The following is a 57,671-nucleotide window of genomic DNA, read 5'->3' on the forward strand; positions in this document are numbered from 1 at the left end:
ATATTTTTCAGAGATAAATAGACTCTCGGGGACTTTTATCATAATAAAAAAGCCTTCATCCCTCCTACAAGGGACAAAAGCTTCAAATTCTTCTGCGGTACCACTCAAATTGCCATATTACCGGCCTCTCAATTATGTACTATCATACATACCCTGTTGATAACGGATAGGGCTCCCGTCAGCATCTACTCCCGAATACGGTTTCAAACTGCTCTCACAAGTCCATTCAATAAAGACTCTTACTGCTGCCATCCCACCACCGGCAACTCTCTGGGAATAAATATCTTTATCTACTTCTCTTGTTCATCGATTTATCTCTTTACTACAGTGAAGTGTAGGTCTTTTTCTTATATTTGTCAAGAGATGACTTTTAAATTTCGCTTATTTCTTCTTTGAATCCTTCTCCTACTACTTCGTTTGACTCCATAATAATCGTAAAGGCCTGTGGGTCAATCTGTCGGACCATCTTTTTGATTGTATACATCTGTTTGTTATTGCATGCACACATTACAACATCTTTCTTTTTCTTCGAATAGCTTCCCATTCCCTGAAGAATGGTGGAGCCTCTGCCGGAATATTCGTCGATTTGTTCTGCGACTTCATCTCCATGTTCTGTCACGATCAACGTCATCTTTCCTTCATCGATACCGTACATGATTCTGTCCATCACAATTGCCATCAAATAGGTAACTATGATTCCATAAATCAGTCCGTCTACATCTTTAAAGACCAGAATCGTTCCCAGGAGAATCGTACAGATATCAAAACCGAATGTGATGACTCCAAGTGTCATATGCGGCTTTACTTTCTTGATTGCCATTGATATAAAGTCCTGGCCGCCGGTGGAAGAACCACGCATAAATATTGCAGCGTAGCCAATCCCACATAAAACCCCCATGCATAACGCAGCAAGCAGACGGCTTCCATTGTATACAGGGAACATTGGTGCTACATAATCCATTAAGATAGATGATATAATCATACTTTTCACGGATTTTAAGAAAAATGTTCTTCCTAAAAATTTATAACAGAAGATGGAAACCGGAATGTTCAGTAAGATTGTTCCGATACCTACCGGGATTCGGAATAAGTGATAGAGAATAATTGCGATTCCGGAAAATCCGGCCACCGGAAAATTCGCATTTAATGCGAAATTATAAACTCCAATTGCAATAACCATGCCAGCCACAACATCCACCAAAATATCCATCGCCATCTCTTTTACTTTTGTCTGATTCATGCGAAAACCTCCTTCTATTTCATAGCAAAATACCCATATTAACGCAAAAAAGAACAGCTACAAACTATAATAAATATAATTCGCATCTGCTCTTCTGATTATCAGTATATCTTTATCAAATTTTTTTGTCAACACCACCAGCAGAAGTTTGTCCTTTTTGTACAATCTCTTTTCCATATTTCTTGCGCACTTTATCTAAAGCGGCATCCAATCTGGCAATTTTTTTCTCTCGCCGGATCTCTTCTTCGGATTTGACGGGAATGTCAAAAATACTTAATTGCTGCGGCTCGCTCTCTTCGACAAGCTTCGAGCTTCGGATTCCCAATAATCTGATTGGTTCGCCATTCCACAACTCTCGGAACAATTGCATTGCCGCCATATATATGTCTTTCTTCTGATTGATAGCCTGTTCCACCTGCTTTTGATGAGATACGCTTGTAAATGTGTGATATTTGATCTCCACACTCAGCATTCCTGCCTTTTGTCCGGCATTCCGAAGTCTTCTGGAAACACTTTCCGCCAGTTCATTCAGAATCCTACCGGCTTCCTCTTCCGTCTCGACATCCTTTGGCAACGTCACGGAATTTCCGATTCCCTTGGCCTCTGCTTTCTCCTTCTCTACCCTGGACTCGTCCATCCCATTGGCAAATTCCCACAGTTTTCTCCCGTGGCTTTTCAAATGCAATTCTAATATGGCGGGATCTGTATTGGCAAGGTCTCCGATCGTATGGATTTCCAGTTTATTCAGTGTCTCCACACTGGAGCGGCCCGCCATGAATAATTCTCGTACCGGAAGCGGCCACATTTTCACCGGAATCTCTTCCGGGAACAACGTATGCACTTTATTCGGTTTTTCAAAATCAGATGCCATCTTCGCCAGCAGCTTATTACTGGATATTCCCACATTGACAGTAAAGCCAAATCTTCGGTACACTTCATTCTTGATCTCCATGGCTCCCTCTACCGGGGAACTGTAATTTCCGGCGATCTCTGTAAAGTCCATATAACACTCATCCACACTGACCTGTTCAATCTGATCCGTGTAACTTCTCAGAAAAACCATCAGCCGCTCACTATATTGATGATATAACTTATGATCTGGCGGCGCTGTCACAAGATTAGGACACTTGCGAAAGGCATTCGCAACAGGTTCTCCCGTACGAATGCCATACTTCTTCGCAGGAACAGACTTCGCCAGAACCACTCCGTGCCGGGACTTCTGATCTCCGCCGATAATGGACGGAATGGTCCGAAGATCTACTTCTGCGCCATTTTTCAATTGTTCTACCGCTGTCCAGCTAAGATAAGCGGAATTTACATCGATATGAAATATGATTGACACTTTCGACCTAACTCCTTGCCGTTAGTCTGCCATTTTCCACGTCTATCACAATCGTATCCTGTGCACCCACATCCCCTTGAAGCATTAATTTTGCAGCAAGAGTCTCCACATTCTTCTGCAGATAACGCTTCAGCGGACGTGCTCCGTAAGTTGGATCATAACCGGCATCCACGATATAACTCTTTGCCGCATCCGTAAGTGCAATCTGAATCTCTTTGTCATCCAGACGCTTGTTGACATCTGCTATTAATAAGTCAATAATGTCATAAATATTATCTTTCGTCAATGGTTTGAACATAATCGTCTCATCCAGACGATTCAGGAATTCCGGTCTGAAATGTGCCCGTAATTCTTCCATAACTGCCTGCTGGCTTGCTTCACTGATATTTCCCTGTTCATCAATACCGTCCAGCAGATAAGAAGAGCCGATATTAGAGGTCATGATCAGAATCGTATTCTTGAAGTCCACGGTACGTCCCTGTGAATCCGTAATCCGTCCGTCATCCAATACTTGAAGCAATACATTAAATACATCTGGATGCGCTTTCTCAATCTCATCAAAAAGCACTACAGAATATGGTTTTCTGCGAACTGCCTCTGTAAGCTGACCGCCTTCATCATATCCAACATATCCCGGAGGCGCTCCGATCAGTCGAGACACCGAGTACTTCTCCATATACTCACTCATATCGATTCGTACCATATTGTTCTCGTCATCAAAGAGGCTTTCTGCCAACGCCTTGGCAAGCTCTGTCTTACCTACACCGGTAGGACCAAGGAACAGAAAAGAACCAATCGGTTTTGTCGGATCCTTAATTCCGGCTTTTGAACGGATAATTGCTTCGGTTACCAGCTCCACACCTTCATCCTGTCCGATAACACGCTTATGCAGTTCATCTGCCAGATGTAAAGTCTTGCTTCTCTCACTTTCATTCAGCTTAGCCACAGGAATCCCAGTCCATCGAGATACAATTCGCCCAATCTCTTCATCGGTTACACTTTCGTGAACCAGAGACATATCTTCATCCTTTACCTTCTCTTCCTCCGCTTCTAACTGCTTCTGCAACTGAGGCAGCCTTCCATACTGAAGCTCAGCTGCCTTCTCCAGATCATAAGAATGCTGCGCTTTCTCAATCTCTTTATTGACCTGTTCTATCTCTTCACGAATCTTCTGAACTCGTTCGATTCCAACCTTCTCATTATCCCATTGCGCTTTCTTTCCTGCGAACTCTTCTCTAAGCTCTGCAAGCTCCTGCTGCAGGTGTTCCAGCCGTTCCTTACTGAGACGGTCATCTTCTTTCTTAAGTGCAGCCTCTTCAATCTCCATCTGCATGATCTTACGCCGCAGTTCATCCAGCTCTGTCGGCATAGAATCCAGTTCTGTCTTAATCAGGGCACATGCCTCATCCACCAGGTCAATCGCCTTATCTGGTAAGAAACGATCGGAAATATAGCGATCTGACAATGTTGCCGCTGCTACCAGAGCACCATCTGTAATCTTCACGCCATGGAATACTTCATACCGCTCTTTCAGTCCACGCAGAATAGAAATGGCATCTTCCACGGTAGGCTCATCTACGGTTACCGGCTGGAAACGACGTTCCAGTGCAGCATCTTTCTCAATGTACTGACGATATTCATCCAGGGTCGTAGCACCGATACAGTGCAGCTCTCCTCTTGCCAGCATTGGTTTTAACATGTTGCCGGCATCCATGGCACCGTCTGTCTTACCTGCACCTACAATCGTATGGAGCTCATCAATGAAAAGAATAATTCTGCCGTCGCTGTTCTTTACTTCCTCCAGCACTGCTTTCAGACGTTCCTCGAACTCTCCACGATATTTCGCACCTGCTACCAGCGCACCCATATCCAGTGAGAATATGGTCTTATCCTTCAAGCCTTCCGGTACATCTCCACGCACAATACGCTGAGCAAGGCCTTCAACTACTGCCGTCTTACCTACTCCCGGTTCTCCGATCAAAACCGGATTATTCTTCGTTTTACGGGACAGAATACGAATCACATTACGGATCTCGGAATCACGTCCAATGACTGGATCCATCTTCTGCTCTCTGGCACGTTCTACAAGGTCAGAACCATATTTATTCAGAGTGTCATACGTATCCTCTGGATTATCGCTGGTCACGCGCTGATTGCCTCTGACTGTAGATAATGCCTGCAGGAATCCTTCCCTGCTGATTCCCATCTCCCGGAAAATCGTCTTCATCTCTTTGCTTGCATACTTCATAATGGACAAAAACAGATGTTCAACAGAAACATATTCATCTCCCATCTGCTTTGCCTCATCTTCCGCATGAACCAGTGCATTGTTCAGATCCTGTCCTACATACTGCTGTCCGCCTTGAACCTTCGGGCGCTTCCTGAGTGCTTCTTCCACCCGGTTGATCATGCTGCTTTTATCGAGTCCCATCTTCTCAATCAGCTTGAGAATCAGACTGTCATCCTGCGTCAGCAATGTGTAGAGCAGATGTTCCTGTGCAATCTCCTGGTTGCCATAATCCAATGCCACACGTTCACAGCCTTGAACAGCCTGTAATGATTTTTGCGTAAATTTATTAATATTCATACTGACAACCTCCTATATAAAAAGCGTTATTGTTCTATTTACGATATAACAATAACGCTTTTTGTTAGCACTGTCAAGTGTTGAGTGCTAATATTTTCAGTTTTTTTGGAAATCATGTAAAGCTATTCCTTCAAAGAATAAATCCACATTGCTTTTATCTGGTCTGCAATCTCTGCATATACCCAAGTCTTATCACTGTTTTTCTGGCTAAACGGGTCATTGACCGTAACATTTCCACTTTCATACCCCGTTAACACGATGAAATGTCCAATTTTCGTAAAATCTCCTGGCCCTACACTGCAGATAATTGGATGTCCGGCTGTTAGTTCTGCGCTCACCTGTTCTTCCGAAAGCAACCCCTCGTAGCAGGACAGATTCCAGTTTGCTCCGGCCTCACTCATGAATTTCCAGTAAGTATCATTATTCTCATCTACATAAGAATTCTCCGTACCATATGCCGCCACTTTGGCAGGCGTAATCGACGGGTCTTCATTAAGTCCTGCCGCTACCATGGAAAGACAAGTAGGTCCACAGCCGCTGACGGCCACGATACTTGTTCCATAAGGTGCATATCCCCAACGTTCATCCCATTGGATCAGTTGTGGAATCTCTCCTGCTTCCAGATCATCCCCTATGGTATCAGCACTGGGGTCATCCTTTTTCTCGCCATAATCCTCTACAAAATCAATCGTTTCTTTATTCTTGCCCAGAAGATCGATGACACCTTCCGGATATCCATTTTCCTTGGCTTCCCTTTTTACACGCTCCAATCTCTGGGCTTCTGTTTCTACAGTCTCCTTCTCTTCTTTTTCTTGTTGTGTAATCTTCGTGGTTTCCTTTACTTCTGCTTCTTTTTTATGTCTTTGGATCTGGCAGCTTACCAGAGCCACGATAATCATTAACAAGACTCCCGCTATCACTAGCAATTGACGCCTTACTTGTTGCTTGCGTTTAGAATATTTCTTTCTTCTTTTTTGCTGGTACATCTAGTTATTCATCCTCTCGTTGATCTAAATCATTCAATGAATCTATATCATAACTATGTCCGATGACATAATCTCAGTTTGCAAAACTTCATGACAGTAATTATACTCCATCCGTGGTTATGTGACAACTTAAAGAATTCTTAATCCGTCCCAGAAAAAAATTTGAAAAATCTTTAACATTCTTTGATAATTTCCTCTTGCCTTTTTTCAAAAAAGATGGTATTATATAACTCGTTCACGAGAGTGATTTCAATTAACAATTTCATCGGGGTGTGGCTCAGCTTGGCTAGAGCGCCTGGTTTGGGACCAGGAGGTCGCAGGTTCGAATCCTGTCACCCCGATATTTATAACAACATGCGGGTGTAGTTCAATGGTAGAACACCAGCCTTCCAAGCTGGATACGTGGGTTCGATTCCCATCACCCGCTTTTTTCATGCTCATTTTTACAACGGGCTCAAATTATCAATAATATTAAAAGGAGGCACATGTATGAAGATTGTATTTCTAGACGCCAAAACAATCGGAGATGATATTGATCTGTCTGGCTACGACCAACTGGGAGAAGTTGTAAAGTACGCTTTTTCTACTTCTGATGAGGTACCTGCCAGAGTCACTGATGCTGATGTTCTTGTTGTCAATAAAGTTCAGATTAACGAAACTACGATTGGACAGGCAAAAAACCTGAAACTTGTCTGTGTAACTGCAACAGGAACTAACAACCTGGATAAAGATTATCTGGACAGTCGCGGCATTGCCTGGCGTAATGTAGCTGGATATTCCACAGAATCTGTTGCGCAGCATACTTTTGCCATGCTTTTCTACTTATTAGAGAAATTGCGCTATTATGATGACTATGTAAAAAAAGGACACTATGTAAATGATACGATTTTTACACATTTTGCCGAACATTTTTATGAATTAAAAGGAAAGACCTGGGGTATTATCGGACTGGGCAATATCGGCAGACGAGTTGCCTCCATTGCTGAAGCATTTGGTTGTCATATCATCTACGCATCTCCATCTGGAAGTGCTCCACAAGACGGTTATCATCAGGTAGACATGGACACCTTACTGATGACCTCTGATATCATCTCCGTCCATGCCCCATTGAATCAATATACAGAGAATCTGATGGACGGTGCAGCGTTCCACAAGATGAAATCAACCTGCATATTTTTGAATCTCGGTCGAGGACCTATCGTCGTCGAGCAAGCTCTGGCAGATGCACTGAACTGCAAAGAGATTGCTGCTGCAGGTCTGGATGTATTATGTGTAGAACCGATGAGTCCCGATAATCCGCTTCTTGCTATCAAGGACAGTAAAAAACTGTTTATCACTCCACATGTCGCATGGGCAAGCATTGAAGCAAGAACACGATTAATGGATATTATTCTGGAACAGATCAAAGAATATTTTGCATAACAAAACAGGCGCCACGATGCAATACCGATTGCATCATGCCGCCTGTGTTTTATTTTCTTATATTACCTATCGCAGTAAGGAATGCTCCAATTGCAAGATAGAAATCTCCAAGATTAGCCGTCAGCTTCGCCAAAAAAGAATTTTTTACACGAAAGCCTATATAATCAATGACTTTTCCTCTTACCAGTCGGTCAAATATATTACTTGCCGCACCTGCACTTGCAATAGCAAGGCCTAACTTTTCCAGATAATGGCCTCTTCTCAAGAAAGCAAAGATATCATATCCCCAAAGTGACAGCCCGGCAAAAGCAGAAGCTCCTTTTACGACCTTTGGATGATGGTCTAATGCATTCAACAGGAATCCTCTGTTATAGACCTTGCGGACAACTAGCTTTCCACCGCAAAATTCTTTCTGTTCGCCATGTTCCAGATTCTCTTCTACATACTGTTTGAACAGTTCATCCAATCCAAGCAAACCGGCAAACAGCCCTGTCATCCATGAAAGCATCTACATTCCCTCTTTGATTCTTACAATCTCTTCTTCCTGCTTTTCCATCTCCTCTTCGCGCTTTTCAATCTCTTCGCACAAAGTAATGTAATCAGTGTCTGCGACTTCACCTTTCTGGAATTTGTCATATACCATACGTCCAATGTCCATCAGATCTCTTTCATTCGCACGTTTTAACGAACGTACATTACTTTTAATCTTTTGGATTTCCAGAGTATCTTCTGTCTTTTTCCCAATCTCGCCTGCTACATCTGATATTTTCTTTCCTAAATCTTCAAAAAAATCTGCCATATTCATCGTCTCCTTCTTATCTTCTGAATCCTGCCATCATTTTAACCGTCTGAGCGTATCCAACGACTGGAATAGATTCATCGTTCCATATCCCCACTCTCGATTCGGATATTCTACCATCGCACGCTGATCTGTTCCAAGAAGAATAATATTCCTTATCTGACTGGAATTCACTCCCCGCGCTTCCGGCTGTTCTAAGATCCATTCCATCAAAAGTGCTGCTGCTCCCGCAGCAATTCCTGTCGCTACACTAGATCCTGTTCTGGTTACAAAGCTTCCATTCAACCCAGCTCCGGTTACCTCGACTCCAGGCACCGCATAATCTGGTTTTATTAATCCATCTCTAGTATAACCTCTTCCAGAATTAATATCAACTCCATTCTCCCTCCCATTATAGTATGCTACAGTCATAGCATTTCTGCTTGTTCCGGGTTCCGTCAGCGTCGTGTCTGGATTTGCTTCAAGAAAATACACCTCACCTGCCAGAAATTCCTCGACTGGAAGCCATATATGAAATTCTCCCTCCAACATCTGTACAGGTTCCACATTAATGGTCCAGATTCCGGCAGAAGGGTTCCTGAATCGAAGAAATATCAGCTGGGAATCATTATTTTCCAATAATAATCTGTACTCCACATTCACTTCTGTCTTATCAAATATAAAATTGACACTATAAGTATAGCCTTGCCTCAATGATATGTGCCCTGTGCGTTCTCCCGTCGGCGATGTGATAGAGATGGTCATTACATTGGGAAGTGTCGTCCAAAGCTCTGCTGCAAACGCTCCTACACCAGAACCTACACGTAATTCAACATCTGTCTGCTCATTCATACTCTGAAATTGATGATAATAATGATGCCTCTGTACTGCCTCATTTCCCGTTCCGATCACCACACTTCGGTTCAAAATAGAAGCATATATATCAATCATGGATGACAAAAGGGTCGTACCATTATGTCCGCCGAAATTCGTTCCCAAGGCCACACATATAACCAACGGCATATTTTTTTTATTTGCCAATTGATTTAAATATTTCATTCCCAACATAATATCATTTTCCTGAAAGCAAACTGCATCCTGACGTACCGCATAGAATTCTTTCAGATAATTCTTGGCTGGCTTTAATTTTACTACACCGATTGACGCCTCTGGCGCAGCGCCAAGAAAGCGATTAGGCACATCCGCACTACCAGCTGCAACACTTGCAAGAAAGGTTCCATGTCCATCTTCATCCATGCTGGGAACAACCTCTAGAGGATCTTCCGTACGAAGAGCTTCATTGATCATATCTTCTGTATATTCACTTCCATAGTCTAAGTTCTCCGGAAGATTTCCGGTCTGAATTGTCTGATCCCAAATTCCTGCAATCCTTGTAGAGCCATCAATATTCCGGAATACCAAATTACGATAATCAATTCCTGTATCCACAAATCCAATCATAATCTGACTTCCCATCAGCTGCAGGGTAGGATAATTTTGTACTGCACTGATTCCGGCAGCATTCAAAGCCTCCATATCAAGAAGAGAATAACAATTTGGTATCGAGTTATACCAGTAATTACTATAATTCAGCGGTTTCAGAAGCGTATGATCAGCATAGATTACACGATAACCAAAATCTGCATTCTGGACACATGCATCTTCTGTCTGTACATTCAGAGTCTCTTCCCCGCGATAGAACGGCACGAGAAAATCCCGATAATCTTGCGAGAGAATCCTCTCTCTACATTCTTCTCTGTTCATAAAAATACCCCATATACTTTTTATAAAATATATGAGGTATTCTCCTGATTATTCTATTCTTGCGACCTCCTGACCTCTTAGCATAATGATCGGTCCGCCGGTTCCTTCTATGTATTCCTTTGTAATAATGACCTGACCAATACTGTCATCCTTTGGAATCTCATACATAATATCCAGCATAAATTCTTCGATGATTGCCCGAAGTGCCCTGGCGCCAGTATCTTTCTCCATCGCTTTTTTGGCAATTGCCTGCAGAGCTCCGTCATCAAATTCAAGTTTCACTTCATCCAACGCCAGAAGTTTCTGGTATTGCTTCAAGATCGCATTCTTAGGTTCTTTTAAGATCTTGACCATCATCTCTTCATTTAACCCCTGAAGGGTGAAGACGATTGGAAGACGTCCCAGGAATTCTGGAATCATTCCGAAGTTTCGCAGATCCTCTGTCGTCACTTTACTCAGAATATTCTTATCGTTATTATATTTATCCTTCAGATCTGCACCGAATCCAATCGTCGCTTGCTTCGTCAGACGTTCTTTAATAATTCCTTCCAGATCCGGGAATGCTCCGCCACAGATGAAGAGGATATTCTTTGTATTTACCGTAGTCAATGGCACCATCGCATTTTTACTGTTTGCTCCCACCGGAACTTCAACATCACTTCCTTCCAGAAGTTTCAGCATTCCTTGCTGTACAGATTCACCACTGACATCTCTCTGACTGGTATTTTTCTTCTTCGCAATCTTATCAATCTCATCGATAAAGATAATTCCCTGCTCCGCCTTCTCCACATCATTATCAGCGGCCGCCAGAAGCTTGGATACCACGCTTTCAATATCATCTCCTATATACCCTGCTTCTGTCAGAGATGTAGCATCTGTAATCGCAAGCGGCACATCCAGTAATTTTGCCAGTGTCTTAACCAGATAAGTCTTACCAGAACCTGTAGGTCCGATCATCAACATATTGGACTTCTCAATCTCAATCTCATCCATCGTGTCCGTTGCCACACGCTTATAATGATTATAGACTGCTACAGACATCGCTTTTTTCGCGTATTCCTGACCAACCACATAATCATCTAATTTGGCTTTGATCTTATGAGGAGCAGGTATATTCTGAATGTCAATCAGAGGCTTTCTCTCCTCTCCCTCTTTTTTCTTCTTTATTTTTTGCTTTTTTGGAACGGCCTGTTCCAGATCTGCCATATTCAGGATCTGCACTCCCGGCATATTCATCAACTGGCTGAAATCAATCTGTCCACTCGTCATAGCGTCAAAACTCTTCTGCATACAATCATTACATACACAGATTCCATTCGGCAGGTCGATCATCTTGCCCGTAATACTCTCTGGGCGTCTGCAGACAAAGCAGATCTTCTCATATTCATCCTCATGGTCTTTGGTATTCTCTACATCTTCCACTGTAGCCTCTACCTTTTCAATATCATTCTTATTATCCTGTTCAGACATGTTATTTCCCTCTTTCTAGCCTTCCTGATCTTCCTGTATCATATTCAGGAACATCTCTTCCGATATGATTGGAATTCCAAGTTCATTGGCTTTCTTATTCTTGGATGATGTAGATGTCACATCATTATTAATCAAATAATTGGTCTTAGAAGTAACGGAACCTGTCACCTTGCCGCCAAGACTTTCTATCAATTCTTTTACTTCTCCACGATTTGCAAAATGTTCGACACTTCCAGTAATCACAAAATTCACTCCTGCGAATATCTGTTTCCCTGATTCTGCCCCTTCCTTCGGAATATCTAACTCCGACAACAGATCTCTCAATTGCTTTACATGACGTTCTGCGGAAAAATAATCTACGAATGCCCTTGCAATCACTTCTCCTACTCCTGATATTGCACTGAGATCTTCGGTCGTAGCCTGAAGCATCGCTTCTACATCATACTGAAATTCCTTACAGATCATCTTCGCATTCGCAAGACCGATATTGGCAATCCCAAGTGCATAGATGACTCTTGGCAGTGTTGTTGTTCTGGCCTTCTCTATACTTGCAATCAGATTCTGATATGATTTTTTGCCAAATCCATCCAACGTCTGTATCTCTTCCTGATAACGATCAAGATGAAATATATCTGCATATTCCTTGATATAACCTAATGCGATAAATTTCTCCAGTGTTGCTTCAGATAACCCCTCTATATTCAAAGCATCTCTACTGACAAACAAAGCAAATGATTTTACGTGTTTTGCCTGACATTCTGGATTCGTGCAATAGAGTGCTCTGGCATTACTGACCTGTCGAATCTCCGTTTTTCCCTGACAGACCGGGCACTGTGCAGGAATATCCTTCACCCCGCTGCGTGTCAGATTTCTTGCAATCTGTGGAATAATCATGTTCGCTTTATATACTTCTATGGTATCTCCAATTCCTAATTCCAGTTCTTCCATGATGCTGATATTATGGACACTTGCGCGACTTACCGTCGTTCCCTCTAATTCCACTGGTTCAAAGATAGCGACCGGATTAATCAGCCCCGTTCTGGAAGGACTCCACTCAATCTCGAGAAGCTTCGTCTCCCGAACTTCATCTGCCCACTTAAAGGCATATGAATCTCTTGGAAACTTGGAAGTTCGCCCCAGGGACTGACCGTACGCTATATCATCATATACTAACACAAGTCCATCGGATGGGAAATCATTCTCGGCAATTTTTTCTGAAAATTTAATAACTTCCTGCTCTACTGTGTCCGAAGTCACCTCATGGTATTCCACCACCTCGAATCCCTGTTCTTTCAGCCAATTCATCTGACAAGCTCTGGAATTATGAAAATCCACATTTTCTGCCTGCACAAGGGTAAATGCATAAAACTTAACGTTTCGCTTCGCTGTAATCTCGTTATTCAACTGACGAACAGAACCACTGCAAAGATTACGCGGATTTTTGTACCTTGCATCTACATCTTCAATTGCCTCGTTGATTCTCTCAAAATCCCGATATCCGATAATGGCTTCACCACGCAAAATTAATTCTCCCTGATATGCGATCTGAAGAGGAATATTTTTGAACACTTTGGCATTATTGGTAATGACTTCACCTACTTCACCATTTCCTCGGGTAACTGCTTTATACAATCTTCCCTCCCGATAAGTAAGGACAATCGTCAATCCATCCATCTTCCACGACATCAAAGCCTTCTGATTGCCCACAAATCTCTTCAGTTCTTCCACATCTTTCGTCTTATCTAAAGATAGCATCGGACTTTCATGCCGTTCTTTCGGCAACTCGCTTAACACTTCATATCCGACATTTACTGTAGGACTGTTAGATAACGTAATGCCTAATTCTTGCTCCAGTTCTTGCAGTTCATCATATAACTGGTCATACTCATAGTTACTCATGATTTCTTCTGCTTCCTGATAATATGCACGGCTCGCATTATTCAATAATTCTACCAGTTCCTGCATCCTGGCTTTCTTTGACTTGTTCATATAATTCTTTTAACTCCTGCTCTGTCAATTTTCTTACAGCACCTGTTTTCAGGCCGCCAAGTTTTACATTCATAATTCTTACTCTAACCAGTCTGGTCACCTTATATCCCAAAGCATCACACATTCTGCGGATCTGACGGTTCAATCCCTGGGTCAATATTATTGTAAATGTATATTTCCCTATCTTCTCCACTTTACATGGACGTGTGATAACATCCATTTTTTTCTCTCGGTCAATAATCCTCACACCCGATGCCATTTTATACACAAATTCATCCGTAATCGGTTGATTTACTGTAACTTTATACTCTTTTTCATGCCCGTATCTCGCCCGCATCATTCCATTGATCAAGTCTCCGTCATTGGTCATGATCAGAAGTCCCTCCGAGTCCTTATCCAGACGTCCGGCATAAGTCACTCGCACAGGGTAGTTCAGATAACGAATAATATTCTTTTTTTCTTTTTTATCTTCTGTACAAACAATCCCGGCAGGTTTGTTTACCGCCAGGACTATCTTTTCTGTATGATTTTTAATTACTTTCTTTCCAATCCGTACTTCCTGTCCCGGCTCTACTTTTGTTCCAGGACTTGCCATTTTCCCATCAACGGTCACTCGACCGCTCTCAATCAATCGGTCAGCCTCTCTTCTGGAACATACACCAGCATCACTTAGATATTTATTCAGTCTCACCATTTTGCAATACTCCACTGATACTATTATCTTCTACAAAGGTATTTCCATTATACAAAAAGAGTACACTAGTAATCTTATTTTCTTCCATAATTTCATGAATATCCCCATAATAATACCGTGGATCAATCACGATGATCTCGCGATAATATGGAGTCAGGAACGGGATCAGACAGTTCGCATAAGAATCCTTGAACAACAGCAAACGATCTGTGGTATCTGCAGTTGTCCGAATATCAACTGTCCCATAGTTACCTCCAAGGAACAATGCATATTTGTCCTTTTCCTCCAATTTAGATGCATCATACAAGGTTGCGGTCTTACGCTTCTCTTCTACATAGTTCACCACAATCTGCGGCCCTGCTCCTTCATCTTCTGATGTATAGATATAAATTGGCTCTTCATATCCCATCTCATACCCACTGGTAGAAGATAACGTCCCGTTAAATTCATTGGTTACTGCATATGCCTTTAATTCTGGTGCTTTGGATGAATCCAGTTTCATGGCATCTATCAGTGTCTGATAGGCATAATATGCTCCCAATGTCGTCCAGTGATGATCTGTATGATAATATATATTCTCTTTTTTGTGAGCTTTTAACACTTTACTTACATCCACCCAAGTCAGTTGATCTTCCAGTGACTTCTGTATTTCCAGAAAAATCTGATTCTGATCTTCTGTTACCGCGAATTGCGGAAGCTTATCTTCCAGAATATTTGCAGCATTTGGCACGAGCATCATATACATGGGAATATCATTATAAGTATTCTCGAACGCTTGGATTGCTTCGATATTCTGCTGCATCTGTTCTTCATCCGGCCTGGCAATATCCTCCAGAAGATAATGATCCTTCCCTTTGAATACACCATTTGACTCTCTTCTTCCGACAATCAGATCCACATGACTCTTGAGGGATACCCAAAAGTCTCTTCCCACAAACTGATCTGATTTGTATGATTCATACTGTTCCATGAATCTTCCGCTTTCAAGTCTACTTAATGTAAACTCTGGCTTCTGCTCCAGCATCCGATTCTCTTTCTCTGAGAATTCCTTATCTTGGGAAATCAGATTCATCAGACAGATCAATACCAGAATTCCCAGGAATGTCATGGCTGTCATTTTCTTCTTATGCAGTTTTTTCTTCTTACTGTCTTTCTGTTCCATAACTGCTCCTAAAATCTAAAATACAAGAATGGATTGTATGTCTCTGTCACCAGATATGCCACACACAACAAAAACAAAATTGCATACACCACACAATTTACAACAACACTCTTGCCACCCATTCTACGCAGGATCTGCTCATAGGTACGATGAACAACCGGAGTAGATCCCAGTATCAGTACAACCCACGATATGAGATTCGTTTTCAAAAGATACAGGCTCTCCTGATCCACTAGTCCATGGGCACCTGCTCCAAACATTACTTTTAGATAATCAGCCGCTCCTCCAAGACTTGGGCTAAAGAAGAATACCCATCCAATCATTACCAGCAGAATGCTATAGATACGTTTTACTATGTTGGGTAATTTTTCCAAAATCGCACCCAGAAAATATTTCTCTATAATCAAGATCACTCCATAATAGACTCCCCAGACAACAAAATTCCAGGCAGCACCATGCCAAAGTCCTGTAAGAAGCCAGACGATCAATAAATTGCGAATGTGTTTCGCGACGTTGACACGATTTCCTCCCAGAGGAATATAGAGATATTCCCGAAACCATGTTCCAAGAGAAATATGCCATCTGCGCCAGAATTCCGTAATACTTTTGGAAATATAAGGATAATTGAAGTTCTTCAGGAATTCAAATCCAAACATTTTCCCAAGACCAATAGCCATATCTGAATATCCGCTAAAATCAAAATATATCTGAAATGTATACGCCAGGCACCCAAGCCACGCCGTTAAAACGGAAACCTTTCCCTGCTGTAAAGTTAAGACTTCTGTGTGCACCATTCCTATCGTATTGGCAAGCAGCACCTTTTTTGAAAGGCCGCGAATAAAAAACATCGTTCCTTCCCCAAACTTTCCCCAGGATTCTTTTCTGACATGAAGCTGTCTCTCTATATCGGAATACTTTACGATTGGCCCGGCAATTAATTGTGGGAACATCGTAACATACAGTGCAAAATCCATAAGATTCTTCTGCACCTTTACATTACCTCGATAAACATCTATAATATAGGACAATATCTGAAATGTATAAAAAGAAATGCCGATCGGCAAAGCCAGTTCCTGATATGGTATCTGAACCGGGAGTACTGCATTCAGACTGTCTAACACAAATCCTTCGTATTTAAAGAATCCCAGAACGCATAGATTTACCACCAGATTAAACACCAGACTTTTCTTTGCCGCGCGTCGGTTCTGAAGGTTTCTCGCAATATCCAGCCCACTGACATAATTAAACAGAATGGAAAATATCATCAAAAATATATAGACCGGTTCTCCCCATGCATAAAATATCAGACTTGCGAAAAGCAAAACAGCGTTCTTAAGCTGTCTTGGTACCAGATAATATAAAATCAACACAATTGGTAAAAACGTAAATAAAAATACAATACTGCTAAATAACATTCTGTATGTTTCCTTCTCTATATGCTCTTTCTGAATGCTTCATATATCTGATCCGCATCCTTCGATATCGCTAATAATACATAATATCCTCTGCTGTCTGTCACCGCCGAATTAATCAGTTTTGTCTGCTCTGCTCCATATCCTTCAAAACTGTTCTTCTGCGTATGCAGGCGCTTCTGAATAGCTTTTTCAACATTCTCAGCCTGTGATTTATCCTTAAGCTTAATGACCAGAATCTCATTGACACTCATAACATCATTCGGGACATACAGCATTACTCCCTCATAATCATTAGCATTCAAGCCATAATACTTCTTCAAATCCTGCGTAGTTCCTTTGGTCATCCCTTTTGTTTCAGTAACCGCCAGAATATTCTCGCGTATCGTTTTTACCGAGACATCTTTGCCGCCTTCTTGTGACAGCAAGAATCCGATATAAACAAGAAGAACGATCACCATCGCATATTTCAATATATTCAGCAAATCTATCCTGTGCTTTTTCATTATAATTTTGCAACCTCCGCCATATGATCTACCCATTCCGTATAATAATCCGGTGCCATATGGATTCCATCTTCCGAATAATACTCTTCCTTTACCAGATCCGTATTATCAATAAATATCACATCTTCCTCTTCACACAGTTTTTCCAGTTCTTCGTTAAACTCCGTAATATTGCCATACCACTCATTATTGTCTATCACAAACTGTTGAACCGGAAGGATACTGTTTACATATATACGAGTATCCGGCAAAGCCTCTCTTAATCTATCCAACACACTCTTATATTTTTCTATAAAAAGATCTACATCCCCTCTGGATGCTTCAATATCATTCATCCCATACGCAAGAAACAATACCTGTGGTTGTAACTCAATTGCCTTCGTCAGATGCTCTTCTATCTTGTTGACTTCTGAATCACATACCCCGGCTCCTCTGTCTGCCTGAACATTTTCCTGATTCAATACACCATATTCATATAATCCCTGTGTCACTGAGTCACCGATTACAAAAGCATTGGCAAATTTCTCACTGGCCGGCCGGCTGGCCCACTCTTCATCTGCTTCCTGTTCTGCTTTTTCCAGCTCCTGAATCTGCCTGTCCACTTCACTTATATCCGTCTTCTCCATCTGATGAAGTCTCTGAATTCCAGCTTCTGTATCTGCCTTTGGATTCATAAGCCTTACCACAACAATAATCGCACCGACAATGAGCAGTGCAATCACGACAGTCACTGCAATGCTCAGAACATGGTCTTTTTCTTCAATTTTTACAGATTTTCTTTTGTTCTCTTTTTTCACGTTAACTGTGCTCTCCCTATAAAAACAGTTCAAAGATATTGTACTGTTTTTCCCTATAAAAGTCAAACATATGCTATACTATTAACCAAAGTCAAAAAGGAGTTTTTCATATGAATATATTCACATTATCAGCCAAATCCTGTATGTCTCATCTACTCTTAAAAGATACCTTCGACCGGTTCTCTTTTATCGAAAGCGAGATTACAACCTTTAATAAATTCACCATCGACGGATACCTTCACAAAGACTTCTATGATGAAGCCCCTGAACGGTCTTATGCTTATTGGAAGGATGTTCGCGAATATTGCTTCAGTATCATCCGCGGCAAACGTACCCCATTGAATTTTAAAATCGTTCTCTCCCTTGCCCAGGAAACCTTTGCTGCCTTTCTTGCGGATCATCAGCTTGACGGTTATCGCCCGGAAGAGATCCAGGGACTCTATCTGAACTTCCATTATGATGGTTCTACCCTGCAGTGCATTACCGGAATCTCCATGCATACCTTTACACTGGACAAGACACTGGAGCACGAATGGGATGAATATGCACAGACATTGCTGGCAGAGATGATTGAATAATGACAGCAAAAAATAGCCGTCCTGCTCTCGTCAAAGTCCAGTAACGGCTATTCTATAGCTTAATATTGAATTCTCTTACTTCGTCAGCATCATCATGATCTCATTACTTCTCTCTACAAATGCAGTCATTTCGTCTGGATTCAGTGGCTTGTGTGCCAGCATTGCAAGATCATACAACTGCTTGCAGATGATAGATACGTTTTCATTTTCTTTGTTATCTACCACGTATTTTACCAGTGGATGGTTTGCATTCAGTATCAGGGTCGTATCTCCGCCCATATCCATGCCGCTCATACCGTACATCTTCATCATTTCCTGCATACGGCGATTCTGCTCAGACAGGGTAATCATAGAAGCAACTTTATCATCTTTTAATTTCTCAATCTTGACATCCAACTTATCGTTTCCAAGTTCTTTGCGGAAGATTTCAATCAGGCTGTCAGAAATTGTCTTAAATGATTCCTTATCTTCTTCAGCCACTTCTTCCTTAATATGTTCTGTCACATCGGCGTCAATTCTCTGGAAGCGAATCTTTGGATTGCGCTGTTCTAACTGTGTAATAAATGGAGAGTCGATGTTATGTCCTAAGATAACTGCATCCTGGCCCTGCTTACGGAACATATTGATATACTGGCTCTGCTGAATCTCATCCGTTACATAGTAGATGGTAGTCTTAATCTCTTCTACGTTATTTTCATCTGTATTCTCTGCACTGTCAGCATCCTCTTTCTTGTCATTTGGTTCAACGACTTCTCCGCCATTTTCTTCAATGCAGTCTTTTAATGTCAGGTACTTTCCATCAATGTTCTTAAAGAGAACGGCATCCTTCATCTTGTCACAGAATTTTTCATCTTTTAAGCAACCAAACTTGATAAATGGACTGATGTCATCCCAGTATTTTTCATACTCATCTCTCTTGGTCTTGCACATGCCAGAAAGCTTATCTGCAACCTTTTTGGAAATGTAATCTGCAATCTTATTAACAAATCCATCGTTCTGTAATGCACTACGTGATACATTCAATGGCAGATCCGGGCAATCAATGACTCCCTTCAATACCATGAGGAATTCAGGGATAACTTCCTTAATATTATCTGCAATAAATACCTGATTGTTATATAACTTGATCGTTCCTTCGATAGAATCATACTCTGTGTTGATTCTTGGGAAGTACAGGATTCCCTTTAAGTTAAACGGATAATCCATATTCAAGTGAATCCAGAACAGAGGCTCTTTATAATCCATGAATACCTTACGGTAGAATTCCTGATACTCCTCATCAGTACATTCGTTTGGATGTTTTGTCCAAAGTGGATGAATATCATTCAAAGGAACCGGGCGTTTCTGAATCTTAACTTTCTCTTTTGCCGCTTCAACCTCTACCATTTCTTTTTCGCCATCTTCATTTTCCTTCTCTTCCATCTTGGCATCTTCATGGATGTGTTCAATGACAACATCGTCTTCTTTCAGATCTGCCTCATCGATGGTCTCATATTCCGGCTCAGCATTCTCTTTTGCCAGGAAGATCTCTACCGGCATGAAAGAACAGTATTTCTCAATGACTTCTCTCATACGATATTCATTCGCGAATTCCAGACTGTCTTCATTCAGATACAATGTCATCGTTGAACCTACAGTTTCTTTATTCCCGTCTTCCATCTCATACTCTGTACCGCCGTTGCTTACCCAGTGTACCGGAGCCGCACCTTCTTTATAAGAAAGAGTATCAATATGGACTTCATCTGCTACCATGAATGCGGAATAGAATCCAAGTCCGAAGTGACCGATCATATCATCTTCGGTTGTCTTGTCTTTGTATTTCTCCAGAAACTCTGTTGCTCCGGAAAATGCAATCTGCGTGATATATTCTTCCACTTCTTCTGCAGTCATACCAAGACCATTATCTGTGAATTTCAGGGTCTTTTCTTCCGGGTTTACTTCTACCTGAATGGATGGTTTATAATCATCCGGCAGTTGGTATTCACCCATCATATCTAATTTTTTCAGCTTAGTGATCGCATCACATCCATTAGATACCATCTCACGGACAAAAATGTCATGATCTGAATAAACCCATTTCTTGATAATTGGGAATATGTTCTCACTACTGATTGATAAACTTCCTTTTTTTGCTTCCATCTTCACCACTCCTGTTATTATTTTAGATTATTTTCTATATATTTTTGAAACAGGGAATACCCCGTTTGTTTTGCTCAAAAGATATGATAATACCGATAAATTTAAATGTCAATAGAAAATTAGCACTCTTTCAAAAAGAGTGCTAACAATTCTGTTAAAATTATAAACTTTTTATAAACATTCCTGTCGAAGTCCAATGCATTAGTTGTTCCATCTTTATGCGGACTTCCGCACAGTACTAATACTTTCATTGATATTCCTCTAGAAAAATGATTTCTACCACTCGATTGTTTCTACCGATACCGGATGTTCATTTATCACCACATCGGATACTTTTCCATTCTTAATCTTAATGACCCGGTCTGCCATCGGTGCGATTGCCTGATTATGCGTAATCAGAATAACCGTCATCCCTTTCTCTCTGCAGGTATCCTGCAGAAGTTTCAAAATGGATTTTCCCGTATTGTAATCCAATGCTCCTGTCGGCTCATCACACAACAACAGCTTCGGATTCTTTGCCAGTGCACGGGCTATAGACACTCTCTGCTGTTCCCCTCCAGACAGTTGTGCCGGGAAGTTATCAAGCCTTTCGCCCAGCCCCACTTCTCTTAATACTTCTGCCGCGTCCATGGGATCCTTACAGATCTGAAGTGCTAATTCTACATTTTCCAATGCCGTCAGATTCGGAATCAGATTATAAAACTGAAAAACGAAACCAATGTCATCCCGCCGGTATGCCGTCAACTGCCTCTGGGAATATCTGGCAATATCCTCTCCATCCACCATAACCTTCCCCGATGTCGCTGTATCCATTCCTCCAAGGATATTTAAGACTGTCGTCTTACCGGCACCGCTGGGTCCGACAACAACCGCGAATTCCCCTCGTTCTATCTGAAAATCGATTCCGGCTGCCGCCATAATCTCAACTTCTCCCATCTTATATATCTTTTTTACATTCTCTAATGAGACAAATTCACCCATACCATACCTCCGAAAATGAATTATTGTATTTATTATATCACGTACAATAAGGAAAGAAAAATGTTGATTTATAAAACAATTCTTAAAGAAATCTAAAAATTAGAGTAAAAAAATAACTCATAGCTGTTTTGCCATGAGTCATTTTATCATACAATATCTTATTCTATTCTTTTCCATCAAAGCAATAGGTGCATACTTTACATGGTTCAATTCCGATAGATGCTAGCAAGTCGTCCAGTCGGTGATATCGAAGTGTTGTAAAATTCTGCTGCTTGCGGATATCTTCAATCATCTGTGCATATTTGCAGCTGCACGGATTGGAGTATTCTTCTAATACTTCCTTAGGGACATCTTCCCCTTCCCGTTTCTTGATCATCTGTCTGGCGATCAGTTCCATCTCTGATTTGGAACGGGAAAAGTTCAGATACTTACAGCCGTACATGATCGGCGGACATGCCGGACGGACATGTACCTCCTTAGCTCCACTCTGATACAAGAATTCCGTCGTCTCTCTCAACTGTGTTCCACGTACAATGGAGTCATCAATCAATAAAAGCTTCTTATTCTCAATCAATGCATGAACCGGAATCAGTTTCATACGCGCGATCAGATTACGCTGGCTCTGATTCGTCGGCATAAATGATCTTGGCCAGGTAGGCGTGTATTTGATAAATGGTCTTGCATACGGAATCCCCGATTCATTGGCATATCCAATTGCATGGGCGATACCAGAATCCGGAACTCCTGCCACAATATCCGGATGCACGGAATCTCCATCTCTTTTTGCCAGCATGCTTCCGCATTTGTAACGCATCTCTTCTACATTGACACCTTCATAAGATGAAGTCGGATAGCCATAATATACCCACAGGAATGAACAGATCTTCATCTCTTTCTGTGGTTCACTTAATACTTCAACACCTTCCGGTGTAATATAAACAATTTCTGCAGGTCCCAGTTCTTTATAGTCTGTATATCCAAGATTGATATACGCATGACTTTCAAAAGATACACAATAAGCATCGTCCTTATGACCGATCACCAGCGGAGTCCGCCCATAACGGTCTCTGGCCGCATAGATTCCATCCTTTGTCATAACCAACATCGTCATAGAACCGTCTACCAGCTCCTGAACATATTTGATTCCTTCTAAGATAGAATCTTTTTCACAGATCAATGCTGCCATCAATTCTGTGACATTGATCTGTCCATTCGTCATCTCCTGGAAGTGAGAATTTGCACTTTCATACAAACGATTCAATAATTCATCATAATTATTCACTTTTCCTACCGTTGTAATTGCAAAACTTCCAAGTTTTGAACGAATCAATAATGGCTGTGGTTCAAAATCTGAGATACAGCCAATTCCAAGATGTCCTTTCATCTCGCTGACATCTCGGTCAAACTTTGTACGAAACGGGGAGTTCTCAATATTATGAATGGCACGGTTAAAACCTTCTTCCCCATAAGTTGCCATTCCTCCTCGTCTTGTTCCAAGATGTGAATGATAATCTACTCCATAAAAAAGCTCCAGAACACAGTCCCTTTTTGATGCTACACCAAAAAATCCTCCCATATGACCTCTCCTTTTCTGAATATGTATTTTGTCAACAACATCGGTGTACAGACATCTCTGTACACCGATGGTATTTCTCTCCGGTACAATTGTAACACAGGCAGATAGCCTTGTCTAATATTAACTTAACATCTCTTTTAACTTCTGATTTACCATTCCGGGATTGGCCTTTCCTTTCATGGCCTTCATAGTCTGTCCGACAAGAGCTCCAAGAGCCTTTTCTTTGCCGCCTTTATAATCAGCTACTGCCTGCGGATTATCTGCAATGACTTTTTCCAGAACTTCCTGCAGAGCACCTTCATCATTGACAGTCTTCAGTCCATGTTCCTCTACATATTTCTCCGGATCAATGTCTTCTACAAATATCTTTTCGAACACATCTTTTGCGACAGAACTATTAATGGTTCCTGCTTCTGTCAGCTCAATCAGTTTTGCAAGATTTTCCGGTGAGAATCGAATATCTTCCGGCTCCATATCGTTATCTTTCAATAGACGTAAAGTCTCCACCATCAGCCAGTTCGATACCTTCTTCGGTTTCTTGCATATGGCAGTTGTTGCTTCAAAGATATCTGCCATATGCTTTGAGCCGGTAATGATCTCAGCGTCATACTGTGGAATATCGAATTCTTTCTTGTATCTTTCCAGTTTTTCCGTACGGAATTCCGGCTGCTGGGATCTAATCTTCTCAATCCACTCATCGCTGATCACGATCGGCACCAGATCGGGTTCTGGAAAATAACGATAATCCTGCGCATCCTCTTTGGAGCGCATTGCATGTGAAGATTCCTTATTATCATCCCACCTTCTGGTCTCCTGCACCACCTCTTTGCCGTCTTCCAGAAGTTCAATCTGACGTTCCCGCTCTCCTTCGATAGCTCTTGCTATGGCCTTGAATGAATTCAGATTCTTCATCTCCGTTCTGGTTCCGAACTTTTCTGTTCCGACTTCTCTGACAGACAAGTTCACATCCGCTCTCATGGAACCTTCCTGCAATTTGCAATCGGATGCTCCCAGATACTGGATAATCATACGCAATTTTTCCAGATAAGCAATGACTTCATCTGCAGAACGCATATCTGGCTCTGATACGATCTCTACCAACGGAACACCACTTCGGTTATAATCTACCAGAGAAGTGTCATCCCATTCATCATGGATCAGTTTTCCGGCATCCTCTTCCATATGCATCTCATGGATGCGGACTTTCTTCTTCGTATCTCCCACTTCTATCTCAACATAACCATTTCTTGCAATCGGAAGATACAACTGAGAAATCTGATAATTCTGTGGGTTATCAGGATAAAAGTAATTCTTACGGTCGAATTTACATACCTTTGTAATGTCACAATTAGTTGCCAGACCAATAGCCATTGCATACTCTACAACCTGCTTATTCAAAACAGGAAGAGATCCTGGCATACCGGTACATACCGGACAGGTATGGGTATTCGGCGCACCTCCGAACTCTGTGCTGCAGGAGCAGAAGATCTTGGTCTTGGTTGCAAGTTCTACGTGGACTTCCAGTCCGATGACTGTCTCATACTGTTTTGCCATAATTATCTGCCTCCTTTCACAAGTTCTGGTCTCTCATAAGTTCTGGTCTGTTCCAGTGTATATGCTGCGCGGATAATCTTATTTTCCTCAAAACAATCTCCAATAATCTGCATTCCTATCGGAAGTCCCTTGGAATCTGTTCCTACCGGGAGACTGATTCCCGGAAGGCCTGCAAGATTAACGGAAATCGTATAGATATCGCCCAGATACATTTTCAACGGATCACTTAAGCTCTTACCAAGCTCTGGAGCTGTCGTCGGCGCTGCCGGTGCAATGATGACATCATATTTTGAAAATGCTTTGTCAAATTCCTGCTTGATCAACGCTTTTGTCCTTAATGCTTTCAGATAATATGCATCATAATAACCAGAGCTTAACACGAATGATCCAAGCATGATCCTACGTTTTACTTCTGGGCCGAACCCTTCGGAACGTGTTTTTTTGTACATATTATGAAGTCCTTCATATTCCTCGGTACGGTATCCGTACTTTACGCCATCAAAACGTGACAGATTAGAGCTTGCTTCTGCAGATGCAATGACATAATATGCCGGGATTGCATATTGAACAAGGTTCAGATCAAATTCCTCTACAATGGCTCCCTTTTCTTCCAGTACTTTCACAGCATCCAGAATCTTTTCTTTTACTTCGGGATCTAGTCCTTCTCCAAAATAATCTTTTGGAATACCAATCTTCATACCTTTTACATCTTCTACCAGTGCACTGGTAAAATCATATTTTTCCCGTGCAATCGAAGTACTGTCTTTTGGATCATGAGATGCGATAGCTTCCAGAATCGTTGCGCAATCCGTTACATCTCTGGCAATTGGTCCAATCTGATCCAGAGAAGAACCATAAGCGATCAGTCCATATCGGGATACCGTTCCATAAGTTGGCTTTATTCCGACAACTCCACAGAAAGAGCTGGGCTGACGAATCGAACCACCCGTATCAGACCCTAATGCATACGGACATTCTTCTGCTGCCACTGCTGCACAGGAACCACCGGACGAGCCCCCCGGAACATGTTTAAGATTCCATGGATTCTTTGTCTCTCCATAATAAGAAGTCTCGGTAGTACTTCCCATGGCGAATTCATCCATGTTCGTCTTTCCAATAATTACAGCTCCTGCCTTCTCAAGATTTCTCACTGCTTCCGCAGTAAATGTCGGTTTAAAATTACCTAAGATCTTAGAACTGCAAGTCGTCAGCATATCTTTTGTGCACATGTTATCTTTAATAGCAACCGGGACACCAGCCAGTGGACCTGTCAATGTTCCGTCATCAATTAACTTCTGTACTTCTTCGGCACGTTCGAGCGCACCTTCTCGGTCAATCGTCACAAAACTGTGGACATCTTTTTCTACTTTTTCAATCTGTTCGATAGAAGCCTTCACAGCATCCACAACAGATATTTCTTTTGCTTTTATCTTTTTTCCTAATTCTACGGCTGTCAAACTTGTAATATCCATTTTGCTGTTTTCCTCCTATCCAATAGTTTTCGGTACTTTAAAGCTGTTGTCTTTCTTAAGTGGTGCATTGGCAAGAGTATCGATACTGCCATCGCCATTTTCTACAACATCCTCTCGAAATACATTATTGACCGGAAATACATGAGACATTGGTTCTATCCCCTCTGTATCCAGTTCATTCAATGTATCAATATAATCCAACATCTTTTCCATATCAGCCTTGGCATCTTCTTTTTCCTGACCAGACAATTCTAACTTTGCCAAAATGCCAACATATTCTATTGTCTCATCTGATATTTTATTTGCCATAATTCTCCTCCTTAATATCTCGTATAGAAGCCAAGATAATCTGTCGATTCTATCGTCTCGCTCGGGGTCATTATAAGTCTCATACCTTCTTCACAGGTAATCTGGGTGTTTTCTGGAATTACCATGTACTTATACTCTTTACCATCTGACTGATCCTCACCAAGATAGATGCTTTCATAACTATATTCATTTCCATCTTCGGCATAGATTACAAGATTAATCGCACCTGTCCCTTCCAGAAGTTCCAGATCGTATATTCCCGCAGCAAAATCCACACCTGCCGTCCGGGTTCCACTATCTGTGATTTCGTAGGAATCTATGACTGGATTTGCAATTCCATTTACAGAGAGCGGCTGTGCATTTTCCGTTTTCAGTGTCACGCTGGTTTCAGATGATATGGTCAGGATTGCATGATCGAACAACCTAAGATCATCCAGATAATTCTCTTCATCCTGTCCCGCATACTCATATAGATATATTCCATTTTCATAATCAGACACTTGAATCGCATCAAAATCGTACTGAACAACTGCTTCATAATCACCGGCCGGGATATGAAGACCTACTATATAAGTCCCTGAAGGCAGTTCATATTCTGCCTCATCCCCAGACTCAGGATTTTCCTTATCCAGGCTTGCATATGGATCATATTCATAGTCAGTATAATAAGAGTCATCGGAATCAAAAAGCACTGTCTGCATAAGATAACTTACAACACTGAAGATAATCATCCCCGCAATGATTATCAGCATTGCAAAAGCGATAATTCTGGGCCGCTTTGACTTCTTCTTTTTCTGAACCTTCTGGGCCTGTCGATCCTGTGTATTCTTCTTAACATAAGAAGGCTTCTTCTCATCTTCATGGACATGTGTCATCGGCATGTTATCACAGCTGCTTTGATTGACATGATAGTTTTTTTCTGATTTGTTATTATCCAGTCCACACTCCGTACAGATTCCTCTTCTGTCTAACTTTCCCCCACATAACGTACATTTTCTTCCAAACATATACTTTCCTCTCTTGAATACCTGTCCCCTTTTTCTTTTATCCTATTAAAATACTATGGTTCCAGTCTGCTTAAATCTCGTGGAAACAATGTGGTCTCTCTTACATTGTCTTCCCCGATCAGTTTCATTGTCAGACGTTCCAGCCCGATTCCGATTCCACCATGTGGCGGCATTCCATGCTTGAATGTTGCAAGATACTGTTCCATTCCCTCCTGAGACATTCCCCTTGCCTCAATCTTATCTGTCAGCATCTTGTAATCGTGAATACGCTGTCCGCCGGTCGTAATCTCCATACCACGGAACAAAAGGTCAAAACTCAGAGTATATCTGGTATCCTCTGGATCATCCATTGCATAGAACGGACGTTTCTTTGACGGATAATGAGTCACAAATACAAAATCACTGCCCCATTCTTCTTTCGCATACTGACTGATCAATTGTTCCTCTTCCGGTTCCAGATCAAATGGATTTCTCATCTTGTGCTGATACTTCTTAGCAACTTTTTCTTTGATTTCGCTGAAACGAACCGCCGGAATCTTGTCAACTTTTGGAAGCGTAACGCCTAATATTTTCAATTCCTTTGCATATTCTTTTTCTAACAATTCCATAGTATATTGAAGATATCCAGTCTCCATCGCCATAATATCTTCAAATCCGTCAATATACCCCATCTCAAAATCGAGACTGGTATATTCATTCAGATGGCGCTTGGTATTATGTTTCTCAGCACGGAATACAGGAGCCGTCTCGAACACTCTGTCAAACACTCCTACCATCATCTGTTTATAGAACTGTGGGCTCTGGGCAAGTACTGCCGGTCTATGAAAATATTCCAGTTTAAAGATGTTGGCACCGCCTTCTGCACCTTTTGCTCCAATCTTTGGTGTATGAATCTCTGTAAATCCCTGACTATACAAGAAATCTCTAAATGCTCTGGTAAGTCCCTCCTGAATTCTGAATTTGGCACGTTCTCTGACATTACGAAGTGCTATCGAACGATAGTTAAGTTTTGCTTCCAGAGAAGTATTCAGTTTCCATTTAGAAATAGCCAAAGGCATCATCTCATCAACAGGTTCACTCAAGATACGAAGCGTCTCCATACGAATCTCAATTCCATTCGGAGCCTTTTCATTCTCTTCCAACACACCTTCTACTTCTATCGTTGCTGCTTCTTTGATATCTTTCAAATCAAATTTGGCAATTCCTTCTTCATACACTCCCTGAAGAAGTCCTTCTCTTTTTCTCAGAACTACAAAAGCCACTGTGCCCATATCACGAATTGTATGAACCGCACCGTTAACTTTTACTTTCTGTCCAGGTTTTACCTGTTCTAGCAATTCACTGATTTCTAGCGTTTCTTTTGGTTTTACTCCTGTTAAATAATCCATGCTTTTTTCCTCCTTTTCTTCCCGGGACGAACAGCCGATAAATATCAAAAAAACGTCCCGGAATACATACGTATTCCGGGACGGATATCATCTTCGCTATCCGCGGTACCACCCGCATTGAACCTGTATCAGGTTCCTCTCTTACGCGTAACGTGCGCCAACGTACTGACCTACTTAAGTTCAACCAGTCTGCTCCAGAGTGTTCCCTATCGTTCTTATTCCTCAAGGGGCGCTCTCAGTCGGTGACGCCTCATTCCTGTCAAGTTCCAAAGAACAGAGTCTCTTTCAACGCTTTACTTTAATAAATTAAAATTTGTTATATATGTTATCACATGTATTTTCTGATTGCAAGCAAAAAATCATACTTGCACATTTTTTACTGAAAGATATAATGAAATAGAGAGAATATCAAGGAATGAGGGTTATCACCGTGTTAAAAACATTAATAAAACATATTTCAAAATATTATAAAGACACCTTTTTGCTTGCAGTTGCCGGTCTGGTCATTGGAATTCTGGTAGGTATTATTGATGCTGCTTTTGGAACCATTCTTTTTAAATGTACCGCCATCAGAGAACGATACTTCTGGTATCTTCTTCCATTTCTGCCAGCCACAGGGGCCTTTATCTGTCTGATCTATAAGCGCTTTGGGAAAAATGCCAACAAAGGAATGAAGCTGGTCTTTGAAGTCGGTTTTGGTCATAAAGTAGGTCTTCCGATACGGATGGTTCCACTGTCAATGATTGCCACCTGGTTAACTCATCTGTTCGGCGGAAGTGCCGGAAGAGAAGGCGTTGCGGTACAGATCGGAGCTGCTGTCTCTAATAATGTCGGTCGCCTGATTGATAAAGTAACTAATATAAAGGACAGTCAGAAAATGTTCCTGATCACGGGTATGGCTGCTGGATTTGCAGGACTATTCTGCACTCCACTTGCCGCCATCTTTTTTGCATTGGAAGTCCTCGTCGCCGGAAAGCTGGAATATCACGCACTGATTCCGGCAACGGTTGCCTCTTTAAGTGCTGCCTATACTTCCCGTGCATTGGGACTTCGCAAATTCTACATCAATATTTTAGACACATTGAACATCCATCCTTCAAATTATGATATTGTTTTACTTCTAAAAATCGCCCTTATGGGACTGATCTTTGGTGTTGTTGGATCTCTGTTTGCCTTGCTTCTGCGTTATATGCGATTGAAATTAATGTTTGCTTTTTCTTCTCCATTGAAGAAAGCCATCATCATGGGCATTATTCTTGCCGTCTTAATGGCACTTCTTCATCAGGGAAGATATTGCGGTACAGGATCTAATCTAACTGCTCTCTGTTTTGGTGGAGATGAAAATGTCATATATTTTTACGACTGGCTTTTGAAGATGCTGCTCACAATTCTGACATTATCTTCTGGATTTATGGGCGGAGAGGTTGCTCCACTTTTTTCCATCGGTTCCTGCCTCGGTTATGTGATTGCTCCAATGCTTGGATTAGATCCGATGTTTGGTGCTGCACTGGGATTTGCTGCTGTCTTCAGCAGTGGAACCAATACATTGTTAGCCGCAATTTTGGTAGGCGTAGAAAGCTTCGGCTATTCTATGCTTCCATTTTTCTCAGTCGTATGCTTTATTTCATTTATCTTTAACTTTAATAATTCCATTTTCACGTCACAAAAAAGTATCTTCAAGCAATATGGGGACGGGGGTTTTTGAAAAATCCCCGTCCCATTTTACTTTTCTTCAACTGTAATCATATTTTTCACAATATCTTTATTCACCTGATATACCATTTTGGAATCCTTTGCCATAATATAACGATATGTACCAGATTCCTCTACATTCCCAATATATACAGTAAATGTTTCTTCTTTTTCTGTTGAAGAGTCCTGATAAGTTGCAACTGCCGTAATCCTGTTTTCTTCGTCCAGACCGTATTGTAGAAGCTTTTCTTCTGTTACGTGGTAATCTACACATTCTGTCAGAGACAAGGTCCCGAATCCACCTGCCAGCTCTCCTAACTCTCCTTCTTCTTCATATGTATCGGTCATTCCATCTTCTGTAACTTCTACTTTTTTCAGATTACCGCTTCCAATAGACGGAACTGAATCGTTCTCTACGAGTCCAGACAGATCAAATTGAAGGCTGGTTACCAAATCACTGGTAATCGTATACACTTTCTTTGTATCATTAATAGTCACATAATAATTTTCACCAGTAGTATTTCCAATGTACAGAATGCTTTCTTCTTCGTCTTCTGTGGTATAACGAATGGTATATGCCGGCTCCTCCAATCCATAATCCGCAAGATCATCTGGGTTGTCTAACTCTCGAACGGCTGACAGATTCTCCACTTTCGATACAATATCCTCTACTGTGGTCTGATTCATCGGAATCTCTTGATCTGCTTCATAATACCATATTCCATCTTCTTTTTTGAAGGCCATAGTATCTGTCCCATCTGTATAAGACAATCCCAACAATTTCACTTCCTCGGTGACAGCAATCTTTTCTTCCTCTTCCCTGGAATTCTTCTGATTCCAGAAGCGAAGACCAATATACAAGATTGCTAAAACCACAAGAATTCCTACTAATATTAACATACTTTTTTTCTGCTTCATGAATCTTTCCTTTCCTATGCTATGCTTTTCTTCTCTTCCACCAACGCACGAATCCAAACACCAATATAATGAGTGGAATTCCAAAAATCACAAGCAGGCTTATAATTCCGGCATGCTGCATGGTATTATAAGTTACTTCCAGACTCTTTGGCTCAATTGCCACATTCTGCACATCATCAAAATTAGCAGACAATGCATTCATGAATAAATCTAGGTTCTCCAATGTCGAAAAGCTATCTGTAATCTGAGCATCGATCATACTGTCAGCAGAGATTACTGTAAGACGGCTCTCCATATCTTTTTCCTTGTTCGTCTCTTCACTGTCTTCTTCATCCTCTGCTCCGACACTTTCAACAGCGACAGCTCCCAACGTATATGTTCCCTGCTTTTCTTCATCTTCGGTGACAGCATAAGCCTCAGAAGATGTAGTCATGAATGATGTCACAGTGATTGTCTCTCTTGCAGGATCTGTCACATGAAATCCATGTGCATTTACCAAAAGTACCATTCCAGAAGACATTCCTTTCATCATTTCTTCTGATCCATTGATCTGAGGGAAAATATAGTAATAATTTCCCTGATAACATCTCTGCATATCAGCAATATAGCCATCCTCACACTCCATGCCATATTCTTCAAGAAGTGTATCAAGATTCGGAGTCGCATCATCTGTCTCTCCCAGCATTAGGAACACATCTCCACCTTTTGACATGTAATTTTCAATCAACGTCTTTTCATCTTCTGTGATATCTTTCATTGGAGCATATAGAAACAACAAATCACAATCCTCTGGTATCTCACCTTGCATCATCAGATTCAACTCTTCTTCTGCCATGTTATTCTTTCCCAGCAGATCTGATACTGATGTAGAGAATGTATTCTCTCCATGTCCTGTCGTATAATATATTTTTTTTATCGTATCACTGGTCACATAATTGACAGCACTGGTAAGCTGTCCTTCTCCGTCAAATTCAGTCGCAGAAACACTGCCCGTCATATAATAGGAATACTCATCATACACTAAAATGTCCCCAAAGGAAACGGAAGTACTTTTCCCTGTCTTTTCGCTGGTAATCAAGATCGTATCTGAATCCACATTGTTTTCTGTAAGTTCAGAAGGATGCAATACCGGATCAATCCATTCCACTTCAATATTGTCAGATAATTCAGCATATTTCTTAAGAAACGTTTTTATACGTTCATCTGTGGAATCTTTCTCTGCAAATACCTGAAAGGAAATTTTCTGGTCCAATTTTTTCAGCAAATCTTTTGTTGTATCTGAAATCTCATATATCTTATTGTCGCTGACATCAATACTGCGAATACTTTCTGGCAGCTGTCCGGCTATTAGATTTATTACAACTGCAATCGCAATCACCAGTGCAATCATGCCAACACTGTAACTTCCATTCCTGGAAGTCCCACTTCTAAAAATCTTCTTTATTTTTTCCAGCATAATTTCCTCCTAACTCCAACGTCTTTTCTGTATCATCTGCATGGTAAAGAAAAGGAATACTGCAATGAGCGTCAGATATAATATTACTCCGCTTACATCCAGAAGATGATTAGATGCCACACTATTAAATACATTCGTAAGATCTGCTTTTCCCAGTATCTCAGACAACAGGCTCTCGAACAGGGTCGACTTTATCATATAGGTAATCACACATCCGACCACTGCAGCCAGTTCCAACGCTACACTGATCACCCAGTTTTTCGTCATCTGCCATACAGCAAATACCACACAGGATAAAATCACAATGATTCCAAGCATATTTGCCAGCGCAGAGGTCGGAAGGAAATCTAGGATTCCACTCCAAAGGTACAACACCATCAATACTCCAAACGTCCCAATCGCTGCTATGATAACACTCTCCGTCAACGAGGAAATAAACATCCCGATAGCGATATATACACATCCCAATAAAAACAGTAAAAAGACAGAAAGATAATCAATCACAATATACGCTGTCCCTTGTGTCTTAATAATCAGCGGAAAAATCAGATAAATCGCGCATGGAATCGACAGAATAGTTACCATAGCCAGATATTTTCCCATTACAACTTGAAACAAACTAACCGGAGCAGTCAATAGCATCTGATCCGTTTTGTTCTTACGTTCCTCAGCAAAGCTTCGCATGGTAAGAATCGGAATTGCAATTAGATAGATAAATATAGTTGCAGACAATACATATGAAAAATACGGGTATCCATAATTCAGGTTATATGCCATAAAATACACTCCGGTAAATGCCACTAAAAATGCGATAAATACATAACCTATCATGGAATGAAAATAGGATTTCAGTTCTCGTCTATAGATTGCCCTCATTGTCTCTTATCCCCTTTCTTAAACTTACTACTGTTTCCTTCTTGTGTCAGTTCAAGGAAAATCTCTTCTAATGAAGATTTATTCAGTTTTAATGTTAAAAGCGGTAATTTTTCTCCGGCAAATGCAAAAAAGAGCTTCTCCCTGATATCTATCTGCCCCTTTACTTCAATCTCCGCAATCAAGGTCTGATGATCCGTCTTTTTATATTTTACTTTTCTTATTTCCGGTATCTTATTCAAAATTCTCTTTACTGCTTCTTCCGTCTCTTTTGCTTCTATCTCAACATGATTCGTCCCACTCATCAAATTTTCCAGATTCTCAGGAGTATCACTCGCTACAAGGTGCCCATTTGCAATAATCAAAATATAATCACACACTTCTCTTACCTCAGCAAGAATATGCGAACTTAAGATCACCGTATGATTCTTAGCGAGTTTACGAATCAGTTCACGAATCTCTATAATTTGCTTTGGATCCAGACCTACCGTAGGTTCATCCAGAATAATAATCTCTGGAAATCCTAAGATAGCCTGTGCCAGCCCTACTCTCTGCTTGTATCCTTTGGATAGATTATTGATCAGACGATCCTTCACAGGCTGCAGTTTCGTAAGTTTCATAACTGCCCCGATCTGTGCTTCTCTCTCTTTCTTCGGTATCTTTTTCAACTCTGCGGCAAATCGAAGATATTCCATTACCGTCATCTCTGTATACAGAGGTGGTATCTCTGGCAGATAGCCAACACACCTTTTAGCCTCTTCAGGCTCTTTCAAAATATCATGCCCGTTAATCAGTACCTGCCCTTCTGTAGCTCCCAAATATCCTGTCATAATGTTCATTGTAGTTGATTTTCCAGCCCCATTTGGTCCAAGAAAGCCATAGATCTGCCCTTTTTTCACTGTAAAATTCAGATGATTCACTGCCAGATGCCTGCCATATCTCTTCGTAAGATTCTTTACTTCTATCAATGTCTCTCCTCCTATCAAACAAAATCTTCTACCAATATAAGGGAATCCCTTGAAAAGTATGTGATGATTTTATGTTTATTCTGTGAATTCCTTCGTCAAAATAATGCTCTTTTTATTGCACTTCCTTTTCAAAAATCCTATAATGATTTTAGATTTATTATTTTTGACATCGGAGATTATGCATAATGGACAACTTAGATAAAACTCGAAATAGATTCATCGATTCTTTAAAACAACTAATGGAAAAAAAGCCACTAGACAAAATAACTGTAAAAGAGATTGTCGAGACCAGTGGCATGACACGCCAAACTTTTTATAGAAATTTTAAAGACAAGTATGATCTGGTCAACTGGCATTTTAGCCAGCTCGCCGATCGTTCTTTTCGTCAGATGGGTTCCGGCTGCACATTAAAAGAAGGGCTTATTAAGAAATTCCAGTTTATTCAAAATGAAAAACGTTTCTTTATTTCCGCCTTTCAATCCCGTGACTACAATTCACTGATGCAATATGACTATGAATGTATTCTGGAATTTTATACCAATATAATTAAAGAAAAAACCGGAAAATCCCCCAATCGTGACATTGTCTTTCTCTTAGAAATGTATTGTCGTGGTTCGATTGATATGACGGTCGAATGGGTGCGAAAAAACATGAATATGGAACCAGAAGCGATTGCCAATCTACTGATTCTCGCACTTCCAAGACCTTTGGAAGAATTATTTTCTGATATTTGTTAAATCTATACGTTACACATTTAGCCACTTGTCACTTTTGTGACAGGTGGCTTTTTCTGTAACTTTTCTTGATTTCAGCACATTGTTATAATTATGACAAAGCAATTATAAAGGAGAGATGCATTATGTCAAACAGGTTTGTTTTAAATGAAACATCCTATCATGGAGCTGGTGCAATCAATGACATTGCAACCGAAGCTAAAACCAGAGGATTCCAAAAAGCTTTTGTATGTTCGGATCCTGATCTCGTAAAATTTGGTGTTACCCAGAAAGTACTGAATGTATTAGATCAAAATGATCTCGAATATATACTCTATTCCAACATCAAACCAAATCCAACCATCGAAAATGTTCAGACAGGTGTGGAAGCTTTCAAAAAATCTAATGCAGATTATATTATCGCTATTGGCGGTGGTTCCTCCATGGATACTGCAAAAGCAGTCGGCATTATCATTGCGAACCCAGAGCATGAAGATGTGAGAAGTCTGGAAGGTGCCGTTAATACACCCAATAAATCTATTCCAATTATTGCAGTTCCTACTACAGCTGGAACTGCTGCCGAAGTCACTATTAACTATGTTATTACAGATGTTGAAAAAAGCAGAAAATTCGTGTGTGTTGACCCACATGATATCCCTGTAATTGCAATTATTGATCCAGATATGATGTCTAGTATGCCAAAAGGACTGACCGCTGCAACTGGTATGGATGCTCTGACACACGCCATCGAAGGATACATTACTGCTGGCGCATGGGAATTATCCGATATGTTCCACATCAAGGCTATTGAAATCATCTCCCGCTCTTTGAGAGGTGCTGTTGCAAATACTCCGGAAGGACGTGCTGATATGGCTCTGGGACAGTATGTTGCCGGTATGGGCTTCTCCAACGTAGGTCTTGGAATTGTTCATTCCATGGCTCATACACTTGGCGCAAAATATGATACTCCACATGGAATTGCAAACGCAATTTTGCTTCCAACCGTTATGGAATACAATGCAGAAGCAACTGGAACTAAATATAGAGATATCGCAATCGCTATGGGTGTTGAAGGTGTCGAAAATATGTCTCAGGAAGAATACAGAAAAGCTGCCGTCGATGCAGTTAAGAAACTGGCCGAAGACGTCGGAATTCCAAAAGATCTAAAAGACATTGTAAAAGAAGAAGATATTCCATTCCTGGCGGCATCCGCATATGCAGATGCCTGCCGCCCAGGTAATCCAAAAGAGACTTCCGTGGAAGATATCGCTGCCCTGTTCCGGTCTTTGTTATAGGATTTTGATGGGGATGTTTGAATAAGTAGAATGGGTACGGGGCGAGGAAGGAGATACTATCTCACTTTTCTTCGTCCCCAATACCATTACAATTCCGCAACAAATCGCAGGAATGCCTCTCTTCCTTCTGGTGTGCATTTGTATACGCCTGCGTCTTCGAGTACGTGGGTGAATGTAATTCCCACTTCTTTTTTCAGGATGTCCATTACATTTTCTTCTGTAATATGATCGTATTTTGGAAGGAATTGTTCTGCCCACTCGGCATGCTTTTCAATCTTTTCATTGCTTCTGATATCTTTTTTATTCACAAGATAATCTGCTAAGATTTCCAATTCTTCTTTTAATCTGGCTGGCAATACTGCAAGACCCATAACCTCGATCAAACCGATATTTTCTTTTTTAATGTTATGATATTGTGCATGTGGATGGTAGACTCCAAGGGGATGTTCTTTGGTTGTAATGTTGTTTCTCAGAGTCAGATCCAGTTCATAGACATTTCCGACCTTTCTTGCGATCGGTGTGATGGTATTGTGTGGTTCTCCATCGGTATTGGCATAGATGAAAGCCGATTCATCTGTATACCCTCTCCATACTGTCAGTACATGGTCTGCCAGCTCAATCAGGCGTTTTTCATCTTTGCTTCTGATTCGAAGAACAGACAAAGGCCATTTTACGATACCGGCCTCTACATCCTCGTATCCTGAAATAGTTACAATTTTCTCAATAGGTGCTTTTGCCATGGCAAAGGTATAATTTCCACCCTGAAAATGGTCATGGCTAAGAATTGAGCCGCCTACGATTGGAAGATCTGCATTCGATCCGAGGAAATAATGTGGAAACTGTTTGATGAAATCAAATAATTTCACAAATGTCGCACGTTCTATTTTCATCGGCACATGCTGTCCGTTAAATACAATGCAATGCTCATTATAATATACATATGGAGAATACTGGAATCCCCATTTGCTGTCATTGACTGTGACCGGGATGATTCTGTGGTTCTCACGGGCCGGGTGATTCAGACGTCCAGCATATCCTTCATTTTCCATACATAACAGGCACTTCGGATAACTGCTTGCTTTTGCATTCTTTGCAGCCGCAATCGCTTTCGGATCTTTTTCCGGTTTTGACAGATTGATCGTAATATCAATCTCCCCATATGGAGAATCTACTTTCCACTTCATATCTTTCTTCACACGATAGCGACGGATATAATCACTGTCCTGACTTAATTTATAAAAATAATCCGTTGCTTCTTTTGGAGAGATTTCATACTTCTTTGCAAATGTATCCTGCACCTGTGCAGGTCTTGGCATCAGGCAATTCATCAATTTTGTATCAAACAGATCCCTGTATCCGATGCTGTCTTCAATCAAGCCACGCGCTACGGCTTCATCCAACAAATTTCTCAATACAGGCTCCAGCTCAATCTCTCCTTCACCAATCTCAACATCTTCATAATTGTCCTCCTGGAATACATCCAGCAAAAGATTGGTAGCATAGATGCGTTCCGCTTCCGGTGTCAGGCCTGTCTGTATTCCATATTCGACCAGTTTTTTGATATTTTCCGATAACATCTTTCTTCCTCCATATTTATATAATCTTTGCTCCGTCGCCAATCTCTACCACATAAAATTCTGCCTCATGTCCTACTTTTTCCTGGTATGTCTTGCCGATTTCACGGATAAAAGCATCCACAGTATCATTTTTCACAATGCTGACTGTACAGCCGCCGAATCCGCCGCCTGTAATTCTGGAGCCGATTACCCCTGGCATCGCCTGCGCAAGATCCACAAGAATATCAATTTCTCCGCATGACACTTCATAATCGTATCTCAAGGATTTATGAGAAGCGTTCATCAATTTTCCAAAAAGTTCTACATCGTTGTTCTTTAAGGCTTCTACTGCACGGATGGTCCGCTGGTTTTCATAGACTGCATGCTTTGCTCTTTTCTGTCTGACCGGATCTTTAATTGCGTCCTTATGTGCTTCGTATTCTTCCTCTGTCAGGTCTCCCAGTGTCTTAATATTAACTACAGACTGAAGTTCTTTTAATGCCGTCTCACATTCATTTCTTCGATCGTTATATGCAGAATTCACCAAACTGTGCTTTACCTTACTATTCGTAATGACTATCTTAGCATCTTCCAGAACAACCGGAGCATACTCATAATTTAATGTATTTGTATCCAGGAAAATAGCATGATCTTTTTTGCCCATGGCACTTGCAAACTGATCCATGATTCCACAGTTACAGCCATTAAAATTATTCTCAGAATCCTGGCCGATAAGTGCCACATCAATCATAGATACCTGTTCGAATCCAAAAGTGTCTTTTAAGATCAATCCGGTAAGTACCTCCAGTGATGCAGATGAAGAAAGCCCTGATCCATTCGGGATATTACCATATATCAGAATGTCCATTCCGTGAGTCAGTTGATATCCTCTTTTTTCAAAGGCCCACATAACTCCCTTCGGATAATTGGTCCAGCCAGCAGCCTTATCTGGGATCAAATCATCCAGACTTGTCTCAATCACACCAAGTTTTTCAAAATTTGCAGAATAAAACCGTAACACTCTGTCTTCTCTGTCTCTTACAATTCCATAAGTTCCAAGGGTCAGTGCACATGGGAATACATGCCCGCCATTATAATCGGTATGTTCTCCGATCAGATTTACGCGTCCTGGTGCAAAATATGCACGCACTTCTCCTTCCTTTCCATACATCTCTTTAAATCTCTGAATCAGCTTCTCCGTCATCCTCACAACCTCCATTGCTTATATTACGCTTGCATAATTACCTTCCTTAATTTATGATTATAATGAGATTATACATTTGACACAATAAAGATATTAGAAAGAATTATAAGGATATTGAGGAAATGGGGACTATTTATGCAGATACATACCAAAAAGGACCAAAAAGAAATCAAACAGCACGGAAATTATGAATTTCCTGTTCATATAAGTCTCGAAAAAATACAGTCATACGAACAGGGTTCTTTTCTATGGCACTGGCATCCCGAAATCGAACTGACCTGGATCATGTCCGGCCAGATCGAATATTATGTAAACGATCAAAAGTATCTCCTTTCTGAAGGAGAAGGTTTATTCTGCAATAGTAATTCACTTCACTCTGGCTACATGATAGACGGACAAGACTGCAATTACCTCTCGATTACATTTCATCCAAGATTTATCTATGGATATGAGAACAGCCTGCTTCAGACAAAGTACGTTGATTATATCACTTCTCATGAATCCTGGCATTCTTTAAAGCTGGGAATGACAATTGACTGGCAGCAGGATATCATTTGGCAGATACAGAGAATCTACCAACTGTCTCAGCTCCCTCCTTCTGATTATGAGCTTCAGCTACATCTGATTTTAACTGGCATCTGGCAGAAATTATATCTTCACTACGCATCTCTTCCTGCCGATGAACAATACACACCCAAGCATCTGCAGCGTCTGAAAGATATCCTGACATACATCCAGGAACATTATGCACAGGATATTACTCTGGATGATGTAGCCGACCATATCAATATCTGCAAAAGTGAATGTTGTCGCTTCTTCAAAAGATACATGAAAATGACTATTTTCGAATATATTCTGTTTTTGAGGATTCAAAACAGTCTTTCCTTATTAAAGGAAGGAGAAAGTGTCACAAAGATAGCCGGCATGGTTGGTTTCTCCACGCCGGCTTACTATGGACAAATATTTAAAAGATATATGGGATGCTCTCCCAGTCAATACCGCAAAAATCTATCTGATTAGCCCCAATTGGTTCCTACTCCTGCTGCCTGGGCTTTTTCATAGATTTCTTTTGCTGCTACCAGATCCTGAGTTGCAACACCAACCGTTTCAAAAACAATGATTTCATCATCATTTTCACGTCCGACCAGTTCTCCTTTGATTACATTTCCAAGGTCACCGGTAAAGTCTTCTTTGGTAATGATTCCTTCTTCCAATGGAATCAGAATATCACCGGATTCTGATAAAACTGCATCTTCAGAATCAAAATATATCTTAGAAGCACGAGGAAGAATCGCTGGATCCATCTCCTGCATATGATGCTGATATGCACCTACACAGCTGATGGTACATCCTTTCTTAATCTTTGTTCCATCAAATACTGGTTTTGAAGATGGTGTGACTGTGATCAGCAGATCTGCATCATCAATTGCTGCATCGGATGATTCTACTGCAACAATTTTTGTTCCGTAATCTTTCAGCTCTTCCTGCATACGGGCTGCAAATGCCTGTGTACGTTCCAGATTCAGATCATACACTCTTACTTCTTCTAATTTTCTGGCTGCGATCATTGCTTCCAGCTGTGTTGCTGCCTGTCCCCCGGTACCGATCAGTGCACCGATTCTGCACTCCTTCTTTGCCAGCACATCAAACGCTGCCCCGGAAGCTGCTCCGGTACGAAGCTGTGTAACATAAGTACCATCTAACACTGCCGTCACAACACCGGTCTTACCATCAATCAACAACACCTGCGCCGGAGAAGACGGGATTCCGTTGTCAATATTATGTGGAAAGATATTGATAATCTTCAATGAAGCTGTATCCATCTCTTCTACATATGCCGGCATAAATAAGAAACATCCGTCATATTTCGGTGCCTGAATGTTGGTACGAAGCGGTGCATTACATTTTCCTTCAACTACCAGCTGAAATGCCTTTTTATCAGCTTCAATCGCATCTTTAATCGTAAATACTTTCTTGATATCCTCTCTTGATAATAATAACATATCTTTTTCCTCCAATTATTTTCTTATCTGTGGAATTTTGCATCCAGATCCCATGGCTGCATTGCTCCGCCTTCCTCTGCCGGGCGGCACATCTTTGCATAAATATTAAGACATCCTTTTTCTTCCTTCAATGGTGGACATACCCAGTTTGCTCTTCTCCTTGCAAGCTCTTCATCTGATACAAGCATAGATACTTCTCCGTTTGGAATATCAATGACGATCTCATCCCCATTCTCTACAAGAGCGATATTTCCTCCATCATATGCTTCTGGAGACACATGTCCAATAATAGCTCCAAAGTTAAATCCTGAAAATCTTGCATCTGAGATAAGCCCTACACTCTTATGAAGACCCAGACCGATCAATGCATCAATACTAAGCATCAGTTCCTTCATACCAGGCGCACCCTTGCAGCCTTCATATCGGATGACGATGATATCTCCAGGAACAATCTCACCAGCCTGAATTGCTTCAAATGCAGCCCTGTCACCGTCAAATACTTTTGCTTTTCCCTTCATGTACTTCACTTCTTCATATACAGCTGTCGGTCTTACGATTGCACCGTTTGGAGAGAGATTTCCTCTTAAGATCTTAAGACCAGGTTCATTGAACAGCGGGCGCTCTAATGAGTGGATTACTTTATTTTCCTGAGGTGTTACTTTTGTAAGCATCTCTGCCCATGTAGTTCCATACATGCTTGGAACATCCGTATATAGTTTAGTCTCCAACATCTTCATGACATTCATGACACCACCGGCATAATGGAAATCTACTACCGTGTACGGACCGCTTGGAACAACTGCATTGATACACGGAATCTCTTTTGCATATGTTTCAAAATCTTCCAGCGTAAGTTTGATGCCCAGTTCATACGCATAGGAAAGAATATGAAGCACCGCGTTGGTAGATCCGGCAACCGCCATATCGAACATAATCGCATTTAAAAGAGTCTCTTTCGTAATCAGATCAGATGGTTTTCTTCCGGCTTTTGCCATCTCAACAATATATTTTCCGGCCTCTCTGGCTTTTCTAAGCTTTGCGTTATCAGATGCCGGAATCGTAGATGTTCCGGGAAGGACCAGATTCATTACTTCTCCTAACATCTGCATCGTATTTGCCGTTCCCATGGAAGGACATGCGCCAAAAGACGGGCACACATTATCTTCCATCTCCATTAGTTCTTCTTCCGTAGAACCGGAGAAACGAGCTGCATCCAGATCCGCTTCCACTACTGTCTTACCGCAATACTGGCCCGGCTGCATAGAACCTCCTGTTACAACCATAGATGGAATATCCAGCCGCATTGCTGCCATATAGCATCCTGCTATAATATTATCACATGACGCTATCATTGCAAGTCCGTCAAAATTATGTACACGAGTGACAAACTCAACTGACATTGCTACAATATCTCGTCCTACCTGCTCATACTTTAATTCTTCCGCTCCATTGGCAATATTTCCACATGTTGCCGGAATTCCGAACTCAACCGGGATTCCGCCTGCTGCCCAGATTCCCTGCTTTACCGCTTCTGCGATCTGACGAAGATGTGCAGATCCAGGTGAGCCTTCCATAAAAGAATTTGGCACACCAATATGTGGCTTTTTGCGAATATCCTTATCAGAATATCCGGCCGCTTTCATCATAACTCTTCTGTGTGCAGCCTCCGCACCATTCCAGAATTCAGTACCCATATGCATGTCCTCCTTTTCATTTTCCTGTCCTGTTTTACTATATAGCTTGACAAATTTTTATCAGTTATGTATATAATAAAGCATCAGAAAATATCAGAAAAGAACATATTGCTAAAGTCATCCTTCAGTTTTTCTTATATATACGTAAATATGTCATAACATAAACGAGAAATCAGTTTTACTTATATATATAGTAAGTTTTCTTAATATTACAGATCGAGCAACCCACATTCATTATACACAAGCGAGGAATCCATCATGAACAAGTACGAAATCATTTTAAATGTCTGCGAAACCCACAGCATTTCAAAAACAGCCGCCCAATTGAATTACACGCAATCTGCTATCAGCCAGGCAATCAAAGGCTATGAAAAAGAGCTGGGATTCCCTTTGTTCAAGCGCTCCAAACATGGCATGGAATTAATGCCAAACACCGAGGAAATCCTGGAATCTCTGAAAATCATCTGCGCAGAAGAAAACCGCATCTCCCAGATTGCTGCCAATCTTACCAGCCTTGACAGCGGATACATCCGTATCGGTACGATTCAAAGCGTCTCTTACCACTGGCTCCCGGATATCTTAAAGCTTTTTTCTGAAAAATATCCTAATATCCGATTTGAACTGACTGTGGATGGCTTCAATCCCTTAAAAGAAAAAATACAGGAGAACAAGCTTGACTGTATCTTTGTCTCCCACTACTCTGTTCCAGACCTTCCATTCATCCCAATCGGAAAAGATGAACTGATGCTGGTGACACCAAAAGATCATCCCCTCGCAGACAAAGTTGCTGTATCGTTATCAGACGTCAACCATGAAAATTTCGTTCTTTCATCGGACGGACTTGATTACGAGACGGGGCAGATCTTTGAACTGAATAACATCACTCCCAAAATCCGTTATCGCTTAAACGAAGATTTTGCAACGCTCAAGATGGTGGAAAAAGGATTTGGAATTACAATTCTGCCAAAGCTGCTTTTATACAATGCTCCTTTTGATGTCTGCATCCGCTCATTTACGGAGCACTATTTCCGTACACTTGGGGTAGCTTATACCAAGACACCTCCAACTCTTGCAACTATAAAATTCCTGGATTATGTCGAAGAATGGAGTAAGAACTGTCTGTCTTTTTCATAGATTTTTCATAGCAACTGACATTTTTACCGAGTCCTTTAGGACTCGGTATTTTTAATACCATCTTCAGATTCTTCAGTTTTTGTGCATTTTCAACAATTTTCATCTTTTATTCTTTTGTTTATTGACATTTTCATCTTGTCTTGCTATTTTAGTTCACAGACTAAGGTTTAAACCACAGTATAACTTTTTAATTGTCTAGACTTCAAAAAGGCTGACGAGCCATGAGCATTTATGACCTAGGAGGGAAAACATTATGACTAACTCAAGCGCCACAAATAAACAGCCAAAAGCACTGTATTTTTGTGGATCAATTTTTACATTCACCAACTTCTCCTATTACGGAATGAAATTGGTCTTACTTTTATTCATGGCCGAAGAGACCGCACGCGGAGGTCTTGGCTTAAGCAATGCGGAAGCAACATCATTGCTGGCATCGTTCATGGCATTTTCTTATCTTTCACCAGTAGTCGGGGGCTGGATCAGCGACCGCTTTTTAGGACCTAAACTTTGTGTAATTCTTGGAATGCTTACTTCTGGAACTGGATATTTTCTTGCCTTTACCGCACACAGCAAGTCGACCATTCAGATTATAATCGTGCTTTGTGTTATCGGCAGCGGTCTGTACAAAAGTACTTCTCAGACATTAGTCGGAAGCCTCTATGGCAATAATGATCCTCGCAGAGACGGTGCTTTTTCAATGACCTATACCTTTACAAATATCGGTGTGTTATTTGGACCATTCCTCTGTGGACTCGTAGCCAATCAATGGTTCGCGACCAAACAGGGTGGCGAGATCCTGGAATATGGATACCGCACAGTATTCTTAATCACAGCTATTGTAATCTGGGCTGGTGCATTATTCTTTGCCATAGGTCAAAAATTTGTCCTGAAGGATCTTCATCACGCTGATTCTGCCAAAAAAGTCTCGAAGAGAAAAAAGAACTTGCTTCTATCCCACTTACTCAGCCAGAAAAGCGCAGAATGTGCGTAATCCTGATTCTTGCCTTTTTCACTATCTTTTTCTGGATTGCATATAACCAGGCGTCTATGTCAATCGCTCTGTATATGCAGGAATTTATTAATTTAAAAATCGGAAATTTCCAGATTCCAACTGCATGGATCGATTCCTATAATGGTCTTCTATGTGTAATTCTTGGACCAATCATGGCAGCTATCTGGATGAAAAAATCAAAATCTAAAAAAGGAGATTTTAACATCTCTCAGAAAATGAGCTTAGGATTCTTGTTCCTGGCAATTGCATTTGCATTTATGATTGTTGCTGTAATGAAAACCGGTACAGTTCCAGGTGAAGGACCAAAAGCAAGCGTTCTTTTCATTCTTGCTTTTATTACCTTCCAGAGTATTGGTGAGATGTGTTTTGCACCTGTCGGATATGGTATGGTTAATAAACTTGCACCTGCAAAATATGCTTCTCTGTTGATGGGCGTATGGTTTGCAAGTATGTTTGTTGCAAATAAATTATCTGGTTATGTAGAACTGGTAATTTCAAAATTAGGAATGTTACAGGTATTTATCGTAATTCCTGTATGTCTTTTAATCATCGACTTTTTACTGCTCGCATTAAACAAAAAACTTGAAAAAATGTCTGATGGAAACTAAAGCTTAAGAATTGGGAGGTTGCAAACGAATATCATGGCAGAACAATTATTAGACATCTTAGAAAATCAAGGACTTGACGGCATCTATATTACCAAAGAATCTAACGTGAAATATATTTCCGGATATCCGGATGAACTGGCATATGTTGTCATTTGTCCACAAGGAAAATATCTGATTACGGACAGCCGTTTCACAGAACTCGCTGAAAAATCTTGCCCGGATTTTGAAATTGTGAACTGGCATTTATTTGACCGAAGCATTCCGAAAGCATTGGAGCACATCTGTGTGAAAGCAGGCATTAAGCGTCTCGGTTTTGAAGAATGTTTTACTACATATGACAAATACTCTGATCTTGAGAAAAGATTGAGTTCTCACGGAATTAATTTCATTCCGACTCAAAATATTATCGAAGAATTGCGTTATACAAAATCATCAGAAGAAATTGCAAATACACGTATTGCATGCGAAATTGCAGATAAAGCCTTAGAAGAACTGGTTCCATATATCAAAGCAGGGGTAACAGAACGAGAATTGTGTGCGCGTCTGGAATTTAACATGAAAATGCATGGAGCACATGACATTGGATTTGAAACAATCTTAATCTCTGGTGCAAAAACCTCTCTACTGCACGGAAAACCAAGTGATAAAAAAATTGAAAACGGTGATTTCGTCCTTGTTGATTATGGAGCAATGTACAATGGATACATTTCCGACACCACTCGTACCTTTATTGTCGGTACTCCATCTGAAAAACAAAAAGAGATCTATGAGTTGGTAAAAGAAGGTCAGGCAACAGGGCTTCAGTTCATGGGGCCTGGCATTCACGCAACAAAACCTGATGAAGAGATCCGAAAAAAAGTTGCAAAATATGAAGAATACTATTATGCAGGAATCGGCCATGGAGTCGGTCTTGATCTACACGAAGAACCTTTCCTTGGAAATTACGGTACGAAGACCATGAAACCTGGTTGTGTAATTACCATGGAACCTGGAATCTATATCCCGGGATGGGGCGGTGTTCGTATTGAAGATACGGTTCTTATCACTGAAACCGGTATAGAAATATTGACACATTTTCCAAAAGAACTTATGGTTTTAGACTAAAGTTTACTGTTCTCCATTTTCTAAACCGCACTTGGCTTCCCCTAAAGTCAAGTGCGGTTTTTTCTTCTCTATCTATCCTATGAACCTGATGGAAGATAAGGTCTTAATACGCCGGCCACATTGCTGATTGGCATGGTCTGAAGCCATACTCTGCCCGGTCCGCTGATCACAGTATTAAAGATTCCTTCCCCGCCAAACAACATATTCTTCACTCCCGGAACACTCTGAATCTCCATTCTACAGCTGCCTGTCATCGCAGCCAGATGTCCTGTATCTACTACGATCTGCTGCCCGGGCTGAAGCTCATATTCAACCACATGTCCGTCAAATTCAGCGAACATAATTCCATGACCACTGACTTTCTGCATGATAAATCCTTCTCCTCCGAACAGTCCAGAACTAAATTTCTTATTAAAGAATACAGAAAGTTCTACACCTGCTTCACTTGCAAGAAATGCACTTTTCTGGAATATCATCTCTTGTCCCGGAGCAATCTGAAATGCTTTGATCGATCCTGGAAAGCTGGAAGCAAATGCAATCATTCCAGTTCCTCCCTGAGAAGTATAAATATTCTGGAAAATATGCTCACCTGAAAACATTCTTCCAAAAGCTTTTCCTAATCCTCCATTTGTCGTCGTTTCCATCAACATATTCGGTGACATCCATGCCATACCACCACCTTGTGTAATCATCCTTTCGCCACCTTCAAGCTGGCAGATCACAACCGGAAGCGTATCCCCTTGTATTTGATATCTCATGCTTTCATACCTCCATTTTTTCATTAATTCCATCATAACTACTTATAGTGGTCATGTCAATTCACAGAAAATTTAGAATATTTTTTTCATATATTTTATCATTGCGCACTAAAATTTCTACTGGTATAATCTATACACATACCCAAAACAAGGAGATGATTACATGTCAAACGAAGAATTATTACAATCCATATCCGAGATTTTAGATCAACGGTTTAACGAACAGGATGCTAGGATTGAACAGCGGTTTGCTGAACAGGATGCTTGGATAAAACAGTCATTTGCAAAACAGCAGGCTTATATTGACCACAAGCTTGAAGAACAGCAAGTTTATATTGACCATAAGCTTGAAGAACAACAGACTTATATTGATTACAAGCTTGAAGAACATCGTACAGCTGTAGATGAGAAGTTCGAAAGTAACAATCGCTATCTTATGAACTCGATTCTAGAAGAAGTCGATCTTGTACAGGAAAAGGCGAATGAACATTTTGCACGCATTGAAAACCGCCTGGATAATCTGGAATCTCTTGTCCGGACCATTAAACTGGATGCCGATACCATCCCTCTTCATGAGATTCGGATTTCTAATCTTGAAAAGCATGTTGATAAATTAGAACAAATCGCATATTAAAAACTGGTGTAACAGCTTGATTTTCGTTATTACACCAGTTCATCTCACAAACTTCTTTTATTTTTCTTTTTTGTGTGTCAATGCACAGAATAATACAAAACCAAGGAATAGTATGGCTGCTGCCATCCATCCTGCCAACGCAGTCTTTCCAAGACTGACGAACTTATCATAATACCCCTTAAGATAAATCACGATAATAATCAGTGGAAGTACATAAGATACATATCCTTTTAACATGGTCGGAAATTTGATTCCTTTTCCTGTATTTACTTCTTTCAGGAAATGATCCCAGCCCCAGCCATTCTTTCTTGTACAGAACAATACATAACCCAGACTTCCAAGCGGAAGAAGATTGTTGGATACGATAAAGTCTTCCAGATCCATAATATTCGTTCCTGCTCCTAATGGCTCGAATCCTGCCAGAAGATTGAATCCCAATACACATGGCATACTCAGCAGAATAATTAGCACAGCACTTGTCAATACACTTTTTCTGCGAGACCATCCAAACAAATCTATATCAAAAGATATAATATTCTCAAATACTGCCACGATTGTTGTAAATGCTGCAAATGTCAGGAACAAAAAGAATAATGCACTCCACAACCGTCCTCCGGGCATCTGAGCAAATATATTCGGAATGGTAATGAATATTAGACTGGGACCTGCTCCCGGTTCAATTCCAAACGCAAAGCAGGATGGAATAATAATAAATCCAGCCATCAATGCAACAAAGGTGTCTAATACTGTGATACTGATTGCCTCTCCGGTAAGGCTTCTTTCTTTTCCAATGTAACTCCCGAAGATCAGCATAGCACCAATTCCAATAGAAAGAGTAAAGAACGCCTGACTCATGGCTCCAAAAATCACATTGCCGATCCCAATCTCCTGCATTTGTTTAAAATCAGGAACCAGATAAAACCGGATTCCTTCTCCTGCACCTTCCAGGAATACAGAATGTACTGCCAACACGATCATGATCAGAAGGAGTGAAGACATCATGATCTTTGATACTTTTTCTATACCATTTTGAATTCCAAAAATACAGACCGCAAAACCAATGATACAGATAAGAATCGTCCAAAAGGTCATCATTGATACATTGCCCAACATGTCTGTAAAACCTTCCGTGACTGCTTCTGAGGAAGCTCCGGAAAATTCACCTTTGATACTACGATAACAATAGTACATCATCCAGCCGCCGACCGTTGTGTAGAACATCATCAACAGATAACTGCCGATAATACCGATCCATTTCATTACATGCCATCGTGTTCCTTCCGGCTCCAGTGCTTCAAAACCAGCTGCCACGCTGTGACGGCTGCCTCGTCCCACTGCAAATTCGCATACTAATACAGGAATACCAAGAATAAGAAGGAATACCAGATAGATCAGGATAAATGCTGCTCCTCCAAACTCCCCGCACATATAAGGGAACTTCCATACATTACCAATCCCAATGGCACATCCTGCCGATACAAGTATGAACCCCAGACGGGAACCAAACTTTTCTCGTTTCACTTGTTAACTCTCCTTTATCTGGAACATCTGAACTGAAGTTCTTCCCATCGTCTGTCAACTTCTTTCTGGAACGCTTCGATCAGATATTCATTTTCTTTTTTAAATAGATGTTTGAATCTTCCCTGTGGTCTCAGAAAATCTTCAATTGGAAGTTTTTTCTTCGGCTCATAATTCAAGATCCATTTTCCTTCCACTACTTCGAATAACGGCCAATAACATGTCTCAACACCCAGTTTGCAGATCTCCATAATATCTGGTGTGTTATATCTCCATCCACGAGGACACGGAGCCATAATATTAAGGAAAGCAGCACCCGGTGTGTAAATAGCCTTTTCAGATTTTATATGCAGGTCTTTAAAATTCTGTACAAATGTAGTCTGTGCAACATACGGAATATCGTGTGCTGCAATCACTGCTGCCAAATCTTTTCTGTTCTGCGGTTTTCCGTTACTCTGACTTCCAACCGGAGTTGTGGTAGTATCGGCATACATCGGTGTCGCAGAAGAACGCTGAATACCGGTGTTCATATACGCGCCGTTATCATAGCACACATAGACCATGTCCTGATTTCTCTCCATCGCACCAGATAAGGACTGAAGACCAATATCATAAGTACCGCCGTCACCGCCGAATGTGATGAATTTGTAGGTCTCGTCTAATTTTCCTTTTCTCTTTAATGCCTTGTAGGCACCTTCTACACCACTTAAGGTCGCACCTGCATTTTCAAATGCATTGTGGATATAACTGTCTTCCCAGGCCGTATATGGATAAGTAAAAGTAGATACTTCCAGACATCCCGTTGCATTACCAATGACTGCCTTATCTCCTTCATGAAGGCCGCGAAGTACATTTCTTACTGCAATCGTTCCGCCACAGCCGGCACACATTCTGTGGCCCGGAGCCAGACGTTCCGGTTTATTCATTGTCTCTTTAAAATTATAACTCATCTTCTTCGCCCCCTATTCTCTGATTCCCATATAACGATAAGTCTCGCCTGCATCACCGTCTGCAATGATCTGCTTCAGGGTCTCATAGACTGCTTCCATATCTTCTACACGTACGTCTCTTCCACCAAGTCCATAGATATAATTGATCGCCAGAGCCTGTGATCTTGCGCGGAACAATGCTGCCATTACATCTGCTCCCAATGGACCGCCGTGATTGGTATAACTCTCTGCACGATCCATGATCGCAACTGCCTTTACCTCTTTTAACGCTTCTGCAATCTCATCTGCCGGGAATGGGCGGAACAGACGGATCTTGATCATTCCGACTTTTTCTCCCTGTGCGCGCAGTTTATCAATAGCATCCTTTGTTGTACCTGCTGCGGAACCGATTATAATGACTGCTCTTTCTGCATCTTCCATGCAATACTCTTCAAACAGGCCGTACTCTCTTCCTGAAAGCTCTGCAAATTCCTTTGCCACATCCAGTACTACCTGGCTTACATGCTTCATTCCTTCTGCCTGATTCCGTTTTGCTTCCATATAATAATCGGTGATAGAATAAGGGCCGACTGCCATCGGGCACTCTGGATTCAGGAGATAATTCTCCGGCTCGTATTCTCCCACAAAATTCTTGACTTCTTCGTCTTCCAGAAGTTCAATATTCTCCACTGCATGGCTGGTGATAAAGCCATCCTGACAGATCATGATCGGAAGTCTTACATCCTTATGTTCTGAGATTCGGTATGCCTGTACCATGTTATCGTAGGCTTCCTGATTGTTCTCTGCATAGATCTGAATCCATCCTGCATCTCTTGCTCCCATACTGTCAGAATGGTCACAGTTGATATTGATCGGACCAGATAACGCACGGTTCACCAATGCCAGTGCCAGCGGAAGTCTGTTCGATGCTGCTATGTATAATTCCTCCCACATATAAGCAAGGCCACAGGAGGAAGTTGCAGTAAGGCTTCGTGCACCTGCTGCAGAAGCTCCGATTGCCGCACTCATAGAACTGTGCTCACTTTCTACCGGAATAAACTCTGTATCTACCTGTCCATTTGCCACAAAAGAAGCAAAATACTGTGGGATCTCTGTAGATGGTGTAATTGGGAATGCCGGGAATACATCCGGATTAATCTGTCTTAAGGCAATTGCTACTGCCTCATTTCCTGATAAACGATCTCTCTTTGCCATCTTACTTCACCCCTTCCATCGTAATTGCCCCAAATGGACATGCTTTTACACAAATACCGCATCCTTTACAGTGATCATAATCGAATGCGCCTCTTTTCATATCCTTTACCGGAATACAGCTGTCCGGGCATACCGGCACGCAGAGCAAGCACTGCTTACATTTTTCTTCCATAAATTCCGGCTTATGTGTCGACCATTCTCCAGTGTGAAAGTCTTTGGAGGTTCCTGCTCCGGCAACGATCATACCTTCTGTCAGATCCTGCCACTTGGTCTTTACTCCTAATTTTGTGATATCTGTTGCCATTACTGTACCTCCTTCAGTGCCATCTCAAGCGCAGCCATGTTTCCGTCAATGACCTCCGGCTTGCTGGCAAATTTGTGTGAGAATGACGCTTTCATCTCTCGTAAAAATGTCTCTTCATCCATGATACCTGCAACCTTCACAATTGCTGCGAGAAGCGGTGTATTAGGGAAATACTTTCCCATTGTTGCCATGGATACTTTATAAGCATCAATCGTATATACCTTTCCTTTATATCCTTTTAAATGCGGAATAATCTCTTCTTTTGCCCTGTGTGTGTTCACCAGGATTGCTCCATCTTCCTTCAATCCGCTGGTAACATCTACCGATTCCAGGAGGGATTCATCCACAACGACTACATACTGTGGGTCATAAATATTAGAATGTACACGAATCGGTGTGTCACTGATTCGATTGTATGCCGTAATTGGCGCTCCCATACGTTCCGGGCCGTACTCTGGAAAGCCCTGGACATATTTTCCTGTCTTGAATGCTACATCTGCAAGAAGCAAAGCAGCAGTTTTGGCACCCTGACCGCCGCGGCCATGCCATCTGATTTCTGTATGGTTACTCATCTTCCTTCTATCTTCCTTTCTCTTTGAAATTGTATGCTGATCGAGATATCATTCATCCGGCAATTATAGAGCATACTCTGTTTTTTTAATCATATTCCTTTTATTTTACTTTAAGATAACGCTTTTGTCCACCAAAACTATATCCGACGTTCTTATATTTGCCAAATCTACACTCTTAGGAGTTTCTCTATCCAATAGGCAACACCATCTGCATCATTGGATAATGTCACGGCATCTGCCGCTTCCTTGCAGGCATCAGATGCATTTTCCATAGCAATACCTATCTCCGCGAATTTTAATAACTCTGCATCATTATCTCCATCACCAAAGGCTGCCAATCCCTCCCGTGACAGTCCAAGATATTCCAGAATATATGCTGCCCCAGAATGCTTCCCTGACTTCTGATAAGAAATTTCCAGCAACTGCTGTACCGAAGATGTGACATAAATATCGGAAATATTTTCTTCAAATACTTTCCACAACTTCTTTTTCAGGTTTTCGTCTTTTACCACCACATCAATGCTTTCTATCTGCTCTTTGTAATCCAGCAAAAAATCTCTAATATTTGTCACCGGCTTTCTGGTACTCTGTATATAAGGAATTGCCATTGGACTTGCCCCAAAGCGGACAGGATCTTCTACATATTCCTTTTGTCCATATGCTTGTCCATTAATAAAAGTCTCATAAGCCACTTCCAGATTTTTCGTGTAATGCAATATTTTTTCAATAGAATCCCCTGTCATCTTATATTGTTTCAGACATTCCTTCGTATGTAGATCATAGACCGCCGCCCCATTAGAAGTAATTGCGTATCGAATTTCATTGATATTACAAATATCATCCGGAAGCGCAGATACAGCCCGTCCACTTGCTATCACAATCTGAACCCCCTTTCGAATCGCAGACTCGATTGCCTGCCGGTTCCTTTCACTCAATCTGCCCTGATGATTTAATGTAGTCTGATCCAGATCCAGTGCTATACATGTAACTTTCCTCTTCTTCCCAAAATCTGTCTTCATCTTTCCTCCCGATATTAATCCCTCATTTTAACCATATTCCAGACTTCGTACATAATTCATTATTATAAATCAAATATGAGTTTTTGCCAAATACAAAACACTTGCGAACTTCAAAGTCGATAACCTCTTTGTTTTCTCTTGGTAAAAGTATCCAAAAAACAACCATAAAATATGTCAAATATATACAATTCACAGCTTGTACTTATGAAAAAAGGTGCTATAATATAGCTTATCAAAAGCGAAGGAACCATAAAAAAGTTCCAAAGAATGCGATGAAAGGGATACATCACAGGAAGATACCGGAGCACAGAGAGTCGTTAACTGGTGAGAGATGACAGAAAGCCTTCCTGAGACATCACCCTGGAGCATCCTGCCAAAAGCATTAACAATCAAGTTGATATATTAAAAGATGCAAGTAAGTAAGGACGTTTTCTCTACGTTACAGGAGAGACTGTTTCATATGACAGATTCAGGAAGAGTGGCCGTTGATTGATTACGGCAAGCAAAGTGGTACCACGGAAAATTCCGCCTTTGCAGTCCAGCATGGACTGTAAGGGCGTTTTTTTATAAATACATATAAAGATACAGACTCATAACAGAATCTGAGCCTGACAAAGGAGAAAAGAGGTATTAGGTAATGAGTGGAATCTTAATGATGGTTATCGCCATTGTAGTACTTGGAGGCGCATATCTCCTGTACGGGAGATATCTTCAGAAAAAATGGGGAATAGACCCAAATGCAAAAACACCGGCTTATGAACTTCAGGACGGTGTGGATTATGTACCGGCAGATACCAATGTGGTATTTGGTCATCAATTTGCATCCATTGCAGGTGCAGGCCCAATCAATGGACCAATTCAGGCTGCTATCTTTGGATGGCTTCCGGTATTGCTCTGGATATTGATTGGTGGTGTATTTTTCGGAGCTGTACAGGATTTTGCAGCAATGTATGCTTCTGTAAAAAATAAAGGACGTACAATTGGATATATTATTGAAGAATATATCGGCAAACTTGGTAAGAAACTGTTCCTGCTGTTCACTTGGCTGTTCTGCATTTTGGTTGTTGCAGCATTTGCAGATGTGGTAGCCGGTACATTTAACGGATTCGTGGCGGATGAATCTGGAGTTGTTTCTAAAGTAGCAGCGAACGGTGCCGTTGCCACAACATCCGTACTGTTTATTTTAGAGGCTGTTGTATTGGGCATGATTTTGAAATATGCAAAATTAAATAAATGGGTGAATACAGCAATTGCAATTGTAATGCTTGTCGCAGCAGTAGTACTTGGACTGCAGTTCCCGGTTTATCTAAGCCGTGATGTATGGCATCTGATTATATTTGCTTATGTTTTAATTGCGTGTGTAGCGCCGGTGTGGGCATTGCTACAGCCAAGAGATTATCTGAACAGTTATCTGCTGATCTTTATGATTGCCGGAGCCGTGATCGGAGTATTTGTATCCAATCCGTCCTGTAATCTGAAAGCATTTACCGGATTCAATGTGGATGGACAGTATCTGTTCCCGATTTTGTTTGTTACGATTGCCTGTGGTGCGGTATCAGGATTCCATTCTCTGGTTTCTTCCGGTACTGCTTCTAAACAGATAAAAAATGAAAAGAATATGTTGCCGGTATCTTTCGGTGCAATGCTGATGGAAAGTATGCTTGCTGTTATCGCACTGATTGCAGTTGCTTCTTTTGCAAAGGGTGAAGCTGCATCCCAGGGTCTGACAACACAGCCTCAGATATTTGCTGGTGCAATTGCCAATTTCCTGTCAGTCATTGGTCTCCCGCATTCATTGGTATATACATTGATCACTCTTGCGGTATCTGCATTTGCACTGACTTCATTGGACTCTGTAGCCAGAGTCGGACGACTGTCCTTCCAGGAATTCTTTTTAGATGAAGATGTTGATGATGACAATATGAGTCCATTTTTGAAAGTTGTAACCAATAAGTATTTTGCAACCATTTTAACACTGGTATTGGCATACCTTCTGGCCAAAGTCGGCTACGCAGAAATCTGGCCTCTGTTCGGTTCTGCAAACCAGTTGTTATCTGTACTGGCCCTGGTTGCCTGTGCAGTATTCCTGAAAAAGACAAAAAGACAGGGTGTAATGCTTTGGGTTCCTATGGTATTCATGATGGCCGTTACATTCACAGCATTGGGAATGACAATCGTAAAATTATCAAAGGCATTTGTAACAACAGGGCTGAGTCTTGGAAATACAATGCAGCTGATATTTGCAGCATTGCTTTTGGTACTTGGCATCATTGTAGCAATACAGGGTGTTAAGAAACTTATGGAAAAGGAAAACTAAAAACATATCATAATATATTGTTTGCAAGAAACCGCATTCCTTCATGTCTTCTCATGATGGAATGCGGTTTCTTATATTCTTATATTCATCTTAACTTTTCATCTTTCTATATATTCCTTCCAGACGATCCAGTGCCTGATTCAATGTATCATCCTTTTTTGCAAAATGAAACCGGATCAGATGATTGACATCTTCTCTAAAGAAGCTGGATCCGGGCACCGCACCCACACCGACTTTTTCCGCCAATTTTTCACAGAATTCAAGATCACTCTCATAACCAAATTCACCGATATCCACCAACACATAGTAAGCTCCCTGAGGCTCCGTAAAGGTAAGTCCGATATCTCTGAGCCCCCCGGTAAAAAGCTGCTTCATGTGTGTATAATGTTTCTGCAAATTCTGATAGTATTCATCTCCAAACTGAAGGCCTGTCACAGCCGCTTCCATAAGAGGCGCCGCCGCTCCCACCGTCAGAAAATCATGCACCTTCTTCACCCGGTCAATAATCTCCGGTGCGGCAATGACATATCCCAGTCTCCAGCCGGTAATGGAATAAGTCTTAGAAAGAGAACTGCAGATGATGGTTCTCTTTCGCATACCGGGAAGTGCTGCCAGATATATATGCTCATAAGGCGCATAAACAATGTGCTCATACACCTCATCCGTAATCACATAAATATCATAACGTCCGGCGAGTTCTGCAATCGTCATCAATTCCTCTCTGGTAAATACTTTGCCGCAGGGATTTGAAGGATTACAGAGGATCAGAGCCTTTACACCCTTTTGCCTTATCGCTTCCTCCAGTTCATTTGCATCAAAGTGAAAATCCGGCGTATGAAGCGGCACATAGATTGGTTCCGCTCCGCTTAAGAGGGCATCCGCCCCATAATTTTCATAAAAAGGCGAAAACACCACTACCTTATCCCCCGGGTTACACACAGACATCATTGCTGCCATCATAGCTTCTGTACTTCCACAGGTCACTACAATCTCTGTATCCGGATCGATCTTCATTCCGGAAA

Annotated in this window: 51 protein-coding genes, 2 tRNA genes and 1 other annotated feature (1 of these 54 running past the window's edge); of the genes, 14 read left to right on the forward strand and 39 right to left on the reverse strand. The window is 41.2% G+C overall.

Going from position 1 to position 57,671, the window contains the following annotated elements; translation table 11 throughout:
* Positions 1-66: 66 nt before the first annotated feature.
* Positions 67-316, reverse strand: a binding site (T-box leader).
* Positions 317-370: 54 nt separating this feature from the next.
* From ACQRD1_RS10455 to ACQRD1_RS10470, 4 genes are all read right to left on the reverse strand, one after another.
* Positions 371-1,240, reverse strand: a complete 870-nt coding sequence (locus ACQRD1_RS10455) for a YitT family protein (protein ID WP_235232600.1) — start codon at positions 1,238-1,240, stop codon at positions 371-373.
* Positions 1,241-1,355: 115 nt separating this feature from the next.
* On the reverse strand, positions 1,356-2,582 hold the full coding sequence (locus ACQRD1_RS10460) for a Y-family DNA polymerase (protein ID WP_235232601.1): 1,227 nt from the start codon (positions 2,580-2,582) through the stop codon (positions 1,356-1,358).
* 7 nt (positions 2,583-2,589) lie between these two features.
* The gene (gene clpB, locus ACQRD1_RS10465; protein WP_235232602.1) at positions 2,590-5,169 is read right to left on the reverse strand and encodes an ATP-dependent chaperone ClpB; all 2,580 of its coding nucleotides are present in this window, start codon (positions 5,167-5,169) and stop codon (positions 2,590-2,592) included.
* Between the two features lie 122 nt (positions 5,170-5,291).
* Positions 5,292-6,155 carry a C39 family peptidase gene (locus tag ACQRD1_RS10470; protein WP_235232603.1) on the reverse strand — a complete coding sequence of 288 codons (864 nt, stop codon included), beginning with the start codon at positions 6,153-6,155 and terminating at the stop codon, positions 5,292-5,294.
* A gap of 266 nt (positions 6,156-6,421) precedes the next feature.
* Here ACQRD1_RS10470 and ACQRD1_RS10475 point away from each other — a divergent pair.
* From ACQRD1_RS10475 to ACQRD1_RS10485, 3 genes are all read left to right on the forward strand, one after another.
* Positions 6,422-6,496: transfer RNA gene (locus ACQRD1_RS10475), tRNA-Pro, on the forward strand.
* 15 nt (positions 6,497-6,511) lie between these two features.
* Positions 6,512-6,582 (forward strand) — tRNA-Gly (locus ACQRD1_RS10480).
* A 62-nt stretch (positions 6,583-6,644) separates the two neighbouring features.
* A complete protein-coding gene (locus tag ACQRD1_RS10485) occupies positions 6,645-7,577 on the forward strand; it encodes a D-2-hydroxyacid dehydrogenase (protein ID WP_235232604.1) in 933 nt (310 codons plus the stop codon).
* Positions 7,578-7,626: 49 nt separating this feature from the next.
* Here ACQRD1_RS10485 and ACQRD1_RS10490 read toward each other — a convergent pair whose 3' ends face one another.
* The 10 genes from ACQRD1_RS10490 to ACQRD1_RS10535 are packed head-to-tail and all read right to left on the reverse strand — an operon-like array spanning position 7,627 to position 18,149.
* Positions 7,627-8,085 (reverse strand): signal peptidase II, encoded by a 459-nt coding sequence (locus ACQRD1_RS10490; RefSeq protein WP_427787511.1) that lies wholly within the window; start codon positions 8,083-8,085, stop codon positions 7,627-7,629.
* Positions 8,086-8,376 (reverse strand): hypothetical protein, encoded by a 291-nt coding sequence (locus tag ACQRD1_RS10495; protein WP_235232606.1) that lies wholly within the window; start codon positions 8,374-8,376, stop codon positions 8,086-8,088.
* Positions 8,377-8,412: 36 nt separating this feature from the next.
* Positions 8,413-10,119, reverse strand: coding sequence for a S8 family peptidase (locus ACQRD1_RS10500; protein WP_347376372.1), 1,707 nt, complete (start codon positions 10,117-10,119; stop codon positions 8,413-8,415).
* Between the two features lie 48 nt (positions 10,120-10,167).
* Positions 10,168-11,589, reverse strand: a complete 1,422-nt coding sequence (clpX, locus tag ACQRD1_RS10505; RefSeq protein ID WP_427762052.1) for an ATP-dependent Clp protease ATP-binding subunit ClpX — start codon at positions 11,587-11,589, stop codon at positions 10,168-10,170.
* Positions 11,590-11,604: 15 nt separating this feature from the next.
* A complete protein-coding gene (gene ligA, locus ACQRD1_RS10510) occupies positions 11,605-13,578 on the reverse strand; it encodes an NAD-dependent DNA ligase LigA (protein WP_427787513.1) in 1,974 nt (657 codons plus the stop codon).
* On the reverse strand, positions 13,526-14,272 hold the full coding sequence (locus ACQRD1_RS10515) for a pseudouridine synthase (protein ID WP_235232609.1): 747 nt from the start codon (positions 14,270-14,272) through the stop codon (positions 13,526-13,528). Before ACQRD1_RS10515 ends, ligA begins: the two co-directional genes overlap by 53 nt.
* Positions 14,256-15,434 (reverse strand): DHHW family protein, encoded by a 1,179-nt coding sequence (locus ACQRD1_RS10520; RefSeq protein ID WP_235232610.1) that lies wholly within the window; start codon positions 15,432-15,434, stop codon positions 14,256-14,258. The genes ACQRD1_RS10515 and ACQRD1_RS10520 overlap by 17 nt, the downstream gene beginning before the upstream one ends.
* Positions 15,435-15,442: 8 nt before the next feature.
* The gene (locus ACQRD1_RS10525) at positions 15,443-16,849 is read right to left on the reverse strand and encodes an MBOAT family O-acyltransferase (protein ID WP_235232611.1); all 1,407 of its coding nucleotides are present in this window, start codon (positions 16,847-16,849) and stop codon (positions 15,443-15,445) included.
* Positions 16,850-16,866: 17 nt separating this feature from the next.
* Positions 16,867-17,352 carry a DUF4358 domain-containing protein gene (locus ACQRD1_RS10530; protein WP_235232612.1) on the reverse strand — a complete coding sequence of 162 codons (486 nt, stop codon included), beginning with the start codon at positions 17,350-17,352 and terminating at the stop codon, positions 16,867-16,869.
* The gene (locus tag ACQRD1_RS10535; protein ID WP_427787515.1) at positions 17,352-18,149 is read right to left on the reverse strand and encodes a GDSL-type esterase/lipase family protein; all 798 of its coding nucleotides are present in this window, start codon (positions 18,147-18,149) and stop codon (positions 17,352-17,354) included. Before ACQRD1_RS10535 ends, ACQRD1_RS10530 begins: the two co-directional genes overlap by 1 nt.
* Positions 18,150-18,259: 110 nt before the next feature.
* Between ACQRD1_RS10535 and ACQRD1_RS10540 the strand changes: the two genes are divergently transcribed.
* Positions 18,260-18,727, forward strand: coding sequence for a DUF5721 family protein (locus ACQRD1_RS10540; RefSeq protein ID WP_235232614.1), 468 nt, complete (start codon positions 18,260-18,262; stop codon positions 18,725-18,727).
* A 75-nt stretch (positions 18,728-18,802) separates the two neighbouring features.
* Here the strand turns inward: ACQRD1_RS10540 and htpG are convergent, their stop codons facing one another.
* The 9 genes from htpG to aspS form a co-directional block, all read right to left on the reverse strand.
* Positions 18,803-20,866: a molecular chaperone HtpG gene (gene htpG / locus ACQRD1_RS10545; protein ID WP_427787516.1), complete on the reverse strand. Its 2,064-nt coding sequence runs from the start codon at positions 20,864-20,866 to the stop codon at positions 18,803-18,805.
* 119 nt (positions 20,867-20,985) lie between these two features.
* Positions 20,986-21,117, reverse strand: coding sequence for an NAD(P)H-dependent oxidoreductase (locus ACQRD1_RS10550; protein ID WP_235232616.1), 132 nt, complete (start codon positions 21,115-21,117; stop codon positions 20,986-20,988).
* 25 nt (positions 21,118-21,142) lie between these two features.
* On the reverse strand, positions 21,143-21,847 hold the full coding sequence (locus tag ACQRD1_RS10555; protein ID WP_235232617.1) for an ABC transporter ATP-binding protein: 705 nt from the start codon (positions 21,845-21,847) through the stop codon (positions 21,143-21,145).
* Between the two features lie 163 nt (positions 21,848-22,010).
* Entirely contained in the window at positions 22,011-23,423 is a 1,413-nt protein-coding gene (locus ACQRD1_RS10560; RefSeq protein WP_235232618.1) for an amidophosphoribosyltransferase, read from the reverse strand.
* A 120-nt stretch (positions 23,424-23,543) separates the two neighbouring features.
* Entirely contained in the window at positions 23,544-24,977 is a 1,434-nt protein-coding gene (gatB, locus tag ACQRD1_RS10565) for an Asp-tRNA(Asn)/Glu-tRNA(Gln) amidotransferase subunit GatB (RefSeq protein WP_427743823.1), read from the reverse strand.
* Positions 24,978-24,979: 2 nt separating this feature from the next.
* Positions 24,980-26,449 carry an Asp-tRNA(Asn)/Glu-tRNA(Gln) amidotransferase subunit GatA gene (gatA, locus tag ACQRD1_RS10570; protein ID WP_235232620.1) on the reverse strand — a complete coding sequence of 490 codons (1,470 nt, stop codon included), beginning with the start codon at positions 26,447-26,449 and terminating at the stop codon, positions 24,980-24,982.
* A gap of 15 nt (positions 26,450-26,464) precedes the next feature.
* Complete coding sequence (gene gatC, locus ACQRD1_RS10575; RefSeq protein WP_235232621.1) at positions 26,465-26,758, reverse strand: Asp-tRNA(Asn)/Glu-tRNA(Gln) amidotransferase subunit GatC; 294 nt, start codon at positions 26,756-26,758, stop codon at positions 26,465-26,467.
* An 11-nt stretch (positions 26,759-26,769) separates the two neighbouring features.
* Positions 26,770-27,765 (reverse strand): hypothetical protein, encoded by a 996-nt coding sequence (locus ACQRD1_RS10580; RefSeq protein ID WP_235232622.1) that lies wholly within the window; start codon positions 27,763-27,765, stop codon positions 26,770-26,772.
* A 53-nt stretch (positions 27,766-27,818) separates the two neighbouring features.
* On the reverse strand, positions 27,819-29,153 hold the full coding sequence (gene aspS, locus ACQRD1_RS10585) for an aspartate--tRNA(Asn) ligase (RefSeq protein ID WP_427787518.1): 1,335 nt from the start codon (positions 29,151-29,153) through the stop codon (positions 27,819-27,821).
* A 430-nt stretch (positions 29,154-29,583) separates the two neighbouring features.
* On the opposite strand from aspS, the gene ACQRD1_RS10590 reads away from it, so the two are divergent.
* Positions 29,584-30,858 carry a chloride channel protein gene (locus ACQRD1_RS10590; RefSeq protein WP_427787520.1) on the forward strand — a complete coding sequence of 425 codons (1,275 nt, stop codon included), beginning with the start codon at positions 29,584-29,586 and terminating at the stop codon, positions 30,856-30,858.
* Between the two features lie 17 nt (positions 30,859-30,875).
* Here the strand turns inward: ACQRD1_RS10590 and ACQRD1_RS10595 are convergent, their stop codons facing one another.
* Genes ACQRD1_RS10595 through ACQRD1_RS10610 form a run of 4 tightly spaced genes read right to left on the reverse strand, consistent with a single transcriptional unit; the run spans position 30,876 to position 35,060 of the window.
* Entirely contained in the window at positions 30,876-31,745 is an 870-nt protein-coding gene (locus ACQRD1_RS10595) for a DUF4340 domain-containing protein (protein WP_347376369.1), read from the reverse strand.
* A gap of 37 nt (positions 31,746-31,782) precedes the next feature.
* A complete protein-coding gene (locus ACQRD1_RS10600) occupies positions 31,783-33,219 on the reverse strand; it encodes a Gldg family protein (RefSeq protein WP_427787522.1) in 1,437 nt (478 codons plus the stop codon).
* A gap of 9 nt (positions 33,220-33,228) precedes the next feature.
* A complete protein-coding gene (locus ACQRD1_RS10605) occupies positions 33,229-34,095 on the reverse strand; it encodes an ABC transporter permease subunit (protein WP_427787523.1) in 867 nt (288 codons plus the stop codon).
* Complete coding sequence (locus tag ACQRD1_RS10610) at positions 34,092-35,060, reverse strand: ABC transporter ATP-binding protein (RefSeq protein WP_427787525.1); 969 nt, start codon at positions 35,058-35,060, stop codon at positions 34,092-34,094. The genes ACQRD1_RS10605 and ACQRD1_RS10610 overlap by 4 nt, the downstream gene beginning before the upstream one ends.
* Before the next feature lie 185 nt (positions 35,061-35,245).
* Between ACQRD1_RS10610 and ACQRD1_RS10615 the strand changes: the two genes are divergently transcribed.
* Entirely contained in the window at positions 35,246-35,797 is a 552-nt protein-coding gene (locus ACQRD1_RS10615; protein ID WP_427787527.1) for a TetR/AcrR family transcriptional regulator C-terminal domain-containing protein, read from the forward strand.
* Positions 35,798-35,919: 122 nt separating this feature from the next.
* Entirely contained in the window at positions 35,920-37,068 is a 1,149-nt protein-coding gene (gene fucO, locus ACQRD1_RS10620) for a lactaldehyde reductase (RefSeq protein WP_235232630.1), read from the forward strand.
* Positions 37,069-37,154: 86 nt separating this feature from the next.
* Here fucO and galT read toward each other — a convergent pair whose 3' ends face one another.
* Both galT and ACQRD1_RS10630 read right to left on the reverse strand, forming a co-directional pair.
* Complete coding sequence (gene galT / locus ACQRD1_RS10625) at positions 37,155-38,645, reverse strand: UDP-glucose--hexose-1-phosphate uridylyltransferase (RefSeq protein ID WP_427787529.1); 1,491 nt, start codon at positions 38,643-38,645, stop codon at positions 37,155-37,157.
* Positions 38,646-38,661: 16 nt separating this feature from the next.
* Positions 38,662-39,828, reverse strand: coding sequence for a galactokinase (locus ACQRD1_RS10630; protein ID WP_427787531.1), 1,167 nt, complete (start codon positions 39,826-39,828; stop codon positions 38,662-38,664).
* A gap of 135 nt (positions 39,829-39,963) precedes the next feature.
* Here ACQRD1_RS10630 and ACQRD1_RS10635 point away from each other — a divergent pair, with 135 nt between their 5' ends.
* Positions 39,964-40,848, forward strand: coding sequence for an AraC family transcriptional regulator (locus ACQRD1_RS10635; RefSeq protein WP_235232633.1), 885 nt, complete (start codon positions 39,964-39,966; stop codon positions 40,846-40,848).
* Here the strand turns inward: ACQRD1_RS10635 and ACQRD1_RS10640 are convergent.
* The gene (locus tag ACQRD1_RS10640) at positions 40,845-41,831 is read right to left on the reverse strand and encodes an ornithine cyclodeaminase family protein (RefSeq protein ID WP_235232634.1); all 987 of its coding nucleotides are present in this window, start codon (positions 41,829-41,831) and stop codon (positions 40,845-40,847) included. The genes ACQRD1_RS10635 and ACQRD1_RS10640 overlap by 4 nt on opposite strands.
* A gap of 23 nt (positions 41,832-41,854) precedes the next feature.
* Positions 41,855-43,525 (reverse strand): dihydroxy-acid dehydratase, encoded by a 1,671-nt coding sequence (gene ilvD, locus ACQRD1_RS10645; protein WP_347376363.1) that lies wholly within the window; start codon positions 43,523-43,525, stop codon positions 41,855-41,857.
* Between the two features lie 258 nt (positions 43,526-43,783).
* Between ilvD and ACQRD1_RS10650 the strand changes: the two genes are divergently transcribed.
* The 4 genes from ACQRD1_RS10650 (at position 43,784) to ACQRD1_RS10665 (ending at position 47,383) form a co-directional block, all read left to right on the forward strand.
* Positions 43,784-44,659, forward strand: coding sequence for a LysR family transcriptional regulator (locus ACQRD1_RS10650; protein WP_347376362.1), 876 nt, complete (start codon positions 43,784-43,786; stop codon positions 44,657-44,659).
* 253 nt (positions 44,660-44,912) lie between these two features.
* Positions 44,913-45,650: an MFS transporter gene (locus tag ACQRD1_RS10655; RefSeq protein WP_427787534.1), complete on the forward strand. Its 738-nt coding sequence runs from the start codon at positions 44,913-44,915 to the stop codon at positions 45,648-45,650.
* Complete coding sequence (locus ACQRD1_RS10660; protein ID WP_235232638.1) at positions 45,641-46,279, forward strand: hypothetical protein; 639 nt, start codon at positions 45,641-45,643, stop codon at positions 46,277-46,279. The genes ACQRD1_RS10655 and ACQRD1_RS10660 overlap by 10 nt, the downstream gene beginning before the upstream one ends.
* Before the next feature lie 33 nt (positions 46,280-46,312).
* The gene (locus ACQRD1_RS10665) at positions 46,313-47,383 is read left to right on the forward strand and encodes a M24 family metallopeptidase (RefSeq protein WP_235232639.1); all 1,071 of its coding nucleotides are present in this window, start codon (positions 46,313-46,315) and stop codon (positions 47,381-47,383) included.
* A 77-nt stretch (positions 47,384-47,460) separates the two neighbouring features.
* Here ACQRD1_RS10665 and ACQRD1_RS10670 read toward each other — a convergent pair whose 3' ends face one another.
* Positions 47,461-48,141 (reverse strand): TIGR00266 family protein, encoded by a 681-nt coding sequence (locus ACQRD1_RS10670; RefSeq protein ID WP_235232640.1) that lies wholly within the window; start codon positions 48,139-48,141, stop codon positions 47,461-47,463.
* A gap of 163 nt (positions 48,142-48,304) precedes the next feature.
* On the opposite strand from ACQRD1_RS10670, the gene ACQRD1_RS10675 reads away from it, so the two are divergent.
* Positions 48,305-48,775, forward strand: a complete 471-nt coding sequence (locus tag ACQRD1_RS10675; protein ID WP_235232641.1) for a hypothetical protein — start codon at positions 48,305-48,307, stop codon at positions 48,773-48,775.
* Positions 48,776-48,832: 57 nt separating this feature from the next.
* On the opposite strand, the gene ACQRD1_RS10680 is transcribed toward ACQRD1_RS10675, so the two are convergent.
* The 6 genes from ACQRD1_RS10680 to ACQRD1_RS10705 form a co-directional block, all read right to left on the reverse strand.
* Complete coding sequence (locus ACQRD1_RS10680) at positions 48,833-50,296, reverse strand: sodium-dependent transporter (RefSeq protein WP_235232642.1); 1,464 nt, start codon at positions 50,294-50,296, stop codon at positions 48,833-48,835.
* A gap of 14 nt (positions 50,297-50,310) precedes the next feature.
* The gene (locus ACQRD1_RS10685) at positions 50,311-51,243 is read right to left on the reverse strand and encodes a thiamine pyrophosphate-dependent enzyme (RefSeq protein WP_235232643.1); all 933 of its coding nucleotides are present in this window, start codon (positions 51,241-51,243) and stop codon (positions 50,311-50,313) included.
* Between the two features lie 12 nt (positions 51,244-51,255).
* Positions 51,256-52,437: a pyruvate ferredoxin oxidoreductase gene (gene porA, locus ACQRD1_RS10690; RefSeq protein ID WP_235232644.1), complete on the reverse strand. Its 1,182-nt coding sequence runs from the start codon at positions 52,435-52,437 to the stop codon at positions 51,256-51,258.
* Position 52,438: 1 nt separating this feature from the next.
* On the reverse strand, positions 52,439-52,741 hold the full coding sequence (locus ACQRD1_RS10695; protein WP_235232645.1) for a 4Fe-4S binding protein: 303 nt from the start codon (positions 52,739-52,741) through the stop codon (positions 52,439-52,441).
* The gene (locus ACQRD1_RS10700) at positions 52,741-53,313 is read right to left on the reverse strand and encodes a 2-oxoacid:acceptor oxidoreductase family protein (RefSeq protein ID WP_235232646.1); all 573 of its coding nucleotides are present in this window, start codon (positions 53,311-53,313) and stop codon (positions 52,741-52,743) included. The genes ACQRD1_RS10695 and ACQRD1_RS10700 overlap by 1 nt, the downstream gene beginning before the upstream one ends.
* A 167-nt stretch (positions 53,314-53,480) precedes the next feature.
* Complete coding sequence (locus ACQRD1_RS10705) at positions 53,481-54,332, reverse strand: Cof-type HAD-IIB family hydrolase (protein WP_235232647.1); 852 nt, start codon at positions 54,330-54,332, stop codon at positions 53,481-53,483.
* A gap of 637 nt (positions 54,333-54,969) precedes the next feature.
* Between ACQRD1_RS10705 and ACQRD1_RS10710 the strand changes: the two genes are divergently transcribed.
* Complete coding sequence (locus ACQRD1_RS10710; RefSeq protein ID WP_235232648.1) at positions 54,970-56,649, forward strand: carbon starvation CstA family protein; 1,680 nt, start codon at positions 54,970-54,972, stop codon at positions 56,647-56,649.
* 90 nt (positions 56,650-56,739) lie between these two features.
* Here the strand turns inward: ACQRD1_RS10710 and ACQRD1_RS10715 are convergent, their stop codons facing one another.
* Positions 56,740-57,671: the 3' portion of a pyridoxal phosphate-dependent aminotransferase gene (locus ACQRD1_RS10715; RefSeq protein ID WP_235232649.1), read on the reverse strand. It continues 235 nt past the right edge of the window; the window shows 932 of its 1,167 coding nt (coding positions 236-1,167); its start codon lies beyond the right edge, outside the window; its stop codon occupies positions 56,740-56,742.

Source organism: Bariatricus sp. SGI.019, assembly GCF_050315235.1.
In the GTDB taxonomy this organism is placed as follows: domain Bacteria; phylum Bacillota; class Clostridia; order Lachnospirales; family Lachnospiraceae; genus JAFBIX01.

What these genes read in the sequence shown, in the direction of transcription:
- ACQRD1_RS10455 (WP_235232600.1), bottom strand. Translation starts at nt 1,240, where the DNA reads ATGAATCAGACAAAAGTAAAAGAGATGGCGATGGATATTTTGGTGGAT.
- clpB (WP_235232602.1), bottom strand. Translation starts at nt 5,169, where the DNA reads ATGAATATTAATAAATTTACGCAAAAATCATTACAGGCTGTTCAAGGC.
- ACQRD1_RS10470 (WP_235232603.1), bottom strand. Translation starts at nt 6,155, where the DNA reads ATGTACCAGCAAAAAAGAAGAAAGAAATATTCTAAACGCAAGCAACAA.
- ACQRD1_RS10485 (WP_235232604.1), top strand. Translation starts at nt 6,645, where the DNA reads ATGAAGATTGTATTTCTAGACGCCAAAACAATCGGAGATGATATTGAT.
- ACQRD1_RS10490 (WP_427787511.1), bottom strand. Translation starts at nt 8,085, where the DNA reads ATGCTTTCATGGATGACAGGGCTGTTTGCCGGTTTGCTTGGATTGGAT.
- ACQRD1_RS10495 (WP_235232606.1), bottom strand. Translation starts at nt 8,376, where the DNA reads ATGGCAGATTTTTTTGAAGATTTAGGAAAGAAAATATCAGATGTAGCA.
- ACQRD1_RS10500 (WP_347376372.1), bottom strand. Translation starts at nt 10,119, where the DNA reads ATGAACAGAGAAGAATGTAGAGAGAGGATTCTCTCGCAAGATTATCGG.
- clpX (WP_427762052.1), bottom strand. Translation starts at nt 11,589, where the DNA reads ATGTCTGAACAGGATAATAAGAATGATATTGAAAAGGTAGAGGCTACA.
- ligA (WP_427787513.1), bottom strand. Translation starts at nt 13,578, where the DNA reads ATGAACAAGTCAAAGAAAGCCAGGATGCAGGAACTGGTAGAATTATTG.
- ACQRD1_RS10515 (WP_235232609.1), bottom strand. Translation starts at nt 14,272, where the DNA reads ATGGTGAGACTGAATAAATATCTAAGTGATGCTGGTGTATGTTCCAGA.
- ACQRD1_RS10520 (WP_235232610.1), bottom strand. Translation starts at nt 15,434, where the DNA reads ATGGAACAGAAAGACAGTAAGAAGAAAAAACTGCATAAGAAGAAAATG.
- ACQRD1_RS10525 (WP_235232611.1), bottom strand. Translation starts at nt 16,849, where the DNA reads ATGTTATTTAGCAGTATTGTATTTTTATTTACGTTTTTACCAATTGTG.
- ACQRD1_RS10530 (WP_235232612.1), bottom strand. Translation starts at nt 17,352, where the DNA reads ATGAAAAAGCACAGGATAGATTTGCTGAATATATTGAAATATGCGATG.
- ACQRD1_RS10540 (WP_235232614.1), top strand. Translation starts at nt 18,260, where the DNA reads ATGAATATATTCACATTATCAGCCAAATCCTGTATGTCTCATCTACTC.
- htpG (WP_427787516.1), bottom strand. Translation starts at nt 20,866, where the DNA reads ATGGAAGCAAAAAAAGGAAGTTTATCAATCAGTAGTGAGAACATATTC.
- ACQRD1_RS10550 (WP_235232616.1), bottom strand. Translation starts at nt 21,117, where the DNA reads ATGAAAGTATTAGTACTGTGCGGAAGTCCGCATAAAGATGGAACAACT.
- ACQRD1_RS10555 (WP_235232617.1), bottom strand. Translation starts at nt 21,847, where the DNA reads ATGGGTGAATTTGTCTCATTAGAGAATGTAAAAAAGATATATAAGATG.
- ACQRD1_RS10560 (WP_235232618.1), bottom strand. Translation starts at nt 23,423, where the DNA reads ATGGGAGGATTTTTTGGTGTAGCATCAAAAAGGGACTGTGTTCTGGAG.
- gatB (WP_427743823.1), bottom strand. Translation starts at nt 24,977, where the DNA reads ATGGCAAAACAGTATGAGACAGTCATCGGACTGGAAGTCCACGTAGAA.
- gatA (WP_235232620.1), bottom strand. Translation starts at nt 26,449, where the DNA reads ATGGATATTACAAGTTTGACAGCCGTAGAATTAGGAAAAAAGATAAAA.
- gatC (WP_235232621.1), bottom strand. Translation starts at nt 26,758, where the DNA reads ATGGCAAATAAAATATCAGATGAGACAATAGAATATGTTGGCATTTTG.
- ACQRD1_RS10580 (WP_235232622.1), bottom strand. Translation starts at nt 27,765, where the DNA reads ATGTTTGGAAGAAAATGTACGTTATGTGGGGGAAAGTTAGACAGAAGA.
- aspS (WP_427787518.1), bottom strand. Translation starts at nt 29,153, where the DNA reads ATGGATTATTTAACAGGAGTAAAACCAAAAGAAACGCTAGAAATCAGT.
- ACQRD1_RS10595 (WP_347376369.1), bottom strand. Translation starts at nt 31,745, where the DNA reads ATGTTAATATTAGTAGGAATTCTTGTGGTTTTAGCAATCTTGTATATT.
- ACQRD1_RS10600 (WP_427787522.1), bottom strand. Translation starts at nt 33,219, where the DNA reads ATGCTGGAAAAAATAAAGAAGATTTTTAGAAGTGGGACTTCCAGGAAT.
- ACQRD1_RS10605 (WP_427787523.1), bottom strand. Translation starts at nt 34,095, where the DNA reads ATGAGGGCAATCTATAGACGAGAACTGAAATCCTATTTTCATTCCATG.
- ACQRD1_RS10615 (WP_427787527.1), top strand. Translation starts at nt 35,246, where the DNA reads ATGGACAACTTAGATAAAACTCGAAATAGATTCATCGATTCTTTAAAA.
- fucO (WP_235232630.1), top strand. Translation starts at nt 35,920, where the DNA reads ATGTCAAACAGGTTTGTTTTAAATGAAACATCCTATCATGGAGCTGGT.
- galT (WP_427787529.1), bottom strand. Translation starts at nt 38,645, where the DNA reads ATGTTATCGGAAAATATCAAAAAACTGGTCGAATATGGAATACAGACA.
- ACQRD1_RS10630 (WP_427787531.1), bottom strand. Translation starts at nt 39,828, where the DNA reads ATGACGGAGAAGCTGATTCAGAGATTTAAAGAGATGTATGGAAAGGAA.
- ACQRD1_RS10635 (WP_235232633.1), top strand. Translation starts at nt 39,964, where the DNA reads ATGCAGATACATACCAAAAAGGACCAAAAAGAAATCAAACAGCACGGA.
- ACQRD1_RS10640 (WP_235232634.1), bottom strand. Translation starts at nt 41,831, where the DNA reads ATGTTATTATTATCAAGAGAGGATATCAAGAAAGTATTTACGATTAAA.
- ilvD (WP_347376363.1), bottom strand. Translation starts at nt 43,525, where the DNA reads ATGGGTACTGAATTCTGGAATGGTGCGGAGGCTGCACACAGAAGAGTT.
- ACQRD1_RS10650 (WP_347376362.1), top strand. Translation starts at nt 43,784, where the DNA reads ATGAACAAGTACGAAATCATTTTAAATGTCTGCGAAACCCACAGCATT.
- ACQRD1_RS10655 (WP_427787534.1), top strand. Translation starts at nt 44,913, where the DNA reads ATGACTAACTCAAGCGCCACAAATAAACAGCCAAAAGCACTGTATTTT.
- ACQRD1_RS10660 (WP_235232638.1), top strand. Translation starts at nt 45,641, where the DNA reads ATGTGCGTAATCCTGATTCTTGCCTTTTTCACTATCTTTTTCTGGATT.
- ACQRD1_RS10665 (WP_235232639.1), top strand. Translation starts at nt 46,313, where the DNA reads ATGGCAGAACAATTATTAGACATCTTAGAAAATCAAGGACTTGACGGC.
- ACQRD1_RS10670 (WP_235232640.1), bottom strand. Translation starts at nt 48,141, where the DNA reads ATGAGATATCAAATACAAGGGGATACGCTTCCGGTTGTGATCTGCCAG.
- ACQRD1_RS10675 (WP_235232641.1), top strand. Translation starts at nt 48,305, where the DNA reads ATGTCAAACGAAGAATTATTACAATCCATATCCGAGATTTTAGATCAA.
- ACQRD1_RS10685 (WP_235232643.1), bottom strand. Translation starts at nt 51,243, where the DNA reads ATGAGTTATAATTTTAAAGAGACAATGAATAAACCGGAACGTCTGGCT.
- porA (WP_235232644.1), bottom strand. Translation starts at nt 52,437, where the DNA reads ATGGCAAAGAGAGATCGTTTATCAGGAAATGAGGCAGTAGCAATTGCC.
- ACQRD1_RS10695 (WP_235232645.1), bottom strand. Translation starts at nt 52,741, where the DNA reads ATGGCAACAGATATCACAAAATTAGGAGTAAAGACCAAGTGGCAGGAT.
- ACQRD1_RS10700 (WP_235232646.1), bottom strand. Translation starts at nt 53,313, where the DNA reads ATGAGTAACCATACAGAAATCAGATGGCATGGCCGCGGCGGTCAGGGT.
- ACQRD1_RS10705 (WP_235232647.1), bottom strand. Translation starts at nt 54,332, where the DNA reads ATGAAGACAGATTTTGGGAAGAAGAGGAAAGTTACATGTATAGCACTG.
- ACQRD1_RS10710 (WP_235232648.1), top strand. Translation starts at nt 54,970, where the DNA reads ATGAGTGGAATCTTAATGATGGTTATCGCCATTGTAGTACTTGGAGGC.